Source organism: Butyrivibrio sp. X503 (assembly GCF_003625475.1).
In the GTDB taxonomy this organism is placed as follows: domain Bacteria; phylum Bacillota; class Clostridia; order Lachnospirales; family Lachnospiraceae; genus Butyrivibrio.
The window spans coordinates 1-57,671 of record NZ_RAIQ01000006.1; the positions used below are offsets into that span (position 1 = coordinate 1).

Below are 57,671 nucleotides of genomic sequence, written 5' to 3' on the forward strand. Positions count from 1 at the left end.
CCCTTTGAAAGGTCTACATTCTTTGCTACTGCATATCCGTTCTTGTTGATAAGTACAGACTGCTTGTTAGGTGCAAGTAATGCAGAACTCAACTCAGCAGAATCCTCTGCCTCAACCTTCTGGTAAGGATTTACTGTTCCACTTACAGGAGGCTCTACTACAGGAGGCTGCTCTACTGTTCCGTCTGCTGCTGTTGCCTGCCAATAGTCTAATGTGATGCTTCCATCCATTACATCTACGAAGTAGAGGTCATGTGTTCCTGTTACGCTCGCTGTGGTATTGAAGTTCAGCTCTTTCGCTTCTGTTCCTACCATGAACATTGCGATGCGCTCTCCGTCAGCCTTATCAAGTCTTACTTCCAGTCTGCTTCCTGCACTTGCTCTTGCCATAACTGTAAGTGCTGATATGCCCTTTGAAAGATCTACATTCTTTGCTACTGCATATCCGTTCTTGTTGATGATCACTGACTGCTTGTTAGGTGCAAGCCTTGCATCGCTAAGCTCTGCAGATGCTTCTGCCTCAACCTTCTGGTAAGGATTTACTGTTCCACTTACAGGAGGCTCTACTACAGGAGGCTGCTCTACTGTTCCTGAAGCTGCTGTTGCTGTCCAAGAATCTACTGTTATACCTGTTCCGGTCGCAGATACAAGATAAATGTCATGTGTTCCGGTGAGATTCATAAGTGCTGAAGTCTTTTTAGCAGCTACTGTATCACCACTGATCATGATGCTTGCAAGAAGTGCTCCGTCAGCCTTATCTACTCTCATCTCAAGCTTTGCGGGCGTCTTTGATCCGGATTTAACCGTGATCTCTGATACGCCATTTGAGAAGTTTACATTTCTCGCGATCACATAACTGCCTGCGTTAAGTAATGTTATACCATCTTTCTTGGGTGTTACCATTACATTGCTTGACATATCGTCTTTTGTAGCTGTTTCTGTCTCAACTGAAGCATAAGGATTAACTCCGCCGCTTACAGGAGGCTCTACTACAGGAGGCTGCTCCACTGTTCCTGAAGCTGCTACTGCCTGCCAAGCATCAAGTGTTACTGATCCGCCCTTTGCTTCAAAGTAAATGTAATGATTTCCGGTAATGCTTGAGGAAACCTTAAGTTCGGTTGCCTTACTCATGTCTGTTCCAAGGTCTACCGATCCTATAGGTGTTAATGAATCATCGACATAAACATTTAACTTTGTTCTAGGTGCTGATGATCTTGCATATACATTGAAGGATGAAAGTCCCTCTGAGAAATCAAGATTGTTGATACGGATATATCCATCAGCGTTGATCACAACTGACTTTCCACCTGCAGGTGCTGCCATTGCATTAACAAACAATGAAGCATCGGCTGTCTCTGCCTCGGTCTTCACGTAAGGGCTAACACCACTGCTTACAGGAGGTTCTACTACAGGAGGCTGCTCCACTGTTCCCTGACCTGCTTCTGCCTGCCAAGTATCAATGTTTATTCCTGAACCTTTTACTGCTACAAAGTAAAGAGTGTGCTTTCCGCTAACATCAGCTAATGCGGAAGTCTTGATCTCTTTTGCCTCTGTCGCAACTCTAACTGTAGCGATCTTCTCACCGTCAGCTTTATCTAATCTGATCTCAACTACAGAAGCCACTTTTGCTCCGGCTTTAACTGTAAATGAAGAAACACCGCTTGAAAGATTTACATCCTTTACAGCAAAATATCCGCCTTCTGTAAGGATGTTTACGGATGCACCCATAGGTGTAACCATTGCATCTTTCTTCTCGTCTACATAATCCTTAGCCGCTACTGTGGTATAAGGATTTACGCCGCCACTTACCGGAGGCTCAACCACAGGAGGCTGCTCCACTGTTCCTGTTCCCTCAGATGCTTCCCATGCATCGAGCTGAACAGAACCGCCTGCTGCCTTGAAATATACATCGTGCTTTCCTGAAAGAGCTGATGAAACTTCAAGTGTTGCTGCTGAAGTCATGTCTGTGCCGATATTGATCTCACCAACCAATGTGTCGGTTCCATCCACATAGACACCGAGCTTAACTCTGGGCTGTGTTGACTTTGCATATACTTTTACTTCTGAAACACCCTTTGAGAAATCTACATTCTTGGCAATGACATATCCGCCATCATCAATAAATACAGACTCTTTATTGGGTACGATCTTTGCGCTTACTCTTTCAGCAGAATCTTCTGCCTCAACCCTTTCGTAAGGATTAACCATTCCAACCTGAGAAGGTTCGGGTTCATCCGGAACATCGGGAACGTCGGGCTGATCCGGAACTTCCGGCTGATCAGGCTGTTCAGGCTGATCCGGTGTCTCCGGTTCATCAGGCTCTTCTGATGTAGAGCCGGGCTCTGCTGTCCAGCTGTCTACAAGGCATGATCCTGCGACGTTTACAAAAGCAATGGCATCTAAATCATCTATGCCTGATACAGATACGCTGAATTCATCAAATCCGTCGGTGGCTTTATACTTGATGTTTCCAATCTTGTCTCCATCTTTTCCACCTTTACGAAGTTCAATGACTCCCGTCTCTTCTGCTTTAATTTTTAAAGTTATCTTTGAGACTCCCTGTGAGAAATTCACAGATTGTGTAGAAAAATAGTCCCCACTCTTGAGATTTACTGCTGTAACGTCATACTCGTCTGTGACAGTTCCTTGATGATCGTGATCGAAATCAAGTTCTGCTTCGACTGCTCCGTACGGTCTGATCTGCGGTGCAGCAATTACCGGCACCCCCTGTGCCATAATTGTTCCTGCTGCCAGCGCCGTACTTAAAACTACTGATAGCTTTCTTTTCATTAAACGTTTCACCCCCTTGATTTAATGTAATGAACTTTTAGTAATTCCCCTTAAACGTTTAAGCTATTTTTATTGTAACAACAAAATATTTTTGTGCACAATGTGCAAATCTGCACAAAAATTAATCTTCAAAATAGCAATGATTACTTAACAAAAGCCTTTTTGTTAAGTAAAAACTCAACAAACGCGGATTTTTTCGTAATTGTAAAAACCCCCAGAATGTTTTTATAACATTCCGGGGGTTTGTGAATTTTACTTAATTATTAAATTAGAGCTTGGATATAAAATTCTCCAGCCTTTCCATAGCTGCCTTTAAATTTTCGACTGAATAAGCATATGAAATCCTTATGTAGCCCTCTCCGCAACCACCAAAAGCTGTTCCGGGAACTACAGCAAGCTTCTCCTCTTTAAGAAGCCTTGTACAGAATTCTTCGCTGCTCATTCCGAACTTCTTGATAGATGGAAATACGTAAAATGCGCCGTACGGCTCAAAACAGGGAAGTCCGATCCTCTCAAATTCATTAAGAAGATATCTTCTTCTGTGATTGTACTGCTCTCGCATCATCTTAACGTCATCGTCGCCGTTCTTAAGCGCCTCTATAGCAGCGTACTGGCTGGTTGTCGGTGCGCACATGATAGCAAACTGATGAATCTTGACCATCTGACTCATGATCTCTTCGGGACCGCATGCGTAACCAAGTCTCCAACCGGTCATAGCATATGCTTTGGAGAAACCGTTTATCAAAATGGTCCTCTCCTTCATGCCGGGCAAGGAAACAATAGATACATGCTTTCCGTTATAGGTAAGCTCAGAATATATCTCGTCGGAGATCACATAAAGATCTTTTTCAACAACAACCTTTGCTATTGCTTCAAGGTCCTCTTTTCCCATAACTGCTCCCGTAGGATTGTTAGGGAAAGGAAGTATCAAGATCTTGGTCTTGTCCGTGATCTTGTCGAGCACCTCCTGTGCTGTAAGTCTGAACTCATTCTCAACCTTAAGTTCTATGATAACGGGCTTGGCATCTGCAAGTATTGCGCAGGGTTCGTATGAAACATAGCTGGGCTGAGGAATAAGCACCTCATCACCGGGATCTACCATTGCACGAAGCGCAAGGTCTATTGCTTCCGAACCGCCTACCGTAACAAATATTTCTTTTATGGGATCGTAGGTGACTCCCTGAGTTCTTTTTATATAATTGGATACTTCCTGTCTGAGTTCTTTTAATCCGGAGTTTGATGTATAGAAGGTTCTGCCTTTTTCGAGAGAATAGATACCCTCATCTCTTATATGCCATGGCGTGTCAAAATCAGGCTCGCCGACACCTAATGAAATAGCGCCTTCTGTCTCCTGGACAATGTCAAAAAACTTTCTTATACCGGAAGGTTTAATATCTACAACCTTTTTTCCTATAGGATTTCTCATGGCGTTATTATCTCCCTTGTGTCTTCATACTTCTTGGTAAGGATGGTTCCGTGATCCTTGTATTTCTTTAAGATGAAATGCGTAGCGGTGCTAAGAACCGTATCCAAAGTGGCAAGCTTGTTATTAACAAAGCCCGCTACCTCCTGTAAAGACTTTCCTTCAAGGATAACCATGAGGTCAAAACCGCCGCTCATAAGGTAAACGCTTGTAACCTCGGGATACTTGTAGATTCTCTCAGCAATGCTGTCAAATCCAAGTCCTCTCTGAGGTGTAACCTTAACCTCGATAAGAGCGTTAACTTTCTCTATCTCTGTCTTGGACCAATCAACCATTGTGTGATATCCGCAGATAACACCCTCTTCTTCAAGAGCCTTGAGTTCATTGGCGACAGCTATTTCATCCGCACCGATCATTACACTAAGCTCATGTACATCGATACGGCTATTCTTCTCTATGATTCTTAAGATTTCTTCTCTTGTACCCATATTCATCACTCCTCTTTTCTATTCTCTCCGCTAACTATAATACTAGGTAGGAAGAAACAAATCAACAAACAACCTTGTGTATCTCATCAGGCTGCGGAAGCTCCAAGAATCTGCTCTCATCCGCATTTACTATTATCCTGTCGTTCCCGCTCTCTAATGTTCCGATAACGAAAGCGGCACATCCCACCTCATTAAGGGCGGCGACCATGCTCTCTCCATCAGTCGTTGCTATCAAAAGAGCTCCTCCCGACAATAATCTGTACGGATTGATCTCGTAGAACTCGCAGATTTCTATTGTTTCCTGTCTGACGGGAATATGCTTAAGATCCACATTCAGTCCGGTTCCCGCTCGCTCCGCCATCTCCCAAAGTCCGGCAAAAATGCCTCCGTTTGAAAGATCGTGAACGGCTATGGCTCCGGACTTTATGGCGACTGCAGCCTCTTTCGCCACAAATGCATAACTCTTAAAATCTATCGCATCATCTATAAACGAAGCAGGATATTTGGATGTCAGTTCTTTCTTGCCCGCCTTCGCTATTATTGCGGTTCCCTCAAGTCCTACCCAATTGGTTACTACAAGTGACAGCCCCGCTTTGAGTGCTTTGTTTTTGCCTGCTAAATGCTTATCCTCTTTTGTTCCCACCGCGGTCACTGTTATGACAGGGCTCTTTACGGCCGCGGATACTTCGGTATGTCCGCCTGCATATATAACATCGCATACCTTGCAGGCTTCAATGCTATCCTTTATTATCTGCTTTAATTTCTTTTCCTCGGTATCGGGATCAAGAATGATTGCCACAACAACATGATCGGGCTTAAGTCCCTGTGAGACCAAGCCGTTAACCGCCTTGATCACGGCATAAAAACCGGCATCCTCCACATCAAGCGTAAAAGAATGCGTTACAGAAAAAGCATTTTCAGAATCAGAAAAAGCGCAGTCTGTCCCTACAGCTGCGCTTACTCTTTCTTTAAATTCGGTCTTTATCGGTTTTAGTACGGAACGCTTTAAAGCGTTCTCGGATAATTTACCTATTTTCATGCCTTTTTAAAAAGGTCCTTTTCTTTATCACTCTTCGGGCGCAGGCTCTTCCTGAGGAGTATTGGCTGCATCTATTGCATCCTGCGCTGCCTGGTAAGCTGCTTCCGATCCTTCGGAACTTTCAGAATCCTTGGCAGCTCTGAGAGCTCCTGCTACTGCCTTGATCGTTCCAAGATCGCCCGTTGCTATGGCGTTGTTAAGCTTAGCCATGTCATTACCGTCAGCTCCCGATGTGCCCACGGAAATAATCCTGGGAACCATCTTATAAGTACTGGAATTTACTACCTCGCTGGTCTTCTGACCGTTCTCTGTCACTGTCTTAATGAGCTTAGCCTTAATACCGACGTGTGCAGACTGTACTCCGACATGTCCGAGTGCCTGTCCGCCATCCGTTACGATCTGATCCGCGGAAGGAGATGTCTGCTCTATTGTCTCACTCTGATAAGAAACTGTTCTTCCCGCAGGTCTTGTCTCATGTCCGTAAATATTGAACGTGATGTGCTTGTCGGTTGTTGTATAGCCTTCGATGTAGATTGGCGCATCAGTATTATTTACAAATCTGAAGTTCTTACCGCCCGACTCCGCGATGGCAGCATCAGCTGAGTAAGCAACATAATTAACTACCATTGAATGGTTGTGTCTTTCGGTAACCTCAAGCTCCGCAAGAAGTACAGCATTGTACAGTGTTGTGGACACCTGACAGATACCGCCGCCCAAGCTGGGAACAACTACACCGTTAAGGTATGAACCCGCTTCAAAATAACCGTTTTCCACAGTAAACGGAGTTATGGCATCAAGTACGTTGAATTCCTGTCCGGGATAAACCGTAGCTCCATTAATATGCGAACAACCATTGGCAAGATTGGCACTTCTTGCTGCATTGGATGATTTATAGCTGGTCGTAAATGAACCAAGAACATCTTTTACCTTGGAAAGCTCTTCTGTGCTTCCCAAAGGCTCATCTGCGTTAATTGTAAGTGCAAGAGCCTCGCCGCTTCCTACCTTGCCGTCTTTAACATAGGTCTTGATAAGCTCGGCGGACGCAGCTGTATCTACAAGATATCCTGTCTGTCCTTCGGTTATCTCAAATCCATCCGCACCTTTTTTAAGACCGAAATTAATGGTCTCTCTGTTAAAATTCTTGGCGCAGTTATCAAGAACCGCCGTTACGGCCTCGTCGTTAAATCCGTACTCTATATCAAAATTATAATTGTTGACCTCAAGATCCTTGATCGCCTTGTATCTCGCGATAACATTTCCTTCGTGTCCGAGAGCATAAGCCTCTTCAACAACGTCTCTGTTATCCCAGGAAACTCCCAGCTCAGAACCTGTAATAGTGAGCTGCTGATCTTCTTCTCCCGTTAATGAGATCTCTGCCTCAAGCAGATTGTTAAAGTAGTCTTCCACCGCCGCGGTCGCCTGTTCAACAGTCATTCCCGACACATCAATATTTCCGATGCTGACCCCTTTTGCGATTGTCTTTTCCGCAGCAATTACAGGTGCTGAGGGAATTAAAAACGCCAGTAAGAAAAAGAGGCAAATCCCTCCAAATAGTTTTTTCATAATGCTTCCTCTGTGCTATTATGTTCTTATATTATTAACTTAAAAAGCCTTGATCACTGAAAGGATATTATAGATGAAATTCCCATTTTTCGCAAGCTTCGTTGTAGTAGCAATTTTTTTTAATATCAGTATGCGCAGAGTCTCAAGAAAAGAAGAAGCAAGAGAGGCCGAATTCTGGCAAAAAGAACGCGAAGCCAATAATGTCAGGAAAAAGAGTCTCGAAAATCTTGACTATATCCACATCCCTATCGATATTCTTCCGTTTGATACTGCAGGCGACAATACCACCTTAAAAGAAGCAGAGAAAAATGTTCTTGAACTTAAAGACGAGAAAATAGTTAATCTTACGGGAATTACAAACACTGACCTCAAGCTTGAATACGGAACAGCCAATATCACAGAACTGTCCAAATACGATCAGAATTACACTTCACTTGTATGTGCTCTTCAGGATTGGGGAAAAGAATTATATAATCTCGGAAGATATGAAGATTCTGCCAAGGTGCTTGAGTTTGCGGTCAAGACAAGATCTGACGTGACCGCAACCTACAAGCTTCTTGCAGATATGTACAGAACCAAGCTTGGTCTCAATGAAGAAGAGATAAAAAGAAAAATTGAGGGACTTATTCCCATTGCAAAAAATCTTAATTCTCTCAGCAAAAAGAACATCTTGGCATTACTTGAAAATTAGATAACGCAAGGGCCTCCGCCTATTTCTACAATATAGAAGGTGGCTTCGTATCCGATCTTTTTAAGATAGTTTTCTCCGACTGTCTTAATGAAATTGTCTACAGCTTCATCTTTTACGATTGAAACCGTACAACCTCCGAAGCCGCCACCTGTCATTCTTGATCCGATAACTCCGGGTATCTTCCACGCTTCCTCTGCAAGCGTATCTAGCTCTACTCCCGTAACATCATAGTCATCACGGAGAGATTCATGTGATGCTCTCATAAGTTTACCGAACTCATCGAGATTACCTGCCTTAAGAGCCTTGACTGCATCAATCGTTCTCTGATTCTCATATACGGCATGTTTAGCCTTCTTTTGCATATCGGGATCCGTCAAAAGAGCTTTATGCTCCTCAAACTCTTCCGGAGTAAGATCGCCAAGTCCTTTTATGTCCAAGCTCTTTTGAAGTATCGCAAGTGCATCCTCACACATTTTTCGTCTTGCGTTGTACTGCGAATCCGTAAGCTTATGCTTTTTATTGGTGTTTGCGATAACAATCTTTGCACCCTTTAATACAATAGGCGCATATTCATAGGAAAGATCCGCGGTATCAAGGAATATCGCATTGTTCTCTTTGCCCATCGCGGAAGCAAACTGATCCATGATTCCACAGTTGCAACCGTTGTAATTGTTCTCCGAATACTGGCCGATAAGCGCAATATCCTGATTGGAAACTTCAAATCCATACAGATCTCTTAAAATAAATCCTGTAAGCACCTCTAGAGACGCTGATGATGAAAGTCCCGATCCGTTTGGAATATTTCCGTAAATAGCCATATCAAAGCCTGTATCAAGCTTCTTTCCTCTTTTTTCAAAAGCCCATACAACGCCCTTGGGATAATTGGTCCATCCCGCTTCATCGGATGGCTTTAGATCATCGAGAGATGTCTCTATAACACCTGCGCTTTCGATATTTACAGAATAAAATCTAAGCTTGTTGTCATTCCTCTTAGAAACAGCGGCGTATGTTCCTATGGTCAGTGCGCACGGAAATACATGCCCGCCGTTATAATCCGTATGTTCCCCGATTAAATTAACCCTTCCCGGAGCGAAATATGTCTTTATTTCACCTCCATCCGGAAATACCTTGTTAAAAGCGTCTATTACCGCTTTTTTGATGTCCTGATCGATCATTGTAACCCCCTACCCCTTAGTTCTTGGCAGCTTCGATAAGCTTATCCTTAAGCTGATTCTCGATCTGAGTAAGCTCAAGCTCTGCCTCGCGACGTCTTGCCTTACCGTCGGTCTGGATCTTAAGAACTTCATCGAGAGTTGTAATAAGAGTCTCGTTGGTATGCTTAAGTGTCTCGATATCAACGATTCCTCTCTCTGCTTCCTTGGCGCTCTCGATGGTAGCAACCTTGAGAGCGTCTGCATTCTTCTTAAGAAGCTTGTTGGTCATATCGTTAACTTCGCGCTCAGCCTGAGCTGCCTGAGTTGAATGCTCGATTCCGATAGCGATGACCATCTGGTTCTTCCAAAGAGGAATCGTGTTAACTATAGTAGACTGAATCTTCTCTGCCATAACGGTATCGGAACTCTGTACCATACGGATCTGAGGACCTGTCTGCATAGCTATTGTTCTTGTAAGCTCAAGATCATAGATCTTCTTCTCAAATCTGTCGCACTTATTGGCAAAATCCTTGGCTTTCTCCGCATCCTCGGGAAGACCTGACTCCTCAGCCTTCTTCTGAAGCTCAACAAGAGTTGTGGTTCTCTCTTCTTCAAGTCTCTTCTTTCCTGCAAGAATGTACATTGAAAGCTCTTTGTAGTAGTTAAGATTAAGATCATACATCTTGTCGAGGATATCAACGTCCTTCATAAGTGTGATCTGATGTCTTTCAAGCTCTTTACTGATAGTCTGAACGTTGGTCTCAACCTTGTTGTACTTAGCCTTCATTGCCTCAAACTTGTTTGCACCCTTCTTGAAAAATGCAAATAAGCCTTTTTCATCCTCGGCAATCTCGAAGCTCTTAAGCTGAGTAACAAGATCGGTGATCATATCACCAACTTCGCCCATATCCTTTGTCTTTACGTTATCAAGTGCCTTCTCTGAAAAATCCGCAAGCTTTTTCTGTGTTCCGACGCCATAGTTCATTATTCCTGCTGAATTGGCTATATCGATCTGCTTGCTGAATTCCTCAACCTGCTTAAGTTCCTCCGGAGAAAGCTGTGCCTCCATAGCGACATTGCCGTTATCTTTAGCTTCTTCCTTGGGAGCTTCCTGCGTTGCTGTAGCAGCTGCGGTTGCCGTTCCCTCCCCAAAAGTAAGTGTAGGTGCAGCGGGAGCTGCATCAAAGTTAAATTCCTCGCCCATCATTTCCTCCTGATTATGTATTTCTTATTCGCTCTTCATCTGCATGGCAACTCCTTGCCCTTCTGCAGTAAGTCCGTCCTGTGCCATCATTGTCTTCATAACGGAGATATCCGAAGAAATATCCCACGCCATATCCTGAAACAGGCTGTCCAAAAGATTCTCAAACGCTTCGTTGATCGTATCCATGGCATCACTGATCTCAGCCTTGGTCTTGGTTACGTTATCCAGATCGGGTTGCTTTTCAAGCTCGATATATGCGGATAAAAGCTTCTTGGTTGTCGGAAGATAATAATCCATAAGCTTGTGAAGTTCGTCAGCGCTCTCGGGATTCTTGCGAACCTGAGCAAAGATCTTGTTCATGATCTCTTCCAAACGATACAACTTATCTGACATCTCTTCCGTATCGGGAATCTTGTCATTGATCGTTCTGACAAACTTAATGTATTCCGTTCCGTCGCCTAATATATCTTTTGCCGTTCCGGGAAGTCCTGCTTCCTGTCTTGCTTTCTTATTGGCCTCTTCAAGCTCTTTTCTTTCTCTCTCGACTCTGTCCTTTTCAGCCCCAAGATACATCTGATAAGCGTTGTCCGTTATCATGCAGGTCTTTTCGGTTGCGTCGAGTCTTGCTCTAGGAAGATACCCCTCCTTGATCAGTTTTTTTATGTCCTTAAGAACCGCCTCGTCACTTTTAAGGCACCTTTGCGCAAGTGCGCTGATATCAAAATACTCAACCGTTCCGAGCACTCTTCCGTAATCATAATATTTCTTGGTAAGCTTATGCTTCTTGGCACCTCTATGTATAACAAAGCACATCATTCCAAAAATTGCGCCCAATGCTATTGCTGCCGGCGTTGCACCCATGATAAATGTAAAAAGAGCACCGACTCCGGCTATTGCACCGAAGAAACTTCCGAAAAAAACACTTAAAAAACCCTCGGATCTGTTTACCCTCTTTTGTAAAAAAGGAATCTGTCTCTGTATCCTTGCAGCATTATACTGCTGCCTGTATACTCTGCCCTGACCTCCGCTTGAATATATCGTATGTTTAGGTATCGAAACCGACTTAACACTTCTTGTGATATCCGAAGCAAGTTTACTGTAATCGTTACTGTCAATTGCGGCCGAAACGCTTTTTAGTATATCCTTGCCTACATCTACAAGCTCATCTTGTATATTTTTCGCCATATAATTACTAATCCTCCAACAGCCGATTACAATAAGTAAATCAGCGATAAAACGTATCTAATATTTTACAGTAAAAAAAATCAAAAAACAACGCCTCAACAGTAGTAGTCGAGGCGTTTTTATACTTTTTTTACTTACTTGATATCCACTTTGAGCTTATCGAGGTGCCATACCTCATCAACATACTCTTTTATAGTTCTGTCAGACGAGAATTTACCGCAGCTTGCAGTGTTAAGAAGTGCCATCTTCGCCCAGCGTTTCTTATCGGAGTATGCATCCGAGATTCTCTTCTGTGCTTCCAGATAGGACTCAAAATCTTTTAAGATAAAGTACTGATCTGCTTTGCTTGAATTCTGCGTATTGAGAAGGCAGTTGTATAAAGGTCTGAACAGTTCCTTATCTTTGGAGAACGTTCCGTCAACAAGCATATCAAGAACCGTCTTTACATTAGGATCGCTGTTGTAGATATCCATCGGATTATAGTTTCCGTTCTTTTCGTAATCCATAACTTCCTGAGAAGTAAGTCCGAAGATAAACGCATTTTCTTCTCCGACTTCATTTACGATCTCTACATTCGCTCCGTCCAGTGTTCCGAGTGTAACAGCACCGTTTAACATCATCTTCATGTTACCTGTTCCGGACGCCTCTTTACTTGCTGTCGATATCTGCTCGGATACATCGGCTGCTGCAAAGATAAGCTCTGCATTAGATACTTTGTAATCTTCTATGAATACGACTTTTATCTTTCCGCCGATACTCTTGTCGTTATTAACAACGTCGGCCACTGCGTTTATAAGCTTGATCGTAAGCTTCGCGGTAAGATAACCGGCTGCTGCCTTTGCTCCGAAGATATAAGTCTTCGGATAGAAGTCCTGTCCGGGATGACTCTTAATATCATGGTACTTATAAATTACCTGAAGGATATTGAGGAGCTGACGTTTATATTCATGAAGTCTTTTTACCTGAACATCAAATATGGACTTGGGATCGACCTTAACGCCGTTGTGCTCAAGGATATAAGCCGCAAGTCTCTCCTTGTTCTTGAACTTGATATCCATGAACTCTTCCTGAGCCTTCTTGTTATCTGCAAAGTCTTTTAGCTTGGACATCTGAGAAAGATCGACGATCCACTCGTCTCCGATCTTCTTGGTGATCCATTCCGCCAAAAGAGGATTTGCATGCATAAGGAATCTTCTCTGAGTGATACCGTTGGTCTTGTTATTGAACTTCTCGGGCATCATCTCATAGAAATCCTTGAGCTCTCTTTGCTTAAGAATCTCAGTATGGAGCTTGGCAACACCGTTTACGGAATGCCCGCCCACGATCGCAAGATGAGCCATCTTAACCTGATTGTCATAGAGTATAGCCATACTTCTTATCTTGGCTTGAACGTCGATTCCCGCCTGATTGGTGTACTTACGCATGATCTGATCGACAAATCTTCTGTTTATCTCATCAACTATCTGATAGATTCTCGGAAGAAGTCTCTGGAACAGGTCAACAGGCCATTTCTCCAGCGCCTCCGACATTATCGTATGGTTTGTATAGCAGCAGGTCTTTAATGTAACATCCCATGCTTCGTCCCATGAAAGGAAATATTCATCCATCAAAAGACGCATGAGCTCCGCAACTGCCACCGTCGGATGCGTATCATTCAGCTGAAATACAGCCTTTTCGTAAAACTTCTTGATATCCTTGTGGTTTCTTAAATATCTCTTCAGCGCAGTCTGAACAGAAGCGGAGATAAAGAAATACTGCTGCTTTAATCTCAGCTCTTTTCCCGCGATATGATTGTCATTGGGATACAGAACTTCACAGAGCTGGCTTGCAAGGTTCTCCTGCTCGACAGCCTTCTGATAATCACCCTTGTCAAAAGAGTCAAGGTGGAAGCACTGTACAGGCTCGGCCCCCCAGATCCTAAGTGTGTTGACTACGCCGTTTCCGTAGCCGACGATAGGAAGATCGTAAGGAACAGCCTTAACCACTTGATAGCCTTCCTGTTTAAACAAGGTTCTTCCCTTGTCATCGGTATACATGTTTACGTATCCGCCAAATTTGACTTCTTTTTCGTATTCGTTTCGTCTAAGCTCAAAAGGATTACCGTTCTCAAGCCAGTTGTCAGGCGCTTCAACCTGATAACCATCCACGATTTTTTGCTTAAACATACCGTATTTGTAGCGTATTCCACAGCCGTAAGCCATGTAGCCAAGCGTGGATAATGAGTCAAGGAAGCAAGCCGCAAGTCTTCCAAGACCTCCGTTTCCAAGCGCAGGATCGGGTTCCTGATCTTCGATCAGGTTAACATCTATTCCGAGCTCATCAAGAGCCTCTTTTACCGGCTTATAAGCCTGAAGATTGATAAGATTGTTGCCAAATGCCCTTCCCATAAGGAATTCCATAGACATATAGTAGACAATCTTAACGTCCTGCTCAGATGCCGCCTTCTGCGTAGTCATCCAATGGTCGACAATGGCATCCTTGATAGCGTAAGCAGCCGCCTGGTATATTTCCTGAGGCGTTGCCTCTTCCATAGTCTTTCTGTACAGAGTCTTTACGTTGTATAGCACACTGCGCGTAAACAATTCTTTGTCAAAAGATAACTGTTTCTTCTTCATGCGATGCGCCCTCCTTAGCTGTTGCAAACGTATACCTATCAATATTTTACCGCAAAACAGTTAATAATCAAACTATTTCGTGATACCAAAAAGAGGACTCCGCTTAGGAAGCGGAATCCTCTTTGATTCACTTGATAAAAGTATAGTACTTAAGGCTATATTTATCAAACCTTTTCTACGCCGATAGTAACCTTCTCGCCGTTGATATCCCATTCTTTTGCATTGGCAACGTCTGTGCCGAATACGATCTCGTTGGCAAGTACCTTGGTTGCAATGCTGTCGTTGTTGGCCTTAACGATCTCGGCAAGCTTGTCGTTACCGTTAAGTGAAACCTTGATGTGATCCATAACTTCGAAGTCTGAATCCTTACGCATTGTCTGGATCTTACTGATAATTTCGAGAACAAAACCTTCCTTGATAAGCTCTTCTGAAAGATTTGTATCAAGCACAACTGTGATTCCCCAGTTCTCCTGAGAAATGAAGCCTTCCTTCTGAGCGATCTCGATAAGGAGATCTTCCTTAACGAGCTCAACATCAACGTCGTTTACGTTAAACTTGATGCTGCCGTTAGTATTAAGCTCATCCATTGTAGCGTTACCGTCAAGACCTTCAAGATATGCCTTGATAGCTCCGATGTTCTTGCCGTATTTAGGTCCGAGTGTCTTAAGCTGAGGCTTGAAGCTGTAGCTTGTAAAGTCGCGAACGTCATCCGTAAATGCAACATTCTTGACATTGAGCTCTTCTCTGATGATATCTGTGTAGAATTCACCAACAGTCTGCTCTGCCTTAACATACATCTGTCCGATAGGCTGACGGTTCTTGATGTTTGCTGCGTTTCTTGCAGCACGGCCGAGTACTACGATATCAAGAACTTCTTCCATATCCTTTTCAAGCTTCTCATCGATCATTGCCTGATCTACTGCAGGGAAATCGCAGAGGTGGATACTGATAGGAGCATCCGGGAAGCTTGTACGAACAAGATTCTGGTAAATTTCCTCAGTCATGAAAGGAACCATGGGCGCTGCTGCCTTGGAAATATTAACAAGTGCAGTGTAAAGAGTCATGTATGCAGAGATCTTATCCTGCTCCATTCCCTTTGCCCAGAATCTTTCTCTGCTGCGGCGAACGTACCAGTTGGACATCTCGTCAACAAAGTTATCAAGAGCCTTTCCTGCCTCAGGAATTCTGTAATTCTCAAGGTTCTCATCTACTGCTTTTACGCAGCTGTTAAGCTTACTGAGAAGCCATTTATCCATAACCGTGAGCTTATCGAGCTCAAGCTTGTAATTAGCTGCATCAAATCCGTCAATATTTGCATAAAGCACGAAGAATGCATATGTATTCCAAAGTGTTCCGAGGAACTTACGCTGTCCTTCCTGAACGGCATCACCTGAGAAACGGCTGGGAAGCCAAGGTGCACTGTTTACATAGAAGTACCATCTTATCGCATCTGCGCCGTACTTTGCAAGTGCATCGAAAGGATCAACCGCATTACCCTTGGACTTACTCATCTTCTGTCCGTTCTCATCCTGAACAAGTCCAAGAACGATAACGTTCTTAAAAGCAGGCTTGTTGAAAAGAAGTGTTGCCTCAGCATGAAGTGAATAGAACCAACCTCTTGTCTGATCTACAGCCTCTGAAATGAACTGAGCGGGGAACTGCTTCTCGAAAAGCTCCTTGTTCTCAAATGGATAGTGAAGCTGTGCAAAAGGCATTGCTCCTGAATCAAACCAGCAGTCGATAACCTCTTTTACGCGGTGCATCTTCTTGCCACACTTAGGACATGTGATCTCAAATTTATCAATATATGGTCTGTGAAGCTCGCAAGTCTCAGCAGAAGGATCTCCCGAAAGCTCTGCAAGCTCTTTTCTTGAACCAACGGAAAGCTGGTGGCCGCAGTCATCACACTCCCAGATATTAAGAGGAGTTCCCCAATATCTGTCACGTGAGATACCCCAGTCCTGAATATTCTCAAGCCAGTCTCCGAAACGTCCCTTACCGATTGACTCAGGGATCCAGTTGATCTCTTTGTTGTTACGGATAAGGTCGTCCTTAACTTCTGTAACCTTGATGAACCATGATGAACGAGCATAGTAAAGAAGTGGTGTTCCGCATCTCCAGCAGTGAGGATAATCATGCTCCATCTTAGGTGCTGAATAGAGAAGGCCTCTCTTATCAAGGTCTTTTAATACCTCGGGATCCGCACTGATCGCGCCCTCTTCCATTTCCTTCTGAGTGGGCTTACATCTCATGCCGCCGAAAGGAGTCTCGGGCTTAAGCTTACCTTCTGAATCTACCATTTGTACAAGAGGCGCATCGTACTTACGTCCTACACGAGCATCGTCTTCACCGAAAGCGGGAGCGATGTGTACGATACCTGTACCGTCTGACATTGTTACATATGTATCGCAATAGATAAAGAATGCCTTCTTGTGCTGCTTCTCAGCTTCATCTGCTGCGCACTGATACAAAGGCTCATATTCCTTGTACTCAAGGTCTGTTCCGACATATGATTCAAGAACTTCGTATGCCTTCTGTCCCTCTTCCTGGACAAGAGATCCGAGAACCTTGTCTGCAAGTGCCTCTGCAAGGTAATATACGTTGCCGTCTACAGCCTTAACCTTGATATATTTCTCATCGGGGTTAACGCAAAGACCGATGTTTGAAGGAAGTGTCCAAGGTGTTGTTGTCCATGCAAGGAAATATGCATCCTCGTCCTTAACCTTGAAGCGAACTACGGCTGTGCGCTCTTTCAAAAGCTTATAGCCCTGAGCAACCTCGTGCGATGAAAGAGGTGTGCCGCAGCGAGGGCAATAAGGAACTACCTTGAAGCCCTTGTAAAGGAGACCCTTTTTCCAGATCTCGTTAAGAGCCCACCATTCGGACTCGATAAAGTTGTCATCATATGTGATGTAGGGGTGCTCCATGTCAGCCCAGAAACCAACTGTGCCGGAGAAATCCTCCCACATTCCCTTATATTTCCAAACAGATTCCTTACATTTCTGGATGAAAGGCTCCATTCCGTACTCTTCGATCTGCTCTTTTCCGTCAAGACCAAGGAGTTTCTCAACCTCAAGCTCAACAGGAAGACCGTGTGTATCCCATCCTGCCTTACGAGGAACTGTATAACCTTTCATTGTACGATATCTGGGGATCATATCCTTGATCGCTCTTGTAAGAACGTGTCCGATATGAGGCTTACCGTTAGCTGTCGGAGGTCCGTCATAGAACATGTACATCTCACCCTTACTGCGAGTATCCACGCTCTTCTTGAAAACGTCCTCATCTTTCCAGAATTGTTCAATCTTTTTCTCTCTGCCGACAAAGTTCATGTCAGTTTCGACTTTGTTATACATTCCAAAACTCCTTTCAAAAAAATGAAGCCCCGTCCTTTGTAAAAAGGACGAGGCTAAATTATGTTCACTCGTTATACCACCTGTTTACACATACGCGCCATAGCCTAAGCATATGGTTGAATACGCTTCCCGGTAACGTCGGGATATACGTCAGAACCTACTGTCATTTCAGTCCCGCAGCTCAGAAGTGATTTTCGGAAGATCTTACTCGCACCGATTCGCACCAACCATCGGTTCTCTGAAAGCTTTCAAATACTGCCTACTGTCTTCGTCACAGCCTTTTTATTCTTAATAATGACATATCATACTACTAAACTTTTAATCGTGCAAGTCTGTTTTATGTCCAGGCCTTAAATTCCTCGTCGGTACACTTAACGTAATGAGTTCCGTCAACGAGATGCTCTGTACCCAGATCATAGTCTATGCCCGATGTCTTGTAGTCGTAATTAACGGATACTCTGTTCTTCTCGAACTCAGGGTTCGGTACGGGGATCGCAGACAAAAGACTCTTTGTATACGGATGGATAGGATTGCTGAATATCTCTTCCGTAGTACCCGTCTCAAGAAGATGACCCAAATGAAGTACACCGATCCTATCGGAAATGTACTTGACCATTGAAAGGTCATGTGCGATGAACAGATAAGCTGTTCCCGTTTCCTCCTGAATATCCTTCATAAGGTTAACAACCTGAGCCTGAATGGAAACATCAAGCGCAGAGATACACTCATCCGCAATAACAAGCTTAGGATTCTGGATAAGCGCTCTGGCGATACCTACACGCTGTCTCTGTCCACCGGAGAACTGATGAGGATATCTGTCCGCATGCTCCTTGGCAAGTCCTACCTTGGCAAGGATAGCTTCTATCTTTTCCTCTCTCTCCTGCTTGTTCTTATATGAATGATGGATATCAAGTCCCTCACCGATGATGTCCTTGATCTTCTTTCTGGGATTAAGGGACGCCATGGGATCCTGGAAGATCATCTGCATCTGCACTCTGAGCTTGTCTTTTGTGCTCTTTGAAAGCTTGCCGCTGATCACATTTCCGTCAAACGTAACCTTACCGGAAGTCGGATCATAAAGTCTTATGATGCTTCTTCCGATCGTCGATTTACCTGAACCCGACTCACCTACAAGGCCGTATGTCTCTCCGGGATAAACCTTAAAGCTTACATCGTTTACAGCCTTTACCGTGAACGTCTTGCTCACGGGAAAGTACTGCTTAAGTCCTTCTACTTCAAGAAGCGGTTTTTCATTATAATTTGCTGCCATTATTCTCCGCCTCCTTCTTCATTCTATCAATTCTTGCCTTGAGCTCCGCGGGCATCTCTACCTTGGGCGCCCTGGGATCAAGAAGCCATGTCGCCGCCTTGTGCGTTTCCGTTATCTCGAACATAGGCGGTTCTTTCTTGTCATCTATCTCAAGCGCATAAGCGTTTCTGGGCGCAAATGCATCTCCCTCTTTTTCGTGTAAAAGATTCGGAGGAGAGCCCGGAATTGTATAAAGCCTTGGCTCATCCGTATCAAGATCAGGCATTGCGGAAAGAAGTCCCCAAGTATAAGGATGTCTGGGATCATAGAAGATCTCATTGATGTTTCCGACTTCGACGATCTTACCCGCATACATTACGTTAACGTAATCCGCAACCTTTGCAACAACACCGAGGTCGTGAGTGATATAGATAACCGCAATGTTTCTTTCCTTCTGAATCTTCTTGATAAGCTCAAGTATCTTGGCCTGAATATTAACATCAAGCGCCGTTGTGGGCTCATCGCAGATAAGAAGATCGGGATTACATGAAAGAGCTATCGCGATAACTATTCTCTGTCTCATTCCGCCTGAAAGCTGATGAGGATACTGCTTCATTCTCTTCTCGGCATCTTCGATTCCAACCTCTTCAAGAAGCTTAACGGAACGGTTCCATGCATCCTTCTTATCGATCTTGTAGTGCCAGATCATACCTTCCATGATCTGCTTGCCGATTGACATTGTGGGATCGAGTGAAGTCATGGGATCCTGGAAGACCATTGCCATACGTCTTCCGTTGATATGCTTTCTGATCCATGCCTTGTCCATCTTGAGGATATCGGTCTCTTTCCACTGCGCATCCTTATCAAGATCGGGATCGTAATCAATTCCGCCCTTGTTGTCGCGGTATCTGTATATAATCTCTCCGCTGTTTATGGTAGCGTTCTTGGCAAGAATACCCATAGCCGCACGCATTGTAACAGACTTACCTGAACCCGACTCTCCAACGATGGCAACTGTTTCGCCCTGATAGAGATCAATGTTGATTCCGCGGATGGCATGAACTTTTCCTGCTGTTGTATCAAAAGTGATATCAAGATTCTTGATATCAAGAATTTTTTCTTTTTTCTTCTCTGTACTCATAGCGTTTACATCTCCTTAAGCTTGGGGTCAAGTGCTTCCCTAAGTCCATCGGCCACGAGGTTAAAGCTCAGCATCAAAAGAGCCATCACTATGATCGGAGGAATTATCTGATAAGGATGTGTCGTAAAGCTGTTAAATCCCTCTGAGATAAGTGATCCGAGTGAGCATCTCGGTACCGGAATTCCAAGTCCCACAAAGGAAAGGAATGCTTCGGTGAAAATAGCCGTAGGTATAGAAAACATAACCTGAGTAATGATAGGTCCGATAATATTGGGCAGGATCTCGCTGAAAATAATATGCATGCTTCCTGCGCCGAGTGTTCTTGATGCAAGAACGAACTCCTGCTCTTTAAGCTTAAGCATCTCAGCACGGGCGATCCTACTCATTCCCACCCACTCTGTAAGCATAAGAGCGATGATGATGGTGATCATTCCGGGCTTAAATACAAGGAGCAAAAGAGTCACGATAACAAGTCTGGGAATACCGTTGGCGATCTCAAGAATTCTCTGCATCACCATATCGACCTTGCCGCCGAAATATCCCGAAATAAGGCCATAGCTCATTCCGATGATCATATCGATGATAGCGGCCGCAACTGCGATGATAAGTGAAACCTGAGCACCTGACCAGGTTCTTGTCCAGATGTCTCTTCCGAAGTTGTCACTTCCGAACCAGTAGAAGGTATCGAGAAGCTTCTTTTCAAAATAATAGTTAACGGTCTTTGTTCCCGACGTTGTATTGATATTCTCATGCCCGTCGAAAAGGCCGGTGTATTCGATAATAGGTATTCTGGGCGCAAGGTTTTTCTGCTCCAGATTCTGTCCCGAATAGGTATAGGCATTCATTCCGGGACCTACAAATGCAAAGAAAGTAATTATAAGAACAAAAACAAGTCCGAATACCGCACTTCTTTTTCTTATAAAACGGGCAATAACTTCTTTCCAGAAGCTCTGTGACGCAAAGTTAGAATCCACTTCAATGTCCGCGTTGTTCTTTTTTAATACAAAATCCGCATCGGTAGGGATGTATTCGTTTTGGTTTAAAACCGCTGATTCATTTGACATATCAGTCTCCCTCCTTTGCCACACGGATCCTCGGATCGATGATTCCGTACATGATGTCTACCACGAGCATGATACCAATGTACATTGCCGAGTAGATAAAGCTGAGCGCAATGACAACATTGTAGTCATTGGACTGAATAGCGTTTACAAGGAGTGATCCTACTCCCGGGATTGAAAAGATCTTTTCTACAACGAGCGAACCCGTCATAAGGTCTACAACAAGCGGCGCCAAAACCGTGATGATCGGAATAAGCGCATTTCTAAGCGCGTGGCTGAACACAAGCTTTCTTCCCGAAAGACCTTTGGACTCCGCAAGAAGCATGTAATCGGAACCAAGCACCTCTATCATCTCTGATCTTGTGAATCTTGCGATAGATGCCATTGTAAACATTGAAAGTGAAATTGAAGGTAATACCGATGAACCAAGCACATCCTTAGCCGAGAACAGCATAGGGAACCACTTGAGCCTGAATCCAAACTGATATGAAAGCGCAAGCGCAAACACATAAGAAGGTACAGATACACCGATTACGGAAATGATCGTTGCCAAAGTATCCCACACGGTATCGTGCTTAAATGCTGCAAGAAGACCAAGCAAAAGACCTACTACCGCGCCGATAAGTACCGCCGCAAATCCGACTCCGATGGAAATAGGAAGTCTTGTAGCGATAAGCTGTGTGATAGGAGTGTTCTTGGATATCTTGTAGCTTACACCAAGATCGCCTCTGAACATGTTTCCGACGTATTTAAAGAACTGTACGATTATGGGCTGATCAAGACCATACTTAGCATACAGCGATGCTCTCTGGGCCTCGTTTAACTTCTCATCGTTAAAGGGTGAACCAGGCATTAACTGCATCAGTATAAAAAGAATAAGTGTAATGGCAAGTAGTGTGAAAAGTGCTGTCACTACTCTTTTCAATATATATTTTCTCATATTGACTCCGAAAAAAGATAATGCGCAAGGGTGATATAGGTTATCACTACCCACCCTTGCGCAGTAATCATCTTATATTGCTATTAGTTCTTAACTGCTCTCTTATATACTCTGTTGAGTGCTACAGGATGGAACTCGATTCCTGATACGTTTGTTGAGATAAGCTCAGCATTGCACTGTGTATAAAGAGGGAAGATAACCGCATCATCCATTGCGATCTTCTCTGCATCATAAAGAGCTGCCCAACGAGCTTCGGGATCCATTGCGATCTCACCTGTTGTGCAATCGCTTATGATCTTGTCATACTCTGCATTGCTCCAGAAGCCGTAGTTGTTCGGGTTGTTTGTGATCCACATACCAAGGTATGTCATAGGATCGGCATAGTCGGGACCCCAACGTGTAAGGCCAAGCTCAAAGTCTGCTTCCTGCATACGCTCTACTCTCTCCTTCTTGGGCATCTGCTGAAGCTCAACAGTAAGTCCGGGAAGAGTTGTCTCAAGCTGCTCCTTAACTACCTGTGCAACCTTGATGGGAGCGTCGTCTGCATCGTGGATCATTGTAAGAGTGATGCTTGTAGCGCCGAGCTCTTCAAGACCCTTGTTCCAGTACTCTACAGCCTTGTCTGCATCATATCTGCAAACGTCCTCGAACTTCTTCTGGTCTGCGGAGAAATCGCTTCCGTCAGGGCCTGCTGCGAAGTCCATGGGAACACCTGTATATGTGGGAGCTGAACCATCCTTAAGAACGTCTGTTGTAATAGCCTCTCTGTTAAGTGCCATTGTAAGAGCAAGACGAATGTTGAGATTCTGAAGCTCCTTAACGTCTCTCATGTTGGGAGAGATATACCAAAGATATCCTGCACCGATTGCTGTGAATGCGGGATCATCCTTAACCTGGTCAACCTGCTCACCGTTAACAAGTGTTGTATCAAGGTCACCGTTCTGGTAGCTCATAAGAGCCTGCTGTGAATCCTGGATTACCTGATAGCTAAGTCCCGGAAGCTTAACGGTTGCAGCGTCATAGTAATTCTCGTTCTTTGTCAAATGAATTGTTGTTGCTGCAGGCTGATACTCGTCAAGCACGAAAGCACCGTTTGAAAGTGTTGTCTCAGGGCTTGTTGCGAAAGTATCTGCACATCCCTCAAAGAATGCCTGGTTTACAGGGTAGAATGTAGGGAAGTACATAAGGCTTAAGAAATAAGAAACAGGGCAGTTGAGCTTAACTTCAAGAGTCTTGTCGTCAACGGCTGTAACACCAAGCTCTGCCTTATCCTTCTTGCCATCGATAATATCCTGAGCATTTACGATCTGTCCGATATCACTGAACATAAATGAATACTCAGAAGCAACTTCGGGATCAACTGCTCTCTGCCATGCAAATACGAAATCTGCAGCAGTTACAGGCTCTCCGTTGCTCCAGTTTGCATCCTCACGAATGTGGAATGTGTATGTAAGACCATCCTCTGCAACATCAACGCTCTCTGCAAGCGCATTAACTGCCTGTCCGTCTGCGTCCATCTGCATAAGTCCGTCTGTGTAATCTGCGATAACTTCGAATGATGTTCCGTCAGTTGCCTGCTGGGGATCAAGTGACTCAACGGGAGTCTCGAGCATAACGTTAAGATCTGATCCGGAGCCCTCTCCTGTTGTTTCAGCAGCTGTGTCTGCTGTGGTCTGCTGAGCATCTGAACCCTGCTGGTCCTGAGATACTCCACTGACAGCTGAGCTTCCGCAAGCTACAAGGCTCAGTGTCATGGCAGATGCAAGTACGATAGATAATAATTTCTTCTTCATACTTTTCCTCCTCTTGTTTCAAAATACATGTATACAATTATATGTATATTTAATATATGCGTTTTATTTAGCACTGTCAACCAAAATCGCGTTGTCGCGTTGAACTGTTATAAGAGCTCAAGAAGCCTCTCCACGTCTGCTTTTTGGGTCGCCCAGTCTGTAGCAAAACGGATTACCGTATGATTATCATCATATTTTTCCCAAAATCCGTATCTGACATTCTTATCAAGCTCTTTTAACTTCTCATTTGAGACAATAACGAACTGCTGATTGGTCGGAGAATCCAGGAAAATCTCGTATCCTTTTTTCTTTAAACCATCTTTTAATAGTTCCGCGGTCTCTATGGCGTTTCTGCCAAGCTCAAAGTAAAGATCGTCCGTAAACAACGTGTCGAACTGAAGTCCCAAAAGCCATCCCTTTGCAAGAAGCGCTCCGTGCTGCTTGATCACCGGAATGGGATGCTTTGTCGTAACTCCCTTTGTAAAAACAACCGCCTCGCCAAAAAGCGCGCCGACCTTGGTTCCACCGATGTAGAAAACATCAACAAGACTTGCAATATCCTTTAGGCTTACGTCGGTTCTTTTGCTCATAAGACCGTATCCAAGCCTTGCTCCGTCAAGAAAAAGAGGAATCTTATACTCTTTGCATATCTGAGAAATGTTCTCAAGTTCTTTCTTGGTATAGAGTGTTCCGTACTCTGTAGGATGAGAAACATAAACAGCGCCCGGGAATACCATGTGCTCGTGGTTGCTGTCATCGTAGAAATCCTTAAGAAGCTTTTTAAGGTCAGCTGCCGCTATCTTGCCGATATCAGATCCGTATTTCTCGGTATCTTTTTCCTCTCCACGGTTAGAAAGCGTTATTACTTTATGTCCCGCGTGCTCGATTGCGCCTGCTTCGTGCGCTGCGATATGACCGGTAGAAGCCGCAACAATGCCTTCATACGGCGTAAGCAGCATATCGATAATTGTCTGATTGGTCTGTGTTCCGCCCACAAGGAAGAACACATCCGCGTCCGGAGTTCCGCACGCAGTCTTGATCTTCTCTGCAGCGCTCTTACAATATTCATCCGTTCCGTAACCGTCTATCTGCTCAAAATTGGTCTCTGTCATGCGCTCAAGAATTCTTGGATGAGCTCCCTTTGTATAATCACTTGAAAAAGAAATTCTTTTATCCATAGCTTTTCTCCGCTTCTATTACTCTTCTATTCCGGTAAAATCCGTACTCTCCTCGAGAACCTTTACAAAGGCTTCGAGTCCTTTTTTATCCTCTTCCGAAAACCTTGCAAGTAAGGGACTGTCTATGTCGAGAACTCCGATTACTTTTCCGCCCCTGTGGATCGGAACTACGATCTCCGAATTGGACGCTCCGTCGCACGCGATATGTCCCGCGAACTCATGCACGTTGTCGACAAGCTGAGTTTTATCTTCGCCTGCCGCAGTTCCGCAAACTCCTCTTCCGAGAGGTATCCTGATGCACGCAACCTTTCCCTGAAAAGGTCCCAGCAAAAGAGATCCTTTATTCATAAGATAAAAACCGGCCCAGTTGAGATTCTCTATGTTGTCAAATAAGAGAGCAGAGGCATTGGAAAGCACGGGAATGAATCCCGGCTCATCTTCCGCAAGAGCCTTGATCTGCTCGCCAAGCAGCTTGTAATCTGTCATGTTTTTTCCTTCTTTCAACGCTTCTTTTTTATTAATAATTGTGCTGCGTTAGAAACTATGATATATAAATTTAGTAATAGAATCAATTACAAATAATCAACCAAATAGGGGTAAAAATGAACAATTCAGATTGCATAAATTATTCAAATGCAAAGGTGATATTAAAGAAGGGCGAAGGCCGCGAATTTAAAGCGGGCGGAGCCTGGATTTACGATAATGAGATAGCTCGTATTGAAGGAGCTTTCGATAACGGAGACATTATTGAGCTTAACGACTTCGACGGATATTTCCTAGGCTACGGCTTTATCAACACGGCGTCCAAGCTTCGCGTGCGTATAATGTCCAGGAAAAAAGATAATCCGGTAAACGAATCTCTTATAGAAATGCGCGTAAGAGACGCTTGGGAATACAGAAAGAGAGTCATGGCTTCCTATATCGAAACTTACCTCTATCAGTACGATTCTCCTATGGCTTTTACTATGCTCTCCTGCAGAATGATCTTCGGCGAAGCTGATTTCCTTCCCGGCATCACGATCGATAAATTTGCGGACGTGCTGGTTATCGAGTCGCTTGCTCTCGGCACTGACAGAATGAAGAATCTTATCCTTGATAAATGCAAAAAAGTCCTTGCAGAAGATGGCGTTTATGTGCGCGGTGTCTATGAAAGAAGCGACGCCAAAGTCCGCGAACTCGAAGGACTTGAGCGCATTAAGGGATTTATCGGAGAGGACTTCGACACCAAGGTTCTTATAGAAGAGAACGGCGTCAAATACTATGTTGATGTGGAGAACGGTCAGAAGACAGGTTTCTTCCTTGATCAGAAGTTCAACAGGCAGGCCATTCGCGGTCTCTGCAAGGGCAAAAGAGTTCTGGACTGCTTCACTCATACAGGCTCTTTTGCACTCAATGCTGCTGCCGGCGGTGCAGCAAAGGTAATCGGAGTTGACGCATCGGACCTTGGCTGCGAACAGGCAAGAGAAAACGCCGCGATCAATAATTTGTCGGATATAGCATCTTTTGAATGCGCCGATGTTTTTGAGCTTCTTCCAAAGCTTGAATCGGAAGGCGAATTATTTGATGTTGTTATCCTCGATCCTCCTGCGTTTACCAAATCAAGAGCCTCTGTCAAAAAAGCTGTCACAGGCTACAAAGAAATCAACCTTCGCGGAATGAAGCTCGTAAAAGACGGCGGATACCTCGCAACCTGCTCCTGCTCTCACTTTATGGACGAGGAGCTCTTCCTCAAAACTATAAAAGACGCCGCCAGAGATGCACACAAGCGTCTTCGCCAGGTTGAGTTCAGACAGCAGGCAGCAGATCACCCTATTTTATGGGGCGGAGCGGCTTCTTATTACCTTAAATTCGTTATTTTTCAAGTTTGCGATGAAAAATAAAAAAAATGTGTTGACAACCCAGCACTTATACTCTAAAATCAATTTTGTTGTCGCGGTAAACACGGCAACGAAATAAACGCGATAGTAGCTTAGTTGGTAAAGCGCCACCTTGCCAAGGTGGAGACCGCGGGTTCGAGCCCCGTCTATCGCTTAAAAAAGGACATCCAATCGGATGTCCTTTTTTCATGCGATAAGACGGGTGCGAGAACCCGCGAGGGCCTCTCGAGCTGTAGTGTTCTGTAGTCTATCGCTTTTTTCTTTTAAGCAAGCAAAACCGCCTATTTCATCCCTTTTTCCTCATTCAATTTATTGTATAATAAGAAAGACCCAGTAATATCACTGATATTTGCGCGCATAAAGGAGAAAAGATGAGCGAACAAAAATTACCGGTAATCACAATCAACAGAGAATTCGGTGCAGGCGGAAGGAGCCTGGCTGCAATTCTGTCAGAAAAACTTGACATTCCTTATTATGACAAGGACTTTGTATCAAAAACCATGGAGGAAAGTGGCTTCGACGAGGAAGACGTTGAACGCGAAGGCGAGGAATTAAGTCGTTCTTCAAAGGTGCTCGATGACCTTTTTAACAGCACCGTTTCCTATACCAGTTCCCATGATGCCATCTTTAAAGCTGAAAAAAAGGTTATCTTAAAGCTTGCAGAAAGTCCCTGCATTATTGTAGGACGCTGCGCCAATATGATCTTGGCAGAAGCCGGTGTCGATTCAATTAACGTATATCTCCACGGCCCCATGGAAAACAAGATGCAACGTCTCGATGAGATCTCCATAGACGGAAAGCCTGTTACAGAAAAGTCCATGGAAGAACACGACCGCAAGCGTCGTACATTTTTCAAGAAATATACCGGAAAAGAAATGTCCGATGCATCAAATTACACATTCTGTTTTGATGTCGGAAAAATAGATATTCCTCAGTGTGCAGAAATAATACTTGCCACTTTGAATAGACCCTAAGACAACGCATTATAGGAGGAAACCACTATGAAAACCAGCATTAGGCAGAAGCTTATCTGCCTTCTAATTGCCACATCCATGCTTATACTTTCGGGATGCGGCGGCCAGAGGATGATGATGGGAACCGGAGGTACATCCGGAACTTATTATGCCTTCGGCGGTGTCCTTGCACAGTACATGAAAGAGTATACGGATTACAGCGTAACCGCAGTTTCAACTGCTGCATCCAAAGCCAATATCCAGAGTATCGGCGACGGAGATTATCAGATCGGATTTACCCAGTCAGACGTAATGAGCTACGCCTGGGAAGGAAGCAGATCATTTGAAGAAGACGGCCCTTCCACTGACTTCCGTGTCCTCGGTGCCCTTTATGCCGAGACCGTTCAGCTTATAACCATGAAGGACGACATCAAATCCGTAAGTGATCTGAAAGGAAGAAGCGTCTCCATCGGAGCACCCGGTTCCGGCGTGTATTTCAACGCCATGGACGTGCTTGAAGGCGCAGGACTTTCGGTTGATGATATCAAACCACAGTATCAGAGCTTTGATGACAGTAAAGAAGCTCTTAAGGACGGACAGATCGACGCAGCATTTATCGTAGCCGGCGCTCCTACTTCCGCCATTACTGAGCTCGCCACAACAAACGGTGTGAATCTGATCCCCATTGACGGAGAACTTAGAGACAACATCATGAGCATCTGTCCGTATTATACCCCCATGCAGATAGCCGAAGGGACCTATCCGGGACAGGATCAACCGATCGAGACAATAACGATCAAGGCTACTTTGATCGTAGATGCAGATCTTGATGATGAATGTGTATATAATCTCACTGCTGCTGTTTTTGATCATAAAGAAGCCATAGCAAAAGAAAATGCTAAGGGCGAAGAACTTTCAATAGAAAATGCCACATCCGGAATTAACGTACCTTTCCACAAAGGTGCTGCCCGTTACTATGAGGAGCACGGTATTTCGGTACCTACACAGTAATGTAAAATATGACCAAAGAAGGAGATTTAATGAGCAATCAAGTTAAAGACTTAAATATAAACGCACCTTCGCAGGAAAACCTTGATGAGGTTATGAAAAAATATGACAGAGAATCCAATGTCCGCATCTGGACCGGAAAACCTGCAATAGCAGTTAAAGCTATATTGATAGGTTTTTCTTTGTTCTGTATATGGGTAACTCTGTTTGCCACATTTCTTGAAGAAATAAGACTTACATCATTCATGGGGCTTATCGTACTCCTTGGATTTTTGTATTATCCTGCAAACAAAAACAACAATAAAGAAAACCACATACCCTGGTACGACATACTTGGTATGATCTTAGGAACCGGCGCATTTTTGTATTACACCTTCAACGCCGAGCAGATCATTCAGCAGGGAACAAGATTTCAGCCCTACCAGATCGTGATCGCCGTGATCGGCATCATAGCACTTTTGGAAGTGACAAGACGAAGCGTAGGCTGGCCTATCCTGATCGTAGCACTGTTCTTTATCGTCTATGCCCTTGTCTATGGACTTACCAATCCATCGGCTCTCGGTAGACTTAATTATCTCGTGCGAAATCTGTTTTATGCAAAGACAGGTATTCTGTCGACCCCGATCAATGTTTGTTCCAAATATATTGTCGTGTTTATCATCTTCGGAGCGTTTCTTGAGCGCACCGGAATTTCAGAGCTTTTCATAAATCTTGCCAACTGCATTGCCGGTCGTTTCGCCGGAGGCCCCGCGAAGGTTGCCGTTATCTCATCTGCACTTTGCGGTATGGTAAGTGGTTCATCCGTTGGAAACACGGTTACTACCGGTTCCGTTACAATTCCTATGATGAAAGAGACCGGATATAAGTCATCCTTTGCCGGCGCCGTAGAAGCCGCTGCATCAACCGGAGGCCAGATCATGCCCCCTATCATGGGTGCTGCTGCCTTCCTTATGGCTGATATCATCGGCGTTCCTTATTCCGACATTCTTTCAAGAGCTATTTTCCCGGCGATCCTGTACTTTACAGGTATTTTCGTAGCTGTTCATCTGGAAGCTAAAAAACACGGCCTTACAGGTGTCCCGGTGGAAAAACTGCCTAAGTTCTCACAGCTTTTAAAGAAGATCTATCTTCTGGCGCCCCTTGTCCTTCTTGTTATCTGGGTTTCCAAGAACATGATGACAATGCAGAGAGCAGCAGCTTATTCCATCGTAGTTGCCATCCTCGTAGGCGTGATTGAAGGTTTTGTCAGCGGAGATCGCTTCACCTTAAAGAAGTTCCTTGAGTCACTTGAAGCCGGAGGAAGAGGAACAATTACAGTTGGTGCTGCCTGCGGAGTTGCAGGTATCATTTCAGGAACTATCACAATGACAGGTCTTGCCAATGAAATGATCAACGCCATCGTTGCCGTTGCGGGAGACAAGCTCTTTATCGCTCTCTTCCTTACGATGCTGTGCTGTATCGTCCTTGGTATGGGCGTTCCTACAACAGCCACTTACTGTATCATGGCTGCAACCTGTGCACCGATCCTCACAAGAATGGGCGTTCCGATAATAGCAGCTCACTTCTTTGTATTTTATTTCGGTATTGTGGCAGATATCACTCCTCCTGTTGCTTTGGCTGCATATGCAGGAAGTGCTATCGCAAAGTCCAATCCAATGCGTACTGCCATCGCCGCAACAAAGATGGCTGTAGCGGCTTTCCTGATACCGTATATCTTCTGCTTTAGCCCTGCGATGCTGCTTATAGATACCACCGTATCGAGCGTCATAATAATATACGCAACCGCTCTGATCGGAATCATGGCAGTTGCTGCCGCACTGGAAGGATATCTGTTTACCGACATGAAGATATGGGAAAGGATCATTATGATCGTCGGCGGAATCATGCTTATCTCTCCCGGTACTATAACAGATGCCGCTGGTGTTGCTGTTATAGCAGTTGCTCTTATCCTGCAGTTTATATCTAAAAAAAGATTAGCTAACGCTTAATATAATAACTCTATAACAAAAACCGAGGCATAATGCCTCGGTTTTTTTATATCCGTCGTCTTAGACCTCTTTCACCGGTACCAGTTCTATATAACCCCTCTCGCCTATAGGCTCGAGCTGGATCCTGGGATTATTGTCGTCCCATTTATATCCTATAAATTCAGGGTTATATTTCTTCTCTGCATCCCAGATCTCTCCGATCGCCTGCTCATAATTTTCTTCAGCAAACGGTTCTCCCCTGAAAAGAAGATATGAAGTCTTGGGAAGATCGATAACCTCAAAGCCCTCCGGTACACAGCCTTTGTATGTGGGTTCTACTTCCACTCCCTGAACATACTCGCTCGTTCCGGGCTTGATAAGCTGCTTGGGAAGCCAGAGACAAACAGGTTCTCCCGTTATGGACTTAATACTTGTAAGAAGCCCCCATACATCACAGCCGACTTCCTTACAGTAGCTCCAATACTCTGTGGCTTTGATGCCTCTTTTTATGATAACTTTTCTCTCAGGTCTTTCGACCACTTGGATAAAAACATTTCTTGTTTCACTCATTTCGCTCACATTCCTTTCCTTTTCCATGATCAGACTGGGAGTAAAGAGCCAGATAGGTACGGGACTTGTTGCATATTCCTTTGGATTACAACCGAATTCACGTCTGAATGCGCGCTGATATCCATCGACGCTTCCAAAGCCCATTTCCATAGCGATATCCAGAATGAGATTCTTTTCATCTCTTAGGCAAAGCGCTGACTTTGATAACTTAAGGCGCCTTATATAAACAGCCGGCGTCATGCCCAGGTATTTGATAAAAAGCTTTCTGGCATACCACGGAGAAAAAGAAACAGCTTTCGCAAGAGCTGTTATGTCTATCTCTTCCGTTATGTGTTCACTTATGTAATCCTGCATCTTGCGTACTGCTTTTCTTTGTTCGTCCATCCGCTCATCTCCTTGTGAGCTAATAATATCTAAAAGTGTGAATCTGATTCTCGACTTTTTTTGCCCATAATTATTATATTACATAAAAAACCCTCTTTACCGATAGTCCGGTAAAGAGGGTACATATCATGATCCGTAGTTTTTATCAGCCTGCATATAATATGTTGTCGAACATTTCATATTCATTTACTCCGTTAACCTCGTATTCTCCGCTGTCAGTCTGAGTAACTGTAAGGTATCCAAGAAAATCTCCGTTTTCGGAAGTAAAGCCTACACGGTCTTGAATCATACAGCTGATGTAGATAGTATCACCCGCAGCTGCGGTTCTTGCAGCTTCACCGACTTCATAGTCGTCGTCAAAAGCTACGTCCTGCTTAAGAGTAAGAGCCACCTTATCTCCTGCGTAGAAGTATTTCTCGTCTTTAGCAATGAATCCGTCTTTGCCGTAGGTAAAGTCTTTGGTTCCTCTCCAAGTACTAAGAACACTTATTGAATCAAAAAGTACGACCTTATCTCCAAAGATCTCCGCTTGGAAATTATCATCCTTCATTATCCCCAATGGCTCAGAGCCAATCTCCTCAAATGAACCATTGTTCCACATATATAATGTGGTCTCCCATCCGTTTAAAGGATCGTTGAGTTCGCTCATAATGAAATCGCCTTCTGAATTATGTACATAATAAGAAGTTGCCATTTCCCAGTCATTATTGGTATCTCTGTTAATGAGCTCGATGGTCTGATCGTTGATGACAAGATCATAATGTGTGTCATCTGAACCCGTTGCCATCAGCGTATCCATCTTGCCGTCTCCACCGAGGTCTACCGTATTCTCTTTGTCATATTCAAGCTCAAGACAGTAAAACGAACTGTCTGAAGAAGCTTCACCTGAAGCATCAGTTGTAGTATTATCTGCCGATTCACCCGTACTTGCGGTATCTTCTACTGAAGAAGTCACTGCTGAAACTTCTTCCGATGAAACATCAAGATCATAGTTTATCTCATCCTTTGTGTTACCGCAGGCACAAAGAGCCGCGGATATTGAAAGCCCCAATAATACATTTACATATTTCTTCATCTTTTTTCCTCCTAATCTGCGTTGGATGGAAATATCTTACACCATTTGTTGTAATTTGTAAATATATTATTGCAAATATTTTAACATTACCAAAAAAACAGGATCAATCAAGTTCCACCACGGGATCGATAGGTGAGATGCTGTAGTAGAAAAGCATTCCGTCGTAAAGCTCTGTAGGGGCAATGTTTATACGATACGAAGCATGTATAAGATAACCTAATCCGTAGAAGCCTTCACCCACGCTACCTGTTGTCACATTTGAATGAACAAGATCATAAACAGCCTTATTGTCTTCAGGTGAAAGATTTTCAAAATCCAAATAAAACTTTTTATCTTCCATGTACTTGGCCTGATAAGCCATGGGATCTGCCGTTGTTACATAGTAGTTCTTACGCATATATGGATCATCCGCAGATGTTCTGATAACACTTGAATTAAATGTTCCCTTAAAGAAATCTGTTCCGAGACTGTAATATGAATCACCATACTTTTCCTTAAGAAATCCACCCATTGTTTCCTTTACCAGAATGTTTTGTCCCACTTTTCCGATATGACCGTTGTGTGCGGCAAGCATGATCTTACCTGAGCCGATTTCTTTTTCAAGATTCAATATCCAGGTTACATTCTCTGCCATTGATTCATCTCTGAAATTGCTCATTTCACCGGATTGAATATCCTTTGTGCTCCAATCCACGTTGACCATTGTATTTTCCGCTACCTTTATTGCAGCTGTTGTATCGAAATCAAATTCACTTCCGGCTGCATTTTCTATTGCCGCCTTTATTTCCGCAAGCTCATCCTTTACCTTCTGATTCTCTTCGTCAGTAAGCTTAGCCTGTCTGTTTACATCAATGTATTTTTCTATATAAGAAGTATCGATTCCGCTGATACCGTTTTTATCCATGTAATCGTAAAGAAACTCCACTCCATTAGTTGGATACTGCATATCAAAACCATAGAATCTAAGGTGTTCTTCTTCCGGAACAGATTGATTGTAATCTCTCATCCAATCAAGAAGATCTGCCATCTGCTGTGTATGATAAATAGCAAAATCCATTTTATTTACTATGTCTCTTGAATCGCCATCTGCGCCCTGAATATATGCATTGGCTTCAAGGCATGTTCCGAAATCCGCTTCAATTGCAATAGCCTTAAATCCGTGCTTCTCTACAAGGATCTTTAGCACATCAAGCTTGGATTCCTGAAACTCAACAGCACCGTGGCTTGCTTCACCAAGTCCGAAGATCTTAACATTATCGGGCACATTGATATCATCCAATGACTTTGCCGCCGCTACAACATCTTTATTCTTATGGCTTGCAAGAACTGTCTTGTAGTTAAGCCCAACAACAAGGAGCAAGCTGATCACCAAAACAATAATAAGTAAAACCTTTCCGATCTTTTTTAATACTTTTAATACTTTCATTTTTCTGTCCTTCCCTTCGGTTGTTTTTTACATGTGTGTCATTCGACTATCCAAGAATAACAAAAAGGGAAATGCGTTGCCTTTGAATTGGCTTACATTTCCCATTGGTTTTCTTACGGTTTTGTAAGAGTGATATTCTTATTCTCTTTTTATTAATTAAAAAAATCGGAATGACAGGATTCGAACCTGCGGCCTCTGCGTCCCGAACGCAGCGCTCTACCAAACTGAGCCACATTCCGTAGTGCTGTCGGATACAAAACCCGACAGCAAATCTGATTATATCAGCGATATAATTATTTTTCAATACCCTCTTGGGCTTCGCTTTCTTCCGCGGGCGCTTCCTTGTTCTCTTTTCCTACAAGGTCTTTAAGATCCTCGAGGCAGATAGTCATCATATCCTCATTGGTCGGATTCTCAAGTGTAGCAACACGCCTTGCCTGGTTTGTAATGATCTCCTCAAAGAGGTTTCTTATCTCTCTTGCGTTGGCAAAGTTATCGATACTTCCCATCTTCTTGGAAGTGATAAGCGCTCTTATCTGATGCTTAACGTCATCCTCAACCTTGTAGTCATACTTGTCACAGTTCATATTAAAGATCTGCTCAAGCTCATCCACGCTGTAATCGGGGAACTCAATATACTTATTGAACCTCGACTTAAGACCGGGATTGGAATTTATGAATTTCTTCATAGGGTTCGTATATCCGGCTACGATAACAACAAGGTCGTCTCTGTTATCTTCCATCGCCTTAAGAATCGTATCGATCGCTTCCTGTCCGAATGCATCATCCTTCTGCGCAAGGGAATATGCTTCGTCGACAAAGAGCACGCCGCCCATAGCCTTCTTGATCTGCTCCTGCGTCTTGATGGCCGTCTGTCCGACATAACCAGCTACTAGTCCGGAGCGATCCACCTCTACAAGCTGTCCCTTGGAAAGAACCCCGATCTGCTTGTAGATCTTGGCGATTATTCTTGCAACAGTCGTCTTACCCGTTCCGGGATTACCCGTAAAAACAAGGTGAAGAGAAACCGGAACCGATTTAAGTCCCTGTTCTTTTCTTTGCTTCTGTACTTTGACGAAAGCCGTAAGCTCTTTTACATCGGATTTGATAGTATCAAGGCCGATCAGCTTATCGAGAGTCTCCATCGGATCCTCTTCGGGCTCCGCTTTCTTTTTCTCTTCGACCTTCCTGGCATTTTCGTCATTAGCAAAAAGAGCCTTAGCTTCAGCCAAGGCTTCGTTGGCATTGTCTATCGGATCTTTCTCTCCGGTAGATTCTGCCGTAGCACCTGCGCCGATTTCCGCCGAGCCCAAATTACTTGTTGTAACCTTCTTCGCCGGAGCCGCAGGCTCCTTGGAAGGTGCCGGTGAAAAGAAATCTCCGTACAAACTTCCAAGAAGATCTTTTTGCATGCTCGTTATTTTATTTAAAGTTTCTAATTCTTTCTCTCTTGAGTTCTTCATTCTTAATCGTTCAAAAACCAGCCGTTTCTCTTAAGGAATGTTCTGTTTGCCACCATTGCATCCACATCCTGTCCGATGATCTGAGATGCTTTTGCCTTGTATGTTCCTGCCTGATTTGTGTCCATAAACTTGTAAGCGTCATAGGACATCTTCTTGCTTCCGTCAATGTTCTTAAGACCCTGTGCGATATGGCTCTCCATCTCGTGAGCATCGTCAGTCTCTCTAAAGAGAATGAAGCTTGTGATGTAAGGATTGCTCTTAGCCATTGTGTAAGCATATACGATAGATGCAAGCTGCGCATCCTCGCCAAAGCTTGAAGTATATCCGATCTCCGAAAGTGAGATCTGTCTTACCTGACCTGCAGGATTAAGGAACTCAGGCTTACACATATAATCTGTCAAAAGATAGATGTTCTCGATCGTAATGTAAGGAGTTGCAAGTGATGTATTAACATATTCAGCCTGCTGTTTCCATGCATAAGGATCAAACAAAGGTGCATTGTAAGGGTGAACTGAAAGTGACCAGTCAACGTTACCCTCACGGTTCATATAGTAGTTAAATCTATCGAGATACTCTTTTGCAAGGAAGCATCCGGGATTGGACTTTCTGTTCCACTCCTGATCGATAGAGTTATAAACTCTTGCATTGGCGTTAACGCTCTTGATTCCGTTGTAGAAGATTCTGAAAGCCTTAACGTACTCGCTGACATTGAGCTCAATATTGGTTGAGTTCATGTAATACCACTCGGTTCTTGCGTTGATCTCGTTGCCGATTACCCAGTTATCAACCGTTCCGAAAGGACCGCCTGAATATCTGTCGGCAAGGAATGCTGCAATAGCCTTAAGGTGCTGTGTGCCACCGTCTTCCTTGGTATTCATTGCATATCCGGGGCAAACGTGTGAATCCCTTGAAAGAGGATGGATCAAATCTGCACCAGCTGATGTCTTGTTATTTAAAATAGTAAGTGTAAGCTGGAAATTATTGATCGAGCACCATCTTACAAATCCGTCGTACTGCTGAAGAGCAGCAGTGTTAAACTGATAGGTTTTACCTTCATATGAAAACTCTGTTGTTGGATATGCTGGATTGGATGAAGGTCCTACGATATCTCCCATGTAGAGGTTATATACCATCTGTGCAATGCCGAGATCCTTGAATGTATCTGCATTGGCATCATTGGGAAGGATACCCTTCATACCGTGATCGTTACGTCCTACGGTTTTGGTCGCAACCGCCTCGGGATTGGTGATGTAATGCTCATCACTTACCTGAACATAAGATCCGCCGCTCTTGACTGCAACAAGGAACTTCTTGCTGAGATTTGAATTCTCTGTTCCAAGTCCCAGGTCAAAAGAAAATGTTGCTTTTCCGCCTCTGTCTGCAGAAGCCACAACCTTACCAGTTGTACCATCCTGATATACTTCATCTGCGAAAAGATAAAACTTTCCGTCATCCGAACCGGGAGCCGAAGCAGTCGATACATTAACTACAACCTGACCTCCGGAAATTGTACATGAATCAATATTTACAGGTCTGCCTGCTGCAATAACCTGTGTGTTTTCCCCTATAAAAGAATCATAGCTAAGAACCGCCGTCATCACTGTAACCGCTGTCATCACGATTCCAAGCACTTTTTTCATTAAATTATTCTTACTCACAACTTTCCTCCGAATCGTTATTTTCCTAAAAAAACTAGTACTTTATTGAGTTTATACTTTATGACCTCAATTTGCAACCGCCTCGGCAAATGCTTCTACCTCAGCCATGTCTTTGGCATGAAGAGCACTCTTTATGGTAAGTGTTTTCTCAAGAATATTTACGTTCTTAAGAAGAGCGAGTTTATCCGACATAAGCTTGGCTGTAACAGGTGCCCATGTTCCGTTCTGCGCAAGCGCAAAGGTACGATTCTGAACTCCAAGTGCGATCATGTCGTTTATAAATGCTTCTACCGGAGGATAAATTCCGCCGTTGTATGTAGGACACATGATAACTACTTTGGCGCACTTCCACACTTCTCCGATAAGATAAGAAACATCCGTGCCGGAAGCATCATATACTCTTACGGTCTTTCCCGATTTTTCTCTTAACTTGGAAGCAACTGCTTCTGCCGCACTTGCTGTATGTCCGTACAAGCTTCCGTATACTACGAGAATGTCATCTGTCTCAGGTGTCCAGGTGCTCCACTTCTGATATTTTTCAAGAAGATATGAAAGATCTTTTCTCCAAACGGGACCGTGCAACGAAAGGAACATCTGAATATCAAGTCCTGCTGCCTTCTTAAGAACCGCCTGCACCTGCATTCCGTACTTTCCTACGATATTGGAATAATATCTTCTGGAAGAATCAAGGAAATCGCTGTCATAGTCGTATTCGTCAGCAAATATTCCTCCGTCAAGCGCTCCGAAGGTTCCGAATGCATCGGCAGAAAAAAGAGCCTTTGAAACATCGTCATACGCCATCAAAACTTCAGGCCAGTGAACCATGGGAGCCGCAACAAAACTAAAAGTATGTTTACCTGTAGATAATGTATCGCCTTCTTTTACCTCGAGCTTTTTATACTCTGCGGACTCAGGGAAAAACTGTCCCATAAACTCAAAGGTCTTGGCCGATCCGACAACCGTTACGTCGGGATAAAGACTTGCAACTCTGCTTATAAGCGCGCAGTGGTCGGGTTCCATATGAAGAACCACAAGATAATCAAGCTTTTTACCTGAAAGCGCCTCCTGCAGGTTCTCAATATACTGATCAGCAATGGTAACATCCGCGGTATCAAACACCACATTCTTTTCATCCGCTACATAATAACTGTTGTAAGATACTCCCTCGGGAATAGGAAAAATATTCTCAAAGCGTTCCAGCCTTCTGTCGCTTCCGCCTATCCAAAAAATATCCTCTGTAACCTTCTTAATTCCTATCATTTGTGTCCTCCTTGGTTGTATTATTGTTATGGAATTCAAGTATTGTCTTTTCAACTATGTTTATATCTATAGGTTTGGCAATATGTGCGTTCATGCCCGCATCAAGGGACTTCTGCACATCATCGGCATAGGCATTGGCAGTCATGGCTATAATAGGCAGATTCTTGGCGTAGTCGGTTCCTATACTTCTTATGGCGACAGCTGCCTCGTATCCGTTCATAACAGGCATCTGAATATCCATAAGTATCAGATCGTAGTCGCCTTCTTTAGACTCCTCAAACATTCTGACAGCTTCTTTTCCGTTTTCTGCCCTTGTAACGCTTGCGCCTTCCATATTCATAAGCTCTGTAAGAATATCTGCATTGATATCATTATCCTCCGCCGCAAGGATCTTAATTCCGGCAAGAGGTTTTTTGGTCTCTTCTTTTGCACTTTCCTTGGTTCTCTTTGCAAGATCGTCAATGGTCTGCTTGAGACTCGATATAAAGAGCGGCTTTTGAACAAGCTCATTTGCGCCTGCTGCCCTTGCTTCGTCTTCTATTGCGCTGTAATCATCAGCCATGACTATGATAAGGATATTGTTGTTTCGCTTATCCTTCATCCTGATGTTTTTAACGATCTCGGGCGCAGTCATTATCTGAACCTTCTGATCGACTATTATCATATCAACTGGCTTGTTGTCCGCCTGATATACATCCAAAAGATGTATCGCGCCAAAGCCCGTCGGCGACTCGATAACGTCAACTCCGTCATTGTTAAGTATACTTGAAAGCTGCTCGCATTCATTGTGGTTGGCATCAATGAACATCACGCGCTCAATTCCGTGTTTTTTCCAGAAATCAACGTCGCTGGCTTCAACTACCTGAAGTCTTAAGTTGATTATGAATGTACTTCCCTTGCCCTCTTCACTCTCAACTCTTATGGTTCCGCCCATAAGATCCACAAGATTCTTGGTTATGGCAAGTCCAAGTCCGGTTCCCTGGATTCCTCTTATAGTATCTTTATCTTCTCTTGAGAACGCCTCAAATATCTTATCCTTGTATTCGGGCTTCATACCGATTCCGGTGTCTTTTATCGTGAATTTGACGTTCTGGAATCCCTCTGATGTCGACGGAGATTCATTTATCGTAAATTCTATTCTTCCGCCCTCAGGAGTATATTTTACCGCATTTCCAAGAACATTTATAAGTATTTCGTTTATCTTCTGCTTATCACCTATGAATATGTCGTGCTCCATATCCGTAACTTTAACGACATACTCAAGGTTCTTGGCCTTTGCCTGGAACATGATGACAGAATTGATCTCCTCAAGCAAAAGACCAAGTGCCATTTCTTTGTTATAAAGCGTCGTCCTTCCGCTCTCGATCTTACTCATATCCAGAACATCGTTAAGAAGCGTAAGCAGGTTCTGCGACGCAAGAGTTATCTTATTCGTATATTCGCGCACCTTATCGGGCTCATCGTAATGCTTGTCGAGAAGAAGGTTAAATCCCATGATCGCATTCATAGGTGTTCTGAAGTCATGCGACATGTTCGCAAGGAAGTTCGTCTTTGCTTTGTTTGCTGTCTCTGCGGCACTGAGCGCTTCCTGAAGCTGATGGTTACGCTTTATCTCCTGCGTTCTGTCATAAAGCGCGACAGCAAGCCTTCTTCCCTTGTCGTCTATTGTACAAACAACGGCTCCTCTGTAATACAAGAGCTCACCGGTATTAAGATTTTCAAATCTGATCTCGTCAATAAGCTCGGCTCTTGTTGTCTTAAAACATCTTTCGAGTATCGCTCCGAGTCTTTCTTCTTCGCCCTCGCACTGGGCCTTTGTAAGAACTCTGATATCTTCCTTAAGCTCTTTAAGCGGAACACCCAGAATTGCCTCCGCATTGGCGGTTATGAACTCTGCGGAGAAAGTCTTTTCAGTTATGATCGCAAGAATATCGTTGTTCTTTTCAACCACGTAATCAAACAACCACTCTCTGTAATGAATATCGTTCTCTTTTTTCAAAAGATCCCTTTCATTACGTGAGTTGATCTCGCTCATCATATGCTTTAGCTGCATAGCCATGTCGCTCATGGAGTCGTATAGCTGATGGATCTCATCCTTACCTTTATCTTCTATTCCGATCTCAAAATCTCCGCGCTTGATATCCTCGGCGATAACATTCAGGTTCTCGATTCTTGAGCACAGCCAGTTAGAGAATACGGAAGCCGCAAGATAACCCAGAATAAAAAGAACTATCGCAATGATAAAGTCGCTCTCCAAAAGGACAAAAACGTCCGCAACAAGCTCGTTTCTGTCCACATAGTAGTACAGCTTCCATATATTGTTCAGACTTTCGTCTTTCATGAGGAAATAGTTGCGACCTTCGATAAAATCTCGGTTATCTTCACCTTTTCCCTTGAAGATATCCTGCGTGATCTTCTTATCAAGCGCTTCGTCCTTGAGCTTTTTATGAGAAATGATCTCCTTGTTGTCTCCGACGATCAGGATTCCGTTATCAAGATACGCGCTCTGCGTAGCAACGGAAAAGAAATGTTCTTTATTGATCTTAAGAACAACCATTCCGATCACTTTTGATGTTGTCTCGGCATCAAGAAGGGAATTGATGATATATACGTTGCCGTTTCTGTCAGTGACCCACTGCGCACCCTTTTGATTCTTACAGCGCGTATACCAATCCTGTTCATTGCTTGTTGTGGGTCTTTTAAGGAAATCACCGATCGAATCTCTCGGGATATTTTCGGAGTAGATAGTGATGTCGTCTATACTCTCATCACTGCTTCTGTAATACCAGATAAGTGGCTCGATGTTGCCCTTTAGCTGCTCAGTAAGTGTATATGGATCCGCATCCGCGTAATCAAGCGCCCTTCTAAAGCCCTCTTCATATGAAAAGAACTTGATCACATCGGTCTCTCTTTTTGCATTGTTTTCTATTCCGTAGGAAATAACATCGATACTGCCCTGCATTGCTGCCTGCGTCTGGGCTTTTAGATTATTGCTGGAAACTATATATGCATATATTCCCAAAATAGCAATAGGAATGACTATGAGGGTCGCGAATATGATCCTCATCTGCGCTTTTATACTGTGAAGCCTGCTTTTCTTCGTCTCATTTTCCATATAAATGTCCCGTCTATTCTCTTCCACTTGCTATGGCTTGTACTTTTATATCAAGTTTTTTCATTGCTTCTTCCAAGTTTTCTTTTTTCAGAAGAACCTGTTGAAGCTCCTCTCCAAACGCAACTTTCACTTCTCTGCTGTTGTCTCCCCAATCATTATAGGGAAAGAACATAAAATTATCCAATACGCCTTTTATCTCATCAAACTCTTCCGGAACGCCAAAATCCACATCCGTCAGATATGTCTTGCTTCCCGGACTGTCTCTCCAAAGCGCTTTCTGACCGTCGTAGCTTGCAAGAGCCTTTACTATCCTTACCGATTCCTCCGCATGCTCGCCGTACTTATTGACCGCTATTCCCGTGTCACAGCCGCCTACAATAACCGGTATGTTTCCGCTTGTACTTCCGTAAGGCATCGTTCCGATGTTCATTTTCGGACAAAGCGACTTTATATAGTTGTAATCTTCCGGTCCCGCAACAAGAAAAACGCTCTTTCCTTCCGCAAATTCATGGATCGCCGCATCCATATCGAATAGATATAAGTCGGAAGACAACGCATTGTGATCGATCATCTTTTCCCAGTCTATAAGGTACGGATACAGTTCTTCATAAAAAGAGGCACTTCCACTCCTAATCCTTAACCCAAAAGAACGACCCTCCGGGGTATTGAAATATCCGTCTGCCAAAAGAGCCAGCGCACAATTCGAAAGCCGTTCTCCGTCCTTAAGCCCCGAAGAAATCGCTCTTACGGATCTGAAGCTGTTGATGTGATCACATATGTCCAGAAAACTATCATACGACGTCGGCATCGTCAGACCGTATTCTTCATACAGATCTTTGTTGTAGTAGAAACATTCATAAATACTCACGCTAGGTACGGCGTAAATACTATCCCTGAAAGCAAACGCATATCTGGCTTCCCCGTCAAACGAGTAACACGCATCGGTAACCGGTACAAGATATCCCGCTCTTGCATATTTGCTTGTCATCTTCTGCGTAACAAAGATAATATCCGCTGCTCCGTTGTATGAGAGCTGCGAATCTATCACAGATTCATAATTATCCCTCTGGATATATTCAAATTGGATGGTATACTCCGGAAATGTTTCGGCGAGATACGCCTTAAGATTGATCAGGTAAGGTTCTTTCTGCCAACACGCAATCCGAATAACGCCTCCGGATTTATCCGTAAGCGTACTTCCAACCTGCCCGTTCTCGGCACTGTCTTCCTTGCCCGTTGACGAAATTGTTTTGCTCATCTCGTCGGAACCGGAACCATCTTGGTTTATGTCTGCTTCGCCGCAGCCGCATAGTCCCCCCGAAAAAACAAGCAATAACGTCAAGATACATACTAAGATATAGGATAACTTACTGCGCCTCATACTTCCCTCATAAGATAAGCTCAAAGTATTATCTCAACAATATCTTATTTATTTCTCCTGTATAAAGAATATGATAATCTTCGTCTTTATACAGCTTTTCTATTATTTCTTTATCAACAAAACAATCTTTTTCAAATCCCTGCTTGTAGATAACCTTACAGGTTATGACTTCTTTTGCTTCATCGATAAATGGAATTCCGTCGTCATAATTGACGTTAAGTCTTGCCCCCGCAAGCTTATTCTCATCCCTGCCCGATACCATACCAAGGTATTTGAGCGCTCCTCTGTATGCCTCCTGATCCATAAAGCTTATAGAATACTCTCCGGATTCATCGAGACATTCTCTTGTATACCTGCTCTTTCTGACAAATATAAAGGTGACTCTTTTGTTCCAAACATAGCCTACACCGCCCCATTCAGCGGATACTGCATTGACCTTCCCGTCCTTAAGTGAGGTTATTATTATCTTCTCACCAACAAATCGATACGGGCCGTTTTCGATATCTTCCGGGTTAACCGGCTGGAATACATGCATAGATACCTCCTATCCGGAAATACTGCTTAAAAATCCCTTATCTTATCGTCGTCTGTCAGTCCAGTATTTTCGATATTTTTTATCGTTACACCGTAACTAAAATCATCGCTTACTTTAATAGTAACATGGTCTCCTACCCTATGTCCAAGCAATTGTTTGCCAAGCGGAGACTCTATACTTATAAGGCCTTTTAGTGAGTTCTGTCTCATGGTTGTGACTATCTTATAAGTCTCTTCCGATTTATCTTCATCAAGTACCACGGTAACGGATTTGTTCATTCCGACCTGGTCTTCCTTGCTGTTGTCATCTATAACTTTGGCAGTTTTTATCATCCTCTCAAGGAATCTTATTCTGCTCTCATTCTGATTTTTAGCCTTCTTGGCTGCGTAGTATTCAAAATTTTCGGAAAGATCGCCCTGTGCTCTTGCTTCTTTAACATGCTCAAGGAGTTCTTTTCTGACAACCACCTTGCGATGTTCAATCTCTCTTTCCATGTCTTCTATATCTTTTTTTGTCAATTCGTTATTCACGTACTTTTCCCCCTTAAATGGAAAAACAGGCGAAGCTGTGGGCTTCGCCTGCTGTAATAATTCTTAGTAAGATCAAGCCTTTCCAACTGATCCGAAGAGTTCCATCTTCTCCTTAACTGTAGCCTTGATAGCATCAGAACCGGGAGCAAGAAGCTTACGAGGGTCAAATCCCTTACCTTCAAGATCCTTACCTGCCTCAACATACTTACGTGTTGCATCAGCGAATGAAAGCTGGCACTCTGTATTAACGTTGATCTTGGAAACACCAAGTGTGATAGCCTTCTTGATCATGTCTGCAGGGATACCTGTGCCGCCGTGTAAAACGAGAGGCATAACACCTGTCTTCTGCTGAATAGCATCAAGAACGTCAAATCTAAGTCCCGGCCATCCTTCAGGATATTTACCGTGGATGTTACCGATACCTGCTGCGAGCATATCTACGCCGAGATCAGCGATTCTCTTACACTCATCGGGATCAGCACACTCACCCATTCCTACAACGCCGTCTTCCTCGCCGCCGATTGAACCAACCTCAGCCTCGATAGAAAGACCAAGATGATGAGCTACATTAACAAGCTCTGTTGTCTTAGCAACGTTCTCATCGATATCGTAGTGAGAACCATCAAACATGATTGATGTGAAGCCTGCTTCGATACACTTATAACATCCGTCGTATGTACCGTGGTCTAAGTGAAGAGCTACGGGAACAGTAATTCCGAGGTTCTTGTCCATCTCTCTAACCATAGCAGCTACTGTGCTGAAGCCTGTCATATACTTACCGGCACCCTCAGATACACCGAGGATAACGGGTGAATTAAGCTCCTGAGCTGTTAAAAGAATTGACTTTGTCCACTCAAGGTTGTTGATGTTGAACTGTCCTACTGCGTAGTGGCCTTCCTTTGCTTTTACAAGCATGTCTTTTGCGGATACTAACATAGTTTTTCTCCTTACTTAATTTATTTATTTTTTGTGGACACACTTTTTTACGTTCCTGTGCCCTAATAAACGACTAAGACTATTATATACTGACCGTCGCCAAAAATAAAGTTAAACCTTTCACAATCAGCCGAAATCAATGAAGTTGTCAGCCCAGAATTCTTCTGAGGTTACAGGCGATGTGCTATCGTATCTAAGCACCGTTCCTGACTTTCTTGACAGTGTCACTGTAAGAATGCCGTCTTTAGCCCTTTCCTGGCCCGATCCGACAATGAATCCCAAGCTGTCGGTCTGGATCATATTTGTAAGCGCCGCATCAGCGGGCATTCCGGTAGGAGTAATGTCTATTTCTTTGGTCACTTCAAAATCATTGTTATTGATGATGATTATAGAAACCGCCGCTCTGTTGAATCTTCCGTATGCAATGAAATTGGTGTCGGCATAAAGCTCTTTTATGGATCCGAGCTTAAGCTCGGAACAGCTCTTGCGAATTTTTATCATTTCCTTGTGGAACTCGAGCATTTCCATATCCTCTTTTCCCCAAGGATATGTTCTTCTGTTGTCGGGATCCGTAAAGCCGCAAAGTCCGACTTCATCGCCATAGTAGATCGTAGGTGCGCCGGGCCATGTCATCTGTATCATTACAGCCTCTCTCATAACGGGTTTGCTGATACCCGTATCAGCGGATGAAGCCATGAGTGTATTGCTCCTTCCGACCTTTTGGCTGGTTCTTGTAAGGAACCTCGAATGATCGTGGTTGGAGAGCTGATTCATCGCCGTATATAAGGAAGGCATGCTGAAATTCTCGCCGCCTGCGTATAACATGGTGTCAAAAAACTCTCTGGCGTTACCAACTCTTATCGGCATGAACTTGTCGCTGTGCTTGTCCATTCCGGTAAGAAACCAGGTCACAGGCTCCATGAATGCGTCGTAGTTCATGACGGTATCCCACTCATCGCCCATCATCCAGTCCCTTGAAGGTCCGTATTGCTCCGCAATGATGATGGCGTTCGGATTTGCTTTTTTGACCTCTTCTCTGAATCTCTTCCAGAAATGATGATTATATTCGGGAGAATGTCCCAAGTCGGCAGCCACATCAAGGCGCCAGCCGTCTGCGTTGTACGGCGCGGACACCCATTTTCTTCCTATACTGAGAATATAGTCTTCAAGCTCTCTTGATCCCTCGTAATTAAGCTTAGGAAGCGTATCATAGCCCCACCAGCCGTCGTAATCTCCGTTATCCGGCCAGCTTCCGCCGTTAAATGAAAAGTAATCATGATACGGGCTGCTCTCATCGATATATGCGCCCTTTTCATAACCTTTTTTATTCTCATATATTTTTTCTCTATCAAGCCATTTATTGAAAGAACCGCAGTGATTAAAGACCCCGTCAAGGATTACTTTGATGTGTCTTGTATGCGCTTCTTTTACAAGCTTGGCAAAAAGCTCGTCACTCGCCTCAAGATTTTTCTTGCTTGTGACCCTGCTAATATACTTGGTCGCATGGGTATTATCCATGTCATGCTTATCCAGAACCTCTCCGCCGTCTTCAACGATCACTCCGAAATGAGGATCGATATGGTCATAGTCCTGAATGTCATATTTATGACTCGAAGGAGATACAAAAAGAGGGTTGAAATAAATAGCCTCTATTCCGAGATCCTTAAGATAATCAAGCTTATCTATAACGCCCTGAAGATCTCCGCCGTAAAACTTGGCAAAGTCATGCTCGGCATCGGGATACGCATCCCACTTGTCCACATGGGCTACATTCTTGCCGTTATAAGAATATTCATTGGTAAGTACGTCATTGCCTTTGTCGCCGTTATTGAATCTCTCAACAAAGATCTGATACATAACGGCGCCCTTTGCCCACTTGGGAGTCATAAAGCCCGGGTATACCCTAAAGAGCATGCTTTCCATAACATCATTTACAACACCTCTTTTATCATAGCGATAAAAGCTTCCGTCTTTGCCTCTTATTTCAAAATAATAATCTATCGGTTCGGTTCCGGCGCTTATGGAAGCATCATAGTAATCGAAATCATCGGTTGTCTCAGAACGCTTCATCTTATATCGCTCTTTTCTGAGAACAAGCGTGATCTCTTCAGCATCGCCCTTAGCGCATCTGAACCTTATATCCGTTGTTCTGTTTTTATCCGGTTCGGCAGGCCTTAGATAATCCAAGGTCATGTCGTGGAATAATAGTTTTGTGTTCATATGTTTTTCCTTGAAGTGGAATATTACGCATCTATGAGAAATCCCATAAATGCAAAAAAGACAGCGGGGAAGCTGTCTTTTTTAGAGAAGGTATTTCTTTCTTATGGGGTATAGCAAAAAACTATATAATGTATTGGGGGGTTACGCATATTATACTAACATCCACCCAACCCCGCGTAAAGGCTAATACTTCACAAATTTGTCAAAAACAGCTATGCTTTTTTGTGCATGTTGCACAATTATATTTCTATATTAACTTCGCACTGGGTATCGTGTCCTTCAAAAAGAGACTCGAACTCTTCGCGTCCGATCTTCTCCTTCTCTATAAGCAGCTCTGCGCTTGAATGAAGGATATCCTCATACTTAAGAATGATCTCTTTTGCTCTGGAATAACACTTGTCTATTATAGTCTTTACTTCTTTGTCTATCTCACCGGACATAAGCTCACTGTGCTTCTTATTGTGTGAGATATCATAGCCGATAAATACATCTTCCTCATTCTCATCATAATTGATAAGTCCGATCTTGCTTGACATACCGTACTTGGTAACCATGCTTCTTGCTTCGCTTGTTGCCTTTCCTATATCACTTACGGCTCCTGTTGTGATATCACCAAAGATTATCTCTTCAGCGATTCTTCCGCCAAGTGCAACCATGATATCCTGAAGCATTCTGCTCTTTGTAATGTGCATGTCGTCGTTCTCTGAAAGCGGCATTGTATATCCTGCTGCCCCTACGCCCGTAGGAATAACGGAAATAGTATGAACAGGTCCCACATCGGGAAGCACATGGAAGAGGATAGCATGTCCGGCCTCGTGATAAGCGGTGATCTTCTTATCTTTATCCGTAATGATCCTGCTTCGTTTCTCAGTTCCGATACCAACCTGCGTAAATGCTCTGTTGACATCCGCCTGATCGATATATGATCTGCTCTCTACAGCTGCGTTAATAGCAGCTTCGTTCAAGAGGTTCTCAAGATCGGCTCCCGTAAAGCCTGCTGTTGTTCTGGCAAGTCCCTTGAGATCAACGTCACTTCCGAGAGGCTTATTCTTGGAATGAACCTTGAGGATCGCTTCTCTTTCACCTACATCGGGTCTTGTAACCGTGATCTTTCTGTCGAATCTTCCGGGTCTTAATATAGCGGGGTCAAGGATGTCTACTCTGTTAGTAGCAGCCATGACGATAATGCCCTCGTTGACACCAAAGCCGTCCATCTCAACCAGCATCTGGTTAAGTGTCTGCTCTCTCTCATCGTGGCCTCCGCCCATACCGGTTCCGCGGCGTCTTGCTACCGCGTCGATCTCATCTATGAATATGATACAAGGCGCATTCTTCTTGGCTTCACCAAAAAGGTCTCTTACTCTTGATGCACCTACACCGACGAACATCTCTACAAAGTCCGAACCCGAAATACTAAAGAACGGAACTCCCGCTTCTCCCGCAACCGCTCTTGCAAGGAGAGTCTTACCTGTTCCGGGGGCACCTTCCAATAACACGCCCTTGGGAATTCTTGCTCCAACCTTGGTAAACTTCTCGGGTGCTTTCAAAAACTGAATGATCTCATGGAGCTGCTCTTTTTCTTCATTAAGTCCCGCAACATCTGCGAGTCTTGTCTTGTTGTCTTCGGCAACGGAAAGCTTGGCTCTGCTCTTGCCGAAGTTCATCATGCGGCTGTTTCCCGCACTTCCCGCCTGCATATTGCTAATCATGGAAAAAACAAATACCATTACGATCAGACCGACAATAACGGGAACTATTCCGTTTATAAGAATGTTCTCAGAAGGTATGTCTTTTACCTCTACCTGAACATCTTTACCTGTAACAATGTCTTCAACCTCCGTAACATCGGTTGTATAGAATGACTTGTCGTTGCTTCCGTCCTTAAAGCCTACTCTTACGGATCCCGTAGGAGTCTCAGCGTTTGGCATTATCTCAACGTATGCAACTTTTCCCGCGTCTACGTCCTGTATAAACTCATTTCTTGAATAAGCGTTTGTGTCTTTTGAGAAAAAAGTCCTTCCGTACTCTAAGCAAACCACGGCCACAAGCAAAACGACCACAAAAACAAATATCGGATTATAACTTCTATTTCGGTTCAAATTAATAAATCCCCCTTGGATTACTTTTCATATTGTGATTATATCAGTTAAACTCTACAACCCCAATGTAAGGAAGGTTACGATATCTCTGATCGTAATCAAGACCGTAGCCCACAACAAATTCATCGGGAATCTCAAATCCCGTATAATCAACCTTTACATCTGTAACTCTGCGCTCAGGTTTATCAAGAAGTGTGCAGAGCTTGATGCTTGCAGGGCCTCTGTCTCCGAGCATTTTTATAAGATATGACAGTGTTCTTCCCGAATCAACGATATCCTCGACGATGAGTACGTGTCTGTCTTTAAGAGGTTCATCAAGGTCCTTGACGATCTTTACAACTCCGCTTGACTTGGTTGAGCTTCCGTAGCTTGATGCAGACATAAAGTCCATAGTTACGGGAATAGTAATTCGCTTAGCAAGCTCGCACATGAAAAATACGCCGCCCTTAAGCACGCATACAAGATGCACCGTTTCTCCCGCGTAATCTCTGCTGATAGCTTCTCCAAGCTCCTTGATCCTCTTATCAACTTCTTCTTCCGTCAGTAATACTCGAACTGATTCAGCCACTGTTTTTTCCTCCAAAAATAATATTTATAGCCAAAATACTTTCTGTATCTTCACTTATCTTAGCCTTACTGCTCATTCTGTAACCGGGAACCCACAGAACATGGTCTCCGTCCGCCAGAACATAAAGCTCATCCCGCTCATTCGCAGGAATCTTCACATCCGTCATGAACTTGGAAAGCATCTTTTTGCAGTCCTTTCCGTCCATCTCAATATAGATGTAATCGTCCTTTTTTCTGCGTCTAAAAACGGTTGTCTGTATTCTATCACAATCAAACCATTTAGTATATGTATCTGACGGAATGGTATCCCCCGCTTTTCTTTTCATTATAGAAACGCTCGCGGTGCCAAGTCCCGGTACTTCATAAACCTTTTCACCGCCCGAAAGATCTTCCTTTAAGATCTCGATCTCTTTTCTATCATCATAAGAGCCTGCGACATCCTTCTCATTCTTTTTACTGATAATAAGTATATTATACTGCCTTATTGCGGTAAGCAGGTACGGGAAATCTTTTCTTTTGGTTCCTTCTGTGTCATTTGCAAGGTTTATTAGCGCTTCGACATGTAAAGAAGTAATGTCTTTCCTGTTTGGAGTAAGCTGTTCAAAGCAAAGGAGTATCACATTTTCTTTGATGATACCGGGTAGTTCGTTTAGCTTATTTATATCAAGCTCAATACTGTCATTCTCATGAACAACTTCCTTTTCAAAAAAGTCTTTTGCAACGCTTCTTATATAGTCATCCGCCCTGGCAAATTTCTCAGCTGCCTTGCTAAGATGCTCCGCCGCGCCTTCATTTATCTCTTTTTCGGCGTACGGAATAATAACGTTTCTTATCTTATTTCTGGTATGGATATTTTCTTCGTTGGTAGAATCAGTGCAAAAAGAAAGCTCTTTTTCCTTGAGGTACTCCTCTATCTCAAGCCTTGATACGCATAGCAGCGGTCTGATGATATTGTCTCTCTTTGGTCTGATCGCGCCCGCGCCGTGAAGGCCGCTTCCTCTCATCAGATTATGCAAAAGAGTCTCCGCTGCATCGTTTTGATGATGGGCAACCGCAATCTTTGTTGCGCCGGTCTTTTGGGCATAAGACTCAAAAGCCTCGTACCTTAGCTTTCTGCCCGCTTCCTCTTCGGTGAGCTTGTTTTCCTTGGCATAAAGCGGGACGTTCTCTTCAACAAGAATATATTCAACACCTCGCTCTTTGCAGAAATCCCGTGTAAAAGAAGCATCTTCTCCCGCTTCGGGTCTGATCCCGTGATTGACATGGAGCGCACAAAGCTCTATCCCCAGGAGTTTTCGAAGTTCATACAAAACCGTGATAAGCGCCGTCGAATCCGCTCCTCCGGAAAAGCCTATAAGGACTTTGTCGGACGAAACAAGAAGCTCGTTCTCTCTTATGAAATTAAGTACTTTATTTTCAAATCCGTTCATAATCCTCTTTTTATAACATGAACAAACAGCGCAGACATATACGTAATCCGTACCGATGTCTGCGCTGCATTACACTGATTTCAGTCACCTATCTTCATTCTTGAAGATAATCTCACCGGGATACACAAGTCCCAATTTATCCTTGGCCGTATCCTCTATATATTTGCGTGTTTCCGTGTACCGCTCAAATTCAGCAATATTTTCACTTCTTTGCTGCTCTGCCTCGATCTGTGCCTGAAGATATTCCTCTTTGGCCTGAAGATCGGCGGCTTTACGCATAAGGCCTACGCTCTTGACCGAAACTACGGTCACGAGAATAAGAACCACCATGCTGGCCCACGCAATTCCTGCTCTATTCTGAAAACGACGCCTCTTATAGCGTGCCTTTGCTGCCATCTGCAATTACCCCAATCAATAATGTTGCTTTATATCTATATTTACATTCTAATACAAGCGGTAAAAGCCTGTCAAATGTATCGATACAAATTCGTAACATCCTCTTTGTGCACTGTTTCCTGAACATCCAGAACTTCAACGCTTACATCCTTGTTACCAAAGCCTATTGTGATCTTATCACCCACCTTAACATCAGCAGATGCCTTGGCCGGACGACCGTTGATCTGTACTCTTCCCGCATCACAGGCTTCGTTTGCAACGGTACGTCTTTTTATCAATCGGGTTACTTTTAAATATTTATCAAGTCTCATTGGTTTTCTCCCGATGCGGTGTTTGCCGCATCACTACTGTCTTTTTTATCTTTGGAAGAGCCGGTTTCGCTGCCGTCTGTGCCTTCCTCTGTATTTGTCTTACCGCCGTGATCAGAGGGATTTGTCGCCTCCTCTTTTCCCGAATCGGTCTTATCCTTATCGGAAGAATCGCCTTTCTTGTCTGTTGTGGCTGTCGTTGACGAATCGTCCTTCTTATCTGTTGTAGCAGTCGCTGAGGAATCTTTCGGTTTGGTCGTAGCAACCGAAGAAGCATCGGGCTTGGTCGTCACCTTAGCAGCGGCCTCATCCGCAGTCTTAGCCTTAGAAGCATCTGCAGGCTTTTGTGTTGATGCGTTTGTAGCTGCATCCGAAGGCTTATCGGACTTTTCGTCATTCTCCGATTCTTTTTCTTCTTTCTTAAGCTCAGGGAACTTATAGAAAGTGTTGTCTTCCGAATCATCGACATTAACTCTGTAGCTCTTGGTCTTATAACCGTCTCTTCGAAGCGTAACTTCATGAGTTCCGGAAACCTTTGTAAAGATCGCGGGAGTCATTCCTATATAGCTTCCGTCAAAGTAAACTTCCGTATCTTCAGGCTCTTCGACATAGATCTTGTATCCTTCGATAACCCTGTTCTTATCCTTGGGTTTATCACTGTTGGCACTTACCGTAGCAACGCTTGATGCAGCGGAGCTCTTGGGTATCGTGGCAACAGATGCCGAAGATGATGAATCCTTGTCTTTTTTATTTATAGAATTATAATCGGCTGCTGCCGATGAAGAACTCTTGGATGATCCCGAGTCCTCCTTTTCAAGCTCTATCTGAACAACCGACTTGGCGGTTCCGACTTTAAGATATCTGTTCTGAGTGATATAGCCGTCTGCCATGATCTTTAAGGCATGGTAGCCATAGCGGATCGAAACGGGAACATCGGTAAGCTGCTTCTCACCGTCCACATACACTTCCGCTTCCGAAGGCGTGATCTCAAATGTAACAAGACCTTCCTTGGGCTTTGATATAGTAATGTCGCTTGTGTCGACTACAGTCTCCTTATTCCTGCTTATGCTGACCTTGGACTGATAATTGGCGCCGTTTCCGAGAATCTGAAGATTGTACTCTCCCTCGGGAGCGCTCAGCATCATATTGGGTGATATCTTGTAAATAACCTCATTATCAAGCTCAAGCCAGGCTCCGACAAGACTCCTATCCTCAACGGTATCCGAAGAAAGACTTACATAACCGTGTCCGCTTGTGACAACTACGCTGTAGATCTCATTGTCCACACCGTATACCTTGATCTTGTCTGTTCCGAGAACGTCTTCTGCAAGAGCAGGCTCGCCCTCTGCCATAACCAAAGCTCTTGTATCCATCTTGTAGAGCTCGCCCTTAACCTTGGCTGTCTTGTCCGCTCTGACAAGCTCGTGGTCTCTTGTATCCTCGATAGTCCATGCATCCTTGGAAACCACAAGGGATGTTATGTGCTTGGTGCTCTTAAGAAACTTTACGTCTACAACCTGTCCGATTTCCAAAAGACTCGGAGAAAGCGGATTCTCTCTCGCATCATACATCATGCTGGTGTTGTCATAATCGAGCGTGTATGTTCTTCCCGTCGCATGATTTCTGAATCTGATCTTCTTGGAATCAAGGTCTATATCTCTAATGGCAGCGGTGTCTGCACTGTCATACTTACCGATCATCGATATGCTTATCTTTTTGTTTGCGGTCGCGAAGGCTTCCGCGCCCGGTACATTAGGTGTCAGCATGGCAAAAGAAATTGCTACTGCCAAGGCCGTTTCAATTATCCGATGATTCTTTTTCATGATCTTCTCCTTGCTCATGCTCCTTCATGAATACGTTTTTTAGGCGCTCCGGCTCTAAAAGATACTCTTTGGTGTTATGTGCAGGTTCATCAATGACATCCGAAAGCATGGCGTTTAATATATCGCCTATCTGCCTGCCCGGAGCTATTCCAAGGCAGATAAGATCTTTACCTCCGACCGCAAGCTGCTTAAGTGTCACGCAATCATTCTCTTTTTTTATTTTATCATAAAGAACTCTTATATCCTTAAGTGCCTGCAATTTCTCTTTTTGATAATAAGAGCTCTGCGCCATGGTGTCTGCATATTTAACATCGAGAAGGAGAGTGAAATCCTCAACTCCCACTCTGTTCATGGCTCTTCTTACGCTCCTTGGCTCGGCCGGGAATCTGTCGTCGTGATACTTTATCAAATTGCAGACTCTGTCCATTGTATCTCTGTCAAATTTAAGCCTTCTGAAAATATCTTCGGCCATCTTGGCTCCAAGCTGCGCGTGTCCATGAAAATGGCATATATTGTTATCATCGTTCGTTTTGGTAAGAGGCTTTCCGATATCATGAAGAAGCATCGCAAGCCTAAGCACCTTATCGGACTTAACGTAAGAAAGCGACTTAACGATATGTGTTCCTACGTCATATAAATGATGAGGATTGTTCTGCTCGGTCTCCATGCAGGCATCAAACTCGGGAAGTACTACCTTAGTAATTCCAAGATCATATAGATCCATGAATTTCTCGGGATGATCCGATTCAAGAAGCTTGATAAGCTCGACCTGAATTCTCTCCGCACTTATTTTCTTAAGCGTTGGAGCAAGCTCTTTTATCGCTTCTTTGGTCTCTTCTTCTATTTCATAGTCAAGCTGCGCGGAAAATCTCACGGCTCTCATTATTCTGAGGGCATCCTCGGAGAAACGCTCGTGTGCGTTACCCACGCATCTGATAAGCTTTTTCTCAAGATCCTCTACTCCTCCGAACCTGTCGATAAGCCCCTCTTCATCGTTGTAGGCCATCGCATTTATCGTAAAATCACGCCTTCTCATATCCTCGGTGAGATTTTTGGTAAAAGTGACTTCGCTCGGATGTCTGCTGTCTTCGTACTTTCCGTCTATACGGTATGTGGTGACTTCATAACCCTCTTTTCCCATCATGACCGTAACTGTTCCGTGTTCAATACCTGTATCTATCGTTCTTCTGAAAAGCTTCTTGGTATCCTCCGGAAGTGCATTGGTTGTAATATCCCAATCCATCGGCTCTCTTCCAAGCAGCGCATCTCTTACGCAACCACCCACGATATAGGCTTCAAATCCCGCCTTGTGCATGGTGTCCAATATAAATTTCGCATTTTCGGGCATTTTAATAATCATATTCTCATAATAGCCCAAAGACCGATACTTGTGAAGAATTGTCTAGGAATTTTCTTTTACAGGTTATATACTTATGTTAATGATATTATGAGGGTTTAAATATGAAATTCAGAAAAAACACCAGGTTTGTTGCTATCCTTTTGCTTGCTATTTTTTTCCTTCTGATAATGGCACTATTGAAGGTTATAGATAATTCCTACTCTTACAGCTCATCCCTTACCAATCTTGAGGACAGATGGACTGTTTGTTTAAACGACGAAGTTTTGGCGACTTCTTCTGTTCTGCACGAGATCAATATTCCCGTCATCAACAATGACGATTCTCTCGTTCTGACAAGAACAATCCCGTATATTTCAGATAACTCATGCTGTCTTTATTTTTTCACCAAGCATGCCATAGTAGATGTGTATGTAGGAAAAGATCTTATCTATTCTTACGGACGTGACATCTATGAAAAATATCATGAGTGTCCCGACAGATTTAACTGCGTTTCACTTACGGGAGCTCATTCGGGAAACCGCTTAAAGGTTGTTCTCACCGGAACGAGAAAAGCTTCTTTTTCTTCACTCTCTGAGTTTATGCTCGGAAGCAGAGTCGATATTCTTTCATATCATCTTTTGCAAAACTCGGTAAGTATATTCTCCGGAATATTCCTATCCATTCTTGGCGTAATACTTATTATTATCTCGCCGTACATGTACGTCTACCATGACAGAGAGCTAAGGCTGTTCTTTAGCGGTCTTACTTCGTTCCTTCTCGGTCTTTTTATCCTGGGACAGTACGGGCTCATCGACATGCTGATCAACAATCCGCATGCCAATTCGTTTGCGGAATATGCTTCTTTTATCTGTATCCCGATTTCCGTAACGGGATATCTTTTCTCCGTATTTCCAAAAAGGAGCAAGCGCCTTTTCCAGATTATCTTTTTGTATAACATAGGTTTCTTCATTGTTCTTTTGGCACTAAACAATTACAACATTCTGAAATTCTCGGATGTGACGACCTATATTCAGGCTTCGATCATAATACAGAGCATTATCGCAATTGTCCTTTTGTACAGGGAAAGAGAACACTTCTTTACCTCCGACGATCACAACACGACTTCGGATCTCTTTTTCATACTGGGACTACTTGCGTTCATGATTTTCGCAATCTCCGATATCTTTGTTTACGATTATCACAAATATAAGAGCAACACCGGAAATATCTTTATTTACGGAAGCGGCTTTACGTTCGGCGCGCTTTTGTTTGTGTCTTGTCTTATCATCAGTTATCTTTTCTACAGCATATACAACAACAATTATGCATCGATGAAAAGGCAGATGGTTGACCTTGCTTACACGGATCCTCTGACGGGACTTGCAAACAGAGCAAGGTGCGAGCAAATAATGCAGATCATTTCCAACGAACACAGTCTTTATACGATCTTTAGTATCGACCTTAATAAGCTCAAGGTTGTCAACGACACCTACGGCCACCACGAGGGCGACCGCCTTCTTACGGGCTTTTCGACCATACTTACCAATTGCTTCTGGGATGCGAATCTCATCGGAAGAATGGGCGGCGACGAATTTATTGTCATCCTTCTTGATGAGCAGGCTTCTCATTGCACCAAGAGAATTCATGAGTTCTATGCTCTTTTATCCGAATGGAACAGAAAAGAGCAGGTGTTCCAATACAGTGCCTCCTACGGATACGCGTACAGCTATGAGGTTCCGAACAGCTCCGCTCAGGAGGTATACATGCTGGCTGATTCGCGCATGTATGAGATGAAAAAAGAGCACCGCGAAAATAATGGAATGGGGGTATCCTTCAATGCGTAAATCAGTGACTTTCATAGGAATATCCACCCTTTTCATCATAGTTCTTTTCTCCGTATTTTTAAATTTCCTTCGCTTTGAGAGACGCTATCCCATGTACTCTCTGGAAAAAGGATGGGTTGCAACATACAGAAACCAGCAATATCTTAATACCGAACTCAGTGAACTGAGCGAACAGATAGGTATTTCTTTTTCACGAGGAGACAAGATTACTTTGACACTTCCAAGGCTTCTTGACTCTTGCGAAGCGCCATTCCCGTATCTCATCTTCAAGACTCAGTGCTGTGCGTATGAGGTATTCCTTGACGGCAAGCTCATTGCATATGAAGGGCTCGACGCCGTGGCAAACGGTTCTTACATAGGAAACGGCTACAATATTGTTCCTTTGGAGCCTGATTATGCGGGCAAAAAACTCTCAATAAACCTGTACGTAACCGAGAACAATACCAAGGCAAATGTTGTAAACATGATGATGGGAGATTTTGACGATCTGTACAGATATCTCCTCTATACAGCGACATTCCCTCTGATAACGGGAATCTTCCTTATAGTTTTCGGTCACATCTTCCTGCTCATCTCTCTGGTATTTTACATGCGATCTTCAGATGTGTTTAACCAGATCGTGTGCTCGATCATAGGTA

Annotated in this window: 43 protein-coding genes, 2 tRNA genes and 1 other annotated feature (1 of these 46 running past the window's edge); of the genes, 8 read left to right on the forward strand and 37 right to left on the reverse strand. The window is 43.7% G+C overall.

Annotated features, from left to right (window positions below; all coding sequences use genetic code 11):
* The 5 genes from D6853_RS11460 to D6853_RS11480 all read right to left on the reverse strand — a co-directional run.
* A partial coding sequence (locus D6853_RS11460) for a carbohydrate-binding protein (protein WP_120658149.1) occupies window positions 1-2,789 on the reverse strand: 2,789 nt, incomplete at its 3' end.
* A gap of 268 nt (window positions 2,790-3,057) precedes the next feature.
* Window positions 3,058-4,215: a pyridoxal phosphate-dependent aminotransferase gene (locus tag D6853_RS11465; protein ID WP_120658150.1), complete on the reverse strand. Its 1,158-nt coding sequence runs from the start codon at window positions 4,213-4,215 to the stop codon at window positions 3,058-3,060.
* Window positions 4,212-4,700 (reverse strand): Lrp/AsnC family transcriptional regulator, encoded by a 489-nt coding sequence (locus D6853_RS11470; protein WP_120658295.1) that lies wholly within the window; start codon window positions 4,698-4,700, stop codon window positions 4,212-4,214. The genes D6853_RS11465 and D6853_RS11470 overlap by 4 nt, the downstream gene beginning before the upstream one ends.
* Before the next feature lie 61 nt (window positions 4,701-4,761).
* Window positions 4,762-5,739, reverse strand: coding sequence for an AIR synthase-related protein (locus D6853_RS11475; RefSeq protein WP_120658151.1), 978 nt, complete (start codon window positions 5,737-5,739; stop codon window positions 4,762-4,764).
* A 27-nt stretch (window positions 5,740-5,766) separates the two neighbouring features.
* A complete protein-coding gene (locus D6853_RS11480) occupies window positions 5,767-7,302 on the reverse strand; it encodes a VanW family protein (RefSeq protein ID WP_120658152.1) in 1,536 nt (511 codons plus the stop codon).
* 73 nt (window positions 7,303-7,375) lie between these two features.
* Between D6853_RS11480 and D6853_RS11485 the strand changes: the two genes are divergently transcribed.
* Window positions 7,376-7,993 (forward strand): hypothetical protein, encoded by a 618-nt coding sequence (locus D6853_RS11485; RefSeq protein ID WP_120658153.1) that lies wholly within the window; start codon window positions 7,376-7,378, stop codon window positions 7,991-7,993.
* On the opposite strand, the gene D6853_RS11490 is transcribed toward D6853_RS11485, so the two are convergent.
* The 12 genes from D6853_RS11490 to D6853_RS11545 all read right to left on the reverse strand — a co-directional run bounded on the left by D6853_RS11490 (window position 7,990) and on the right by D6853_RS11545 (window position 25,355).
* The gene (locus D6853_RS11490; protein ID WP_199713029.1) at window positions 7,990-9,168 is read right to left on the reverse strand and encodes a galactokinase; all 1,179 of its coding nucleotides are present in this window, start codon (window positions 9,166-9,168) and stop codon (window positions 7,990-7,992) included. The two genes, D6853_RS11485 and D6853_RS11490, sit on opposite strands and share 4 nt — an antisense overlap.
* A 16-nt stretch (window positions 9,169-9,184) precedes the next feature.
* Complete coding sequence (locus D6853_RS11495; RefSeq protein ID WP_120658154.1) at window positions 9,185-10,351, reverse strand: toxic anion resistance protein; 1,167 nt, start codon at window positions 10,349-10,351, stop codon at window positions 9,185-9,187.
* A 24-nt stretch (window positions 10,352-10,375) separates the two neighbouring features.
* A complete protein-coding gene (locus D6853_RS11500; protein ID WP_120658155.1) occupies window positions 10,376-11,536 on the reverse strand; it encodes a 5-bromo-4-chloroindolyl phosphate hydrolysis family protein in 1,161 nt (386 codons plus the stop codon).
* Between the two features lie 134 nt (window positions 11,537-11,670).
* Window positions 11,671-14,151, reverse strand: coding sequence for a glycogen/starch/alpha-glucan phosphorylase (locus tag D6853_RS11505; RefSeq protein ID WP_120658156.1), 2,481 nt, complete (start codon window positions 14,149-14,151; stop codon window positions 11,671-11,673).
* 164 nt (window positions 14,152-14,315) lie between these two features.
* Entirely contained in the window at window positions 14,316-17,507 is a 3,192-nt protein-coding gene (ileS, locus tag D6853_RS11510) for an isoleucine--tRNA ligase (RefSeq protein ID WP_120658157.1), read from the reverse strand.
* A gap of 40 nt (window positions 17,508-17,547) precedes the next feature.
* Window positions 17,548-17,791 (reverse strand) — a binding site (T-box leader).
* A 53-nt stretch (window positions 17,792-17,844) separates the two neighbouring features.
* Window positions 17,845-18,777, reverse strand: a complete 933-nt coding sequence (locus tag D6853_RS11515; RefSeq protein ID WP_120658158.1) for an ABC transporter ATP-binding protein — start codon at window positions 18,775-18,777, stop codon at window positions 17,845-17,847.
* Window positions 18,761-19,897: an ABC transporter ATP-binding protein gene (locus tag D6853_RS11520; RefSeq protein WP_120658159.1), complete on the reverse strand. Its 1,137-nt coding sequence runs from the start codon at window positions 19,895-19,897 to the stop codon at window positions 18,761-18,763. The genes D6853_RS11515 and D6853_RS11520 overlap by 17 nt, the downstream gene beginning before the upstream one ends.
* A gap of 5 nt (window positions 19,898-19,902) precedes the next feature.
* On the reverse strand, window positions 19,903-20,961 hold the full coding sequence (locus D6853_RS11525) for an ABC transporter permease (protein ID WP_120658160.1): 1,059 nt from the start codon (window positions 20,959-20,961) through the stop codon (window positions 19,903-19,905).
* Window position 20,962: 1 nt separating this feature from the next.
* Window positions 20,963-21,898 (reverse strand): ABC transporter permease, encoded by a 936-nt coding sequence (locus D6853_RS11530; RefSeq protein ID WP_120658161.1) that lies wholly within the window; start codon window positions 21,896-21,898, stop codon window positions 20,963-20,965.
* An 83-nt stretch (window positions 21,899-21,981) separates the two neighbouring features.
* Window positions 21,982-23,691 (reverse strand): peptide ABC transporter substrate-binding protein, encoded by a 1,710-nt coding sequence (locus D6853_RS11535; RefSeq protein ID WP_120658162.1) that lies wholly within the window; start codon window positions 23,689-23,691, stop codon window positions 21,982-21,984.
* A gap of 107 nt (window positions 23,692-23,798) precedes the next feature.
* On the reverse strand, window positions 23,799-24,869 hold the full coding sequence (locus tag D6853_RS11540) for a threonine aldolase family protein (RefSeq protein WP_120658163.1): 1,071 nt from the start codon (window positions 24,867-24,869) through the stop codon (window positions 23,799-23,801).
* Window positions 24,870-24,887: 18 nt separating this feature from the next.
* Window positions 24,888-25,355, reverse strand: coding sequence for a GAF domain-containing protein (locus tag D6853_RS11545; protein WP_120658164.1), 468 nt, complete (start codon window positions 25,353-25,355; stop codon window positions 24,888-24,890).
* Window positions 25,356-25,471: 116 nt separating this feature from the next.
* Between D6853_RS11545 and D6853_RS11550 the strand changes: the two genes are divergently transcribed.
* From D6853_RS11550 to D6853_RS11570, 5 genes are all read left to right on the forward strand, one after another.
* Window positions 25,472-26,749, forward strand: coding sequence for a class I SAM-dependent rRNA methyltransferase (locus tag D6853_RS11550; protein WP_120658165.1), 1,278 nt, complete (start codon window positions 25,472-25,474; stop codon window positions 26,747-26,749).
* Window positions 26,750-26,827: 78 nt separating this feature from the next.
* Window positions 26,828-26,900 (forward strand) — tRNA-Gly (locus D6853_RS11555).
* 217 nt (window positions 26,901-27,117) lie between these two features.
* Entirely contained in the window at window positions 27,118-27,720 is a 603-nt protein-coding gene (locus D6853_RS11560) for a cytidylate kinase-like family protein (protein WP_120658166.1), read from the forward strand.
* A gap of 27 nt (window positions 27,721-27,747) precedes the next feature.
* Window positions 27,748-28,710, forward strand: a complete 963-nt coding sequence (locus D6853_RS11565; protein ID WP_120658167.1) for a TAXI family TRAP transporter solute-binding subunit — start codon at window positions 27,748-27,750, stop codon at window positions 28,708-28,710.
* Window positions 28,711-28,739: 29 nt separating this feature from the next.
* A complete protein-coding gene (locus D6853_RS11570) occupies window positions 28,740-30,695 on the forward strand; it encodes a TRAP transporter permease (RefSeq protein ID WP_199713030.1) in 1,956 nt (651 codons plus the stop codon).
* 60 nt (window positions 30,696-30,755) lie between these two features.
* On the opposite strand, the gene D6853_RS11575 is transcribed toward D6853_RS11570, so the two are convergent.
* The 20 genes from D6853_RS11575 to D6853_RS11670 all read right to left on the reverse strand — a co-directional run bounded on the left by D6853_RS11575 (window position 30,756) and on the right by D6853_RS11670 (window position 55,210).
* On the reverse strand, window positions 30,756-31,628 hold the full coding sequence (locus D6853_RS11575; RefSeq protein ID WP_120658169.1) for an AraC family transcriptional regulator: 873 nt from the start codon (window positions 31,626-31,628) through the stop codon (window positions 30,756-30,758).
* Between the two features lie 145 nt (window positions 31,629-31,773).
* Window positions 31,774-32,703 (reverse strand): hypothetical protein, encoded by a 930-nt coding sequence (locus D6853_RS11580; RefSeq protein ID WP_120658170.1) that lies wholly within the window; start codon window positions 32,701-32,703, stop codon window positions 31,774-31,776.
* A gap of 103 nt (window positions 32,704-32,806) precedes the next feature.
* Window positions 32,807-34,129: an erythromycin esterase family protein gene (locus D6853_RS11585; RefSeq protein ID WP_120658171.1), complete on the reverse strand. Its 1,323-nt coding sequence runs from the start codon at window positions 34,127-34,129 to the stop codon at window positions 32,807-32,809.
* A gap of 165 nt (window positions 34,130-34,294) precedes the next feature.
* Window positions 34,295-34,368, reverse strand: a tRNA-Pro gene (locus D6853_RS11590).
* 54 nt (window positions 34,369-34,422) lie between these two features.
* Entirely contained in the window at window positions 34,423-35,592 is a 1,170-nt protein-coding gene (locus tag D6853_RS11595) for an AAA family ATPase (RefSeq protein ID WP_120658172.1), read from the reverse strand.
* Between the two features lie 2 nt (window positions 35,593-35,594).
* Complete coding sequence (locus tag D6853_RS11600) at window positions 35,595-37,250, reverse strand: DUF5722 domain-containing protein (RefSeq protein ID WP_147367758.1); 1,656 nt, start codon at window positions 37,248-37,250, stop codon at window positions 35,595-35,597.
* 66 nt (window positions 37,251-37,316) lie between these two features.
* Window positions 37,317-38,510, reverse strand: coding sequence for an FprA family A-type flavoprotein (locus D6853_RS11605; protein WP_120658174.1), 1,194 nt, complete (start codon window positions 38,508-38,510; stop codon window positions 37,317-37,319).
* Window positions 38,497-41,625 (reverse strand): response regulator, encoded by a 3,129-nt coding sequence (locus D6853_RS11610; protein ID WP_120658175.1) that lies wholly within the window; start codon window positions 41,623-41,625, stop codon window positions 38,497-38,499. Before D6853_RS11610 ends, D6853_RS11605 begins: the two co-directional genes overlap by 14 nt.
* Before the next feature lie 13 nt (window positions 41,626-41,638).
* Entirely contained in the window at window positions 41,639-43,006 is a 1,368-nt protein-coding gene (locus D6853_RS11615; protein WP_120658176.1) for an ABC transporter substrate-binding protein, read from the reverse strand.
* 28 nt (window positions 43,007-43,034) lie between these two features.
* Window positions 43,035-43,541 (reverse strand): flavin reductase, encoded by a 507-nt coding sequence (locus tag D6853_RS11620; RefSeq protein ID WP_120658177.1) that lies wholly within the window; start codon window positions 43,539-43,541, stop codon window positions 43,035-43,037.
* A 26-nt stretch (window positions 43,542-43,567) separates the two neighbouring features.
* On the reverse strand, window positions 43,568-44,071 hold the full coding sequence (locus tag D6853_RS11625) for a GreA/GreB family elongation factor (protein WP_120658178.1): 504 nt from the start codon (window positions 44,069-44,071) through the stop codon (window positions 43,568-43,570).
* Window positions 44,072-44,143: 72 nt separating this feature from the next.
* Entirely contained in the window at window positions 44,144-45,007 is an 864-nt protein-coding gene (fba, locus tag D6853_RS11630; protein ID WP_120658179.1) for a class II fructose-1,6-bisphosphate aldolase, read from the reverse strand.
* A 126-nt stretch (window positions 45,008-45,133) separates the two neighbouring features.
* Window positions 45,134-47,227, reverse strand: a complete 2,094-nt coding sequence (locus D6853_RS11635; protein WP_120658180.1) for a glycoside hydrolase family 13 protein — start codon at window positions 47,225-47,227, stop codon at window positions 45,134-45,136.
* A gap of 239 nt (window positions 47,228-47,466) precedes the next feature.
* Window positions 47,467-49,326, reverse strand: coding sequence for an ATP-dependent zinc metalloprotease FtsH (gene ftsH, locus D6853_RS11640; RefSeq protein WP_120658181.1), 1,860 nt, complete (start codon window positions 49,324-49,326; stop codon window positions 47,467-47,469).
* A gap of 43 nt (window positions 49,327-49,369) precedes the next feature.
* Window positions 49,370-49,894 (reverse strand): hypoxanthine phosphoribosyltransferase, encoded by a 525-nt coding sequence (gene hpt, locus D6853_RS11645; protein ID WP_120658182.1) that lies wholly within the window; start codon window positions 49,892-49,894, stop codon window positions 49,370-49,372.
* Window positions 49,887-51,323, reverse strand: a complete 1,437-nt coding sequence (gene tilS / locus D6853_RS11650) for a tRNA lysidine(34) synthetase TilS (protein WP_120658183.1) — start codon at window positions 51,321-51,323, stop codon at window positions 49,887-49,889. The genes hpt and tilS overlap by 8 nt, the downstream gene beginning before the upstream one ends.
* Window positions 51,324-51,407: 84 nt before the next feature.
* Window positions 51,408-51,719 carry an FtsB family cell division protein gene (locus tag D6853_RS11655; RefSeq protein ID WP_120658184.1) on the reverse strand — a complete coding sequence of 104 codons (312 nt, stop codon included), beginning with the start codon at window positions 51,717-51,719 and terminating at the stop codon, window positions 51,408-51,410.
* A 71-nt stretch (window positions 51,720-51,790) separates the two neighbouring features.
* The gene (locus D6853_RS11660; protein WP_120658185.1) at window positions 51,791-52,030 is read right to left on the reverse strand and encodes an RNA-binding S4 domain-containing protein; all 240 of its coding nucleotides are present in this window, start codon (window positions 52,028-52,030) and stop codon (window positions 51,791-51,793) included.
* On the reverse strand, window positions 52,027-53,850 hold the full coding sequence (locus tag D6853_RS11665) for a PEGA domain-containing protein (protein ID WP_158588744.1): 1,824 nt from the start codon (window positions 53,848-53,850) through the stop codon (window positions 52,027-52,029). The genes D6853_RS11660 and D6853_RS11665 overlap by 4 nt, the downstream gene beginning before the upstream one ends.
* Window positions 53,825-55,210, reverse strand: coding sequence for a CCA tRNA nucleotidyltransferase (locus tag D6853_RS11670; protein ID WP_120658187.1), 1,386 nt, complete (start codon window positions 55,208-55,210; stop codon window positions 53,825-53,827). Before D6853_RS11670 ends, D6853_RS11665 begins: the two co-directional genes overlap by 26 nt.
* 101 nt (window positions 55,211-55,311) lie before the next feature.
* Here D6853_RS11670 and D6853_RS11675 point away from each other — a divergent pair, with 101 nt between their 5' ends.
* Window positions 55,312-57,033, forward strand: coding sequence for a GGDEF domain-containing protein (locus tag D6853_RS11675; protein ID WP_120658188.1), 1,722 nt, complete (start codon window positions 55,312-55,314; stop codon window positions 57,031-57,033).
* Window positions 57,026-57,671: the beginning of a GGDEF domain-containing protein gene (locus tag D6853_RS11680; RefSeq protein ID WP_158588745.1), read on the forward strand. Its footprint extends 1,046 nt past the window's final position; 646 of the gene's 1,692 nt are visible here — the first part of the coding sequence; the start codon lies at window positions 57,026-57,028; its stop codon lies off the right edge, out of view. The genes D6853_RS11675 and D6853_RS11680 overlap by 8 nt, the downstream gene beginning before the upstream one ends.

Bases quoted from the DNA above. Each gene is read 5' to 3' on its own strand.
- D6853_RS11465 (WP_120658150.1), bottom strand. From the start codon at position 4,215: ATGAGAAATCCTATAGGAAAAAAGGTTGTAGATATTAAACCTTCCGGT.
- D6853_RS11495 (WP_120658154.1), bottom strand. From the start codon at position 10,351: ATGGGCGAGGAATTTAACTTTGATGCAGCTCCCGCTGCACCTACACTT.
- D6853_RS11660 (WP_120658185.1), bottom strand. From the start codon at position 52,030: ATGAGACTTGATAAATATTTAAAAGTAACCCGATTGATAAAAAGACGT.
- D6853_RS11530 (WP_120658161.1), bottom strand. From the start codon at position 21,898: ATGAGAAAATATATATTGAAAAGAGTAGTGACAGCACTTTTCACACTA.
- D6853_RS11475 (WP_120658151.1), bottom strand. From the start codon at position 5,739: ATGAAAATAGGTAAATTATCCGAGAACGCTTTAAAGCGTTCCGTACTA.
- D6853_RS11500 (WP_120658155.1), bottom strand. From the start codon at position 11,536: ATGGCGAAAAATATACAAGATGAGCTTGTAGATGTAGGCAAGGATATA.
- D6853_RS11670 (WP_120658187.1), bottom strand. From the start codon at position 55,210: ATGATTATTAAAATGCCCGAAAATGCGAAATTTATATTGGACACCATG.
- D6853_RS11675 (WP_120658188.1), top strand. From the start codon at position 55,312: ATGAAATTCAGAAAAAACACCAGGTTTGTTGCTATCCTTTTGCTTGCT.
- D6853_RS11540 (WP_120658163.1), bottom strand. From the start codon at position 24,869: ATGGATAAAAGAATTTCTTTTTCAAGTGATTATACAAAGGGAGCTCAT.
- fba (WP_120658179.1), bottom strand. From the start codon at position 45,007: ATGTTAGTATCCGCAAAAGACATGCTTGTAAAAGCAAAGGAAGGCCAC.
- D6853_RS11570 (WP_199713030.1), top strand. From the start codon at position 28,740: ATGAGCAATCAAGTTAAAGACTTAAATATAAACGCACCTTCGCAGGAA.
- D6853_RS11520 (WP_120658159.1), bottom strand. From the start codon at position 19,897: ATGAGTACAGAGAAGAAAAAAGAAAAAATTCTTGATATCAAGAATCTT.
- D6853_RS11470 (WP_120658295.1), bottom strand. From the start codon at position 4,700: ATGGGTACAAGAGAAGAAATCTTAAGAATCATAGAGAAGAATAGCCGT.
- tilS (WP_120658183.1), bottom strand. From the start codon at position 51,323: ATGAACGGATTTGAAAATAAAGTACTTAATTTCATAAGAGAGAACGAG.
- D6853_RS11565 (WP_120658167.1), top strand. From the start codon at position 27,748: ATGAAAACCAGCATTAGGCAGAAGCTTATCTGCCTTCTAATTGCCACA.
- D6853_RS11490 (WP_199713029.1), bottom strand. From the start codon at position 9,168: ATGATCGATCAGGACATCAAAAAAGCGGTAATAGACGCTTTTAACAAG.
- D6853_RS11575 (WP_120658169.1), bottom strand. From the start codon at position 31,628: ATGGACGAACAAAGAAAAGCAGTACGCAAGATGCAGGATTACATAAGT.
- D6853_RS11480 (WP_120658152.1), bottom strand. From the start codon at position 7,302: ATGAAAAAACTATTTGGAGGGATTTGCCTCTTTTTCTTACTGGCGTTT.
- D6853_RS11580 (WP_120658170.1), bottom strand. From the start codon at position 32,703: ATGAAGAAATATGTAAATGTATTATTGGGGCTTTCAATATCCGCGGCT.
- D6853_RS11665 (WP_158588744.1), bottom strand. From the start codon at position 53,850: ATGAAAAAGAATCATCGGATAATTGAAACGGCCTTGGCAGTAGCAATT.
- D6853_RS11610 (WP_120658175.1), bottom strand. From the start codon at position 41,625: ATGGAAAATGAGACGAAGAAAAGCAGGCTTCACAGTATAAAAGCGCAG.
- D6853_RS11635 (WP_120658180.1), bottom strand. From the start codon at position 47,227: ATGAACACAAAACTATTATTCCACGACATGACCTTGGATTATCTAAGG.
- D6853_RS11545 (WP_120658164.1), bottom strand. From the start codon at position 25,355: ATGACAGATTACAAGCTGCTTGGCGAGCAGATCAAGGCTCTTGCGGAA.
- ileS (WP_120658157.1), bottom strand. From the start codon at position 17,507: ATGTATAACAAAGTCGAAACTGACATGAACTTTGTCGGCAGAGAGAAA.
- D6853_RS11605 (WP_120658174.1), bottom strand. From the start codon at position 38,510: ATGATAGGAATTAAGAAGGTTACAGAGGATATTTTTTGGATAGGCGGA.
- D6853_RS11535 (WP_120658162.1), bottom strand. From the start codon at position 23,691: ATGAAGAAGAAATTATTATCTATCGTACTTGCATCTGCCATGACACTG.
- D6853_RS11515 (WP_120658158.1), bottom strand. From the start codon at position 18,777: ATGGCAGCAAATTATAATGAAAAACCGCTTCTTGAAGTAGAAGGACTT.
- D6853_RS11620 (WP_120658177.1), bottom strand. From the start codon at position 43,541: ATGCATGTATTCCAGCCGGTTAACCCGGAAGATATCGAAAACGGCCCG.
- D6853_RS11595 (WP_120658172.1), bottom strand. From the start codon at position 35,592: ATGAAGAACTCAAGAGAGAAAGAATTAGAAACTTTAAATAAAATAACG.
- D6853_RS11485 (WP_120658153.1), top strand. From the start codon at position 7,376: ATGAAATTCCCATTTTTCGCAAGCTTCGTTGTAGTAGCAATTTTTTTT.
- D6853_RS11525 (WP_120658160.1), bottom strand. From the start codon at position 20,961: ATGTCAAATGAATCAGCGGTTTTAAACCAAAACGAATACATCCCTACC.
- D6853_RS11505 (WP_120658156.1), bottom strand. From the start codon at position 14,151: ATGAAGAAGAAACAGTTATCTTTTGACAAAGAATTGTTTACGCGCAGT.
- D6853_RS11560 (WP_120658166.1), top strand. From the start codon at position 27,118: ATGAGCGAACAAAAATTACCGGTAATCACAATCAACAGAGAATTCGGT.
- D6853_RS11550 (WP_120658165.1), top strand. From the start codon at position 25,472: ATGAACAATTCAGATTGCATAAATTATTCAAATGCAAAGGTGATATTA.
- D6853_RS11585 (WP_120658171.1), bottom strand. From the start codon at position 34,129: ATGAAAGTATTAAAAGTATTAAAAAAGATCGGAAAGGTTTTACTTATT.
- D6853_RS11655 (WP_120658184.1), bottom strand. From the start codon at position 51,719: ATGGCAGCAAAGGCACGCTATAAGAGGCGTCGTTTTCAGAATAGAGCA.
- D6853_RS11615 (WP_120658176.1), bottom strand. From the start codon at position 43,006: ATGAGGCGCAGTAAGTTATCCTATATCTTAGTATGTATCTTGACGTTA.